This is a genomic window from Streptantibioticus rubrisoli (assembly GCF_024436055.1).
Classification (GTDB): domain Bacteria; phylum Actinomycetota; class Actinomycetes; order Streptomycetales; family Streptomycetaceae; genus Streptantibioticus_A; species Streptantibioticus_A rubrisoli.
Genome location: NZ_JANFNH010000021.1, coordinates 1 through 57,671, shown reverse-complemented (window position 1 = coordinate 57,671; position 57,671 = coordinate 1). Strand labels below are relative to the sequence as shown.

At 72.2% G+C, this 57,671-nt stretch carries 48 protein-coding genes and 1 tRNA gene (1 of these 49 running past the window's edge); 21 read left to right on the top strand and 28 right to left on the bottom strand.

Translation table 11 applies throughout. The annotated features are described in order from the left end of the window. From hpnE to NON19_RS18370, 10 genes are all read right to left on the bottom strand, one after another. Window positions 1-1,396, bottom strand: the 5' portion of a protein-coding gene (hpnE, locus tag NON19_RS18415) for a hydroxysqualene dehydroxylase HpnE (protein ID WP_255929442.1). It extends 38 nt beyond the left edge of the window; the window shows 1,396 of its 1,434 coding nt (coding positions 1-1,396); the start codon lies at window positions 1,394-1,396; its stop codon lies off the left edge, out of view. A 103-nt stretch (window positions 1,397-1,499) separates the two neighbouring features. After that, the gene (gene hpnD / locus NON19_RS18410; RefSeq protein ID WP_255929441.1) at window positions 1,500-2,438 is read right to left on the bottom strand and encodes a presqualene diphosphate synthase HpnD; all 939 of its coding nucleotides are present in this window, start codon (window positions 2,436-2,438) and stop codon (window positions 1,500-1,502) included. Further along, entirely contained in the window at window positions 2,435-3,292 is an 858-nt protein-coding gene (gene hpnC / locus NON19_RS18405; RefSeq protein WP_255929503.1) for a squalene synthase HpnC, read from the bottom strand. Before hpnC ends, hpnD begins: the two co-directional genes overlap by 4 nt. A gap of 475 nt (window positions 3,293-3,767) precedes the next feature. Continuing rightward, complete coding sequence (locus NON19_RS18400) at window positions 3,768-4,553, bottom strand: ABC transporter ATP-binding protein (protein ID WP_255929440.1); 786 nt, start codon at window positions 4,551-4,553, stop codon at window positions 3,768-3,770. After that, window positions 4,546-5,475: an ABC transporter permease gene (locus tag NON19_RS18395; RefSeq protein WP_255929439.1), complete on the bottom strand. Its 930-nt coding sequence runs from the start codon at window positions 5,473-5,475 to the stop codon at window positions 4,546-4,548. The genes NON19_RS18400 and NON19_RS18395 overlap by 8 nt, the downstream gene beginning before the upstream one ends. Window positions 5,476-5,554: 79 nt before the next feature. Then, window positions 5,555-6,445: a glycosyltransferase family 2 protein gene (locus tag NON19_RS18390; protein WP_255929438.1), complete on the bottom strand. Its 891-nt coding sequence runs from the start codon at window positions 6,443-6,445 to the stop codon at window positions 5,555-5,557. Continuing rightward, window positions 6,442-7,221 carry a CDP-alcohol phosphatidyltransferase family protein gene (locus NON19_RS18385; protein ID WP_255929436.1) on the bottom strand — a complete coding sequence of 260 codons (780 nt, stop codon included), beginning with the start codon at window positions 7,219-7,221 and terminating at the stop codon, window positions 6,442-6,444. Before NON19_RS18385 ends, NON19_RS18390 begins: the two co-directional genes overlap by 4 nt. Beyond that, a complete protein-coding gene (locus tag NON19_RS18380; RefSeq protein ID WP_255929434.1) occupies window positions 7,199-8,260 on the bottom strand; it encodes an iron-containing alcohol dehydrogenase family protein in 1,062 nt (353 codons plus the stop codon). Before NON19_RS18380 ends, NON19_RS18385 begins: the two co-directional genes overlap by 23 nt. Continuing rightward, complete coding sequence (locus NON19_RS18375) at window positions 8,248-8,985, bottom strand: phosphocholine cytidylyltransferase family protein (RefSeq protein ID WP_255929432.1); 738 nt, start codon at window positions 8,983-8,985, stop codon at window positions 8,248-8,250. The genes NON19_RS18380 and NON19_RS18375 overlap by 13 nt, the downstream gene beginning before the upstream one ends. Further along, entirely contained in the window at window positions 8,982-10,763 is a 1,782-nt protein-coding gene (locus NON19_RS18370; protein WP_255929502.1) for a DUF5941 domain-containing protein, read from the bottom strand. Before NON19_RS18370 ends, NON19_RS18375 begins: the two co-directional genes overlap by 4 nt. 344 nt (window positions 10,764-11,107) lie before the next feature. Between NON19_RS18370 and idi the strand changes: the two genes are divergently transcribed. After that, a complete protein-coding gene (idi, locus tag NON19_RS18365) occupies window positions 11,108-11,737 on the top strand; it encodes an isopentenyl-diphosphate Delta-isomerase (protein WP_255929430.1) in 630 nt (209 codons plus the stop codon). An 8-nt stretch (window positions 11,738-11,745) separates the two neighbouring features. Here idi and NON19_RS18360 read toward each other — a convergent pair whose 3' ends face one another. Further along, window positions 11,746-12,222, bottom strand: coding sequence for an ATP-binding protein (locus NON19_RS18360; RefSeq protein ID WP_255929428.1), 477 nt, complete (start codon window positions 12,220-12,222; stop codon window positions 11,746-11,748). Between the two features lie 344 nt (window positions 12,223-12,566). Between NON19_RS18360 and NON19_RS18355 the strand changes: the two genes are divergently transcribed. From NON19_RS18355 to NON19_RS18345, 3 genes are read left to right on the top strand one after another with little or no spacing between them, the layout of a single operon-like run. Continuing rightward, window positions 12,567-13,400 (top strand): enoyl-CoA hydratase/isomerase family protein, encoded by an 834-nt coding sequence (locus NON19_RS18355; RefSeq protein WP_255929426.1) that lies wholly within the window; start codon window positions 12,567-12,569, stop codon window positions 13,398-13,400. A gap of 9 nt (window positions 13,401-13,409) precedes the next feature. Next, window positions 13,410-14,270 (top strand): SCO6745 family protein, encoded by an 861-nt coding sequence (locus NON19_RS18350; protein ID WP_255929424.1) that lies wholly within the window; start codon window positions 13,410-13,412, stop codon window positions 14,268-14,270. Window positions 14,271-14,312: 42 nt separating this feature from the next. After that, window positions 14,313-15,866 carry a hypothetical protein gene (locus tag NON19_RS18345; RefSeq protein WP_255929422.1) on the top strand — a complete coding sequence of 518 codons (1,554 nt, stop codon included), beginning with the start codon at window positions 14,313-14,315 and terminating at the stop codon, window positions 15,864-15,866. A gap of 192 nt (window positions 15,867-16,058) precedes the next feature. On the opposite strand, the gene NON19_RS18340 is transcribed toward NON19_RS18345, so the two are convergent. The 3 genes from NON19_RS18340 to NON19_RS18330 form a co-directional block, all read right to left on the bottom strand. Next, window positions 16,059-16,967 carry a DMT family transporter gene (locus NON19_RS18340; RefSeq protein WP_255929420.1) on the bottom strand — a complete coding sequence of 303 codons (909 nt, stop codon included), beginning with the start codon at window positions 16,965-16,967 and terminating at the stop codon, window positions 16,059-16,061. A 180-nt stretch (window positions 16,968-17,147) separates the two neighbouring features. Continuing rightward, window positions 17,148-17,915 (bottom strand): TSUP family transporter, encoded by a 768-nt coding sequence (locus NON19_RS18335; protein WP_255929418.1) that lies wholly within the window; start codon window positions 17,913-17,915, stop codon window positions 17,148-17,150. Window positions 17,916-18,002: 87 nt separating this feature from the next. Further along, window positions 18,003-19,640 (bottom strand): ABC-F family ATP-binding cassette domain-containing protein, encoded by a 1,638-nt coding sequence (locus NON19_RS18330; protein ID WP_255929416.1) that lies wholly within the window; start codon window positions 19,638-19,640, stop codon window positions 18,003-18,005. 33 nt (window positions 19,641-19,673) lie between these two features. Here NON19_RS18330 and ddaH point away from each other — a divergent pair, with 33 nt between their 5' ends. From ddaH to NON19_RS18295, 7 genes are all read left to right on the top strand, one after another. Then, entirely contained in the window at window positions 19,674-20,450 is a 777-nt protein-coding gene (gene ddaH / locus NON19_RS18325; protein WP_255929415.1) for a dimethylargininase, read from the top strand. Window positions 20,451-20,713: 263 nt separating this feature from the next. Then, the gene (locus NON19_RS18320; RefSeq protein ID WP_255929414.1) at window positions 20,714-22,306 is read left to right on the top strand and encodes an acyl-CoA carboxylase subunit beta; all 1,593 of its coding nucleotides are present in this window, start codon (window positions 20,714-20,716) and stop codon (window positions 22,304-22,306) included. Window positions 22,307-22,317: 11 nt separating this feature from the next. Further along, window positions 22,318-24,228: an ATP-binding protein gene (locus tag NON19_RS18315; protein ID WP_255929413.1), complete on the top strand. Its 1,911-nt coding sequence runs from the start codon at window positions 22,318-22,320 to the stop codon at window positions 24,226-24,228. Continuing rightward, entirely contained in the window at window positions 24,225-25,400 is a 1,176-nt protein-coding gene (locus NON19_RS18310; protein WP_255929412.1) for an acyl-CoA dehydrogenase family protein, read from the top strand. Before NON19_RS18315 ends, NON19_RS18310 begins: the two co-directional genes overlap by 4 nt. Before the next feature lie 11 nt (window positions 25,401-25,411). Beyond that, complete coding sequence (locus NON19_RS18305) at window positions 25,412-26,140, top strand: enoyl-CoA hydratase family protein (RefSeq protein ID WP_255929411.1); 729 nt, start codon at window positions 25,412-25,414, stop codon at window positions 26,138-26,140. Next, window positions 26,128-26,751 (top strand): TetR/AcrR family transcriptional regulator, encoded by a 624-nt coding sequence (locus NON19_RS18300; RefSeq protein WP_255929410.1) that lies wholly within the window; start codon window positions 26,128-26,130, stop codon window positions 26,749-26,751. Before NON19_RS18305 ends, NON19_RS18300 begins: the two co-directional genes overlap by 13 nt. A gap of 37 nt (window positions 26,752-26,788) precedes the next feature. After that, the gene (locus NON19_RS18295) at window positions 26,789-27,085 is read left to right on the top strand and encodes a DUF6343 family protein (protein ID WP_255929409.1); all 297 of its coding nucleotides are present in this window, start codon (window positions 26,789-26,791) and stop codon (window positions 27,083-27,085) included. 167 nt (window positions 27,086-27,252) lie between these two features. On the opposite strand, the gene NON19_RS18290 is transcribed toward NON19_RS18295, so the two are convergent. After that, window positions 27,253-28,803, bottom strand: coding sequence for a multicopper oxidase family protein (locus NON19_RS18290; protein WP_255929407.1), 1,551 nt, complete (start codon window positions 28,801-28,803; stop codon window positions 27,253-27,255). Between the two features lie 248 nt (window positions 28,804-29,051). Here NON19_RS18290 and NON19_RS18285 point away from each other — a divergent pair, with 248 nt between their 5' ends. The 3 genes from NON19_RS18285 to NON19_RS18275 all read left to right on the top strand — a co-directional run bounded on the left by NON19_RS18285 (window position 29,052) and on the right by NON19_RS18275 (window position 34,900). Further along, window positions 29,052-31,877: a helix-turn-helix transcriptional regulator gene (locus tag NON19_RS18285; protein ID WP_255929405.1), complete on the top strand. Its 2,826-nt coding sequence runs from the start codon at window positions 29,052-29,054 to the stop codon at window positions 31,875-31,877. A gap of 152 nt (window positions 31,878-32,029) precedes the next feature. Further along, window positions 32,030-33,655, top strand: a complete 1,626-nt coding sequence (locus NON19_RS18280; protein ID WP_255929403.1) for a S53 family peptidase — start codon at window positions 32,030-32,032, stop codon at window positions 33,653-33,655. 807 nt (window positions 33,656-34,462) lie between these two features. Then, window positions 34,463-34,900: a cystatin family protein gene (locus NON19_RS18275; RefSeq protein WP_255929401.1), complete on the top strand. Its 438-nt coding sequence runs from the start codon at window positions 34,463-34,465 to the stop codon at window positions 34,898-34,900. A 237-nt stretch (window positions 34,901-35,137) separates the two neighbouring features. Here the strand turns inward: NON19_RS18275 and NON19_RS18270 are convergent. Next, a tRNA-Leu gene (locus tag NON19_RS18270) sits at window positions 35,138-35,222 on the bottom strand. Between the two features lie 116 nt (window positions 35,223-35,338). Continuing rightward, the gene (locus tag NON19_RS18265) at window positions 35,339-36,880 is read right to left on the bottom strand and encodes an aldehyde dehydrogenase family protein (protein ID WP_255929399.1); all 1,542 of its coding nucleotides are present in this window, start codon (window positions 36,878-36,880) and stop codon (window positions 35,339-35,341) included. Between the two features lie 214 nt (window positions 36,881-37,094). Between NON19_RS18265 and fdhD the strand changes: the two genes are divergently transcribed. Next, window positions 37,095-37,943 carry a formate dehydrogenase accessory sulfurtransferase FdhD gene (fdhD, locus tag NON19_RS18260; RefSeq protein ID WP_255929397.1) on the top strand — a complete coding sequence of 283 codons (849 nt, stop codon included), beginning with the start codon at window positions 37,095-37,097 and terminating at the stop codon, window positions 37,941-37,943. A gap of 30 nt (window positions 37,944-37,973) precedes the next feature. On the opposite strand, the gene tatA is transcribed toward fdhD, so the two are convergent. Together tatA and NON19_RS18250 are read right to left on the bottom strand one after the other, a co-directional pair. After that, complete coding sequence (tatA, locus tag NON19_RS18255) at window positions 37,974-38,219, bottom strand: Sec-independent protein translocase subunit TatA (RefSeq protein ID WP_255929395.1); 246 nt, start codon at window positions 38,217-38,219, stop codon at window positions 37,974-37,976. Between the two features lie 9 nt (window positions 38,220-38,228). Beyond that, window positions 38,229-39,287: a bile acid:sodium symporter family protein gene (locus NON19_RS18250; protein ID WP_255929393.1), complete on the bottom strand. Its 1,059-nt coding sequence runs from the start codon at window positions 39,285-39,287 to the stop codon at window positions 38,229-38,231. A gap of 155 nt (window positions 39,288-39,442) precedes the next feature. On the opposite strand from NON19_RS18250, the gene NON19_RS18245 reads away from it, so the two are divergent. Then, the gene (locus NON19_RS18245) at window positions 39,443-40,312 is read left to right on the top strand and encodes a LysR substrate-binding domain-containing protein (protein WP_255929391.1); all 870 of its coding nucleotides are present in this window, start codon (window positions 39,443-39,445) and stop codon (window positions 40,310-40,312) included. Between the two features lie 2 nt (window positions 40,313-40,314). Here the strand turns inward: NON19_RS18245 and NON19_RS18240 are convergent, their stop codons facing one another. Continuing rightward, window positions 40,315-41,286 carry an Lrp/AsnC family transcriptional regulator gene (locus NON19_RS18240; RefSeq protein ID WP_255929389.1) on the bottom strand — a complete coding sequence of 324 codons (972 nt, stop codon included), beginning with the start codon at window positions 41,284-41,286 and terminating at the stop codon, window positions 40,315-40,317. 114 nt (window positions 41,287-41,400) lie between these two features. Here NON19_RS18240 and NON19_RS18235 point away from each other — a divergent pair, with 114 nt between their 5' ends. The 3 genes from NON19_RS18235 (at window position 41,401) to NON19_RS18225 (ending at window position 46,007) form a co-directional block, all read left to right on the top strand. Next, window positions 41,401-42,921, top strand: coding sequence for an MFS transporter (locus tag NON19_RS18235; protein ID WP_255929387.1), 1,521 nt, complete (start codon window positions 41,401-41,403; stop codon window positions 42,919-42,921). Window positions 42,922-43,242: 321 nt separating this feature from the next. Then, on the top strand, window positions 43,243-45,066 hold the full coding sequence (locus NON19_RS18230; protein ID WP_255929385.1) for an AMP-dependent synthetase/ligase: 1,824 nt from the start codon (window positions 43,243-43,245) through the stop codon (window positions 45,064-45,066). A 107-nt stretch (window positions 45,067-45,173) separates the two neighbouring features. Continuing rightward, window positions 45,174-46,007, top strand: a complete 834-nt coding sequence (locus NON19_RS18225) for an aldo/keto reductase (protein WP_308213705.1) — start codon at window positions 45,174-45,176, stop codon at window positions 46,005-46,007. Window positions 46,008-46,326: 319 nt separating this feature from the next. Here NON19_RS18225 and NON19_RS18220 read toward each other — a convergent pair whose 3' ends face one another. Further along, window positions 46,327-46,776, bottom strand: coding sequence for a hypothetical protein (locus NON19_RS18220; protein WP_255929383.1), 450 nt, complete (start codon window positions 46,774-46,776; stop codon window positions 46,327-46,329). Window positions 46,777-46,974: 198 nt separating this feature from the next. Here NON19_RS18220 and NON19_RS18215 point away from each other — a divergent pair, with 198 nt between their 5' ends. Together NON19_RS18215 and NON19_RS18210 are read left to right on the top strand one after the other, a co-directional pair. Then, on the top strand, window positions 46,975-47,844 hold the full coding sequence (locus tag NON19_RS18215; protein WP_255929381.1) for a hypothetical protein: 870 nt from the start codon (window positions 46,975-46,977) through the stop codon (window positions 47,842-47,844). Between the two features lie 201 nt (window positions 47,845-48,045). Further along, the gene (locus NON19_RS18210) at window positions 48,046-48,843 is read left to right on the top strand and encodes a methyltransferase domain-containing protein (RefSeq protein WP_372514179.1); all 798 of its coding nucleotides are present in this window, start codon (window positions 48,046-48,048) and stop codon (window positions 48,841-48,843) included. Window positions 48,844-48,852: 9 nt separating this feature from the next. On the opposite strand, the gene NON19_RS18205 is transcribed toward NON19_RS18210, so the two are convergent. The 7 genes from NON19_RS18205 to NON19_RS18175 all read right to left on the bottom strand — a co-directional run. Continuing rightward, window positions 48,853-50,226: an amino acid permease gene (locus NON19_RS18205; RefSeq protein ID WP_255929379.1), complete on the bottom strand. Its 1,374-nt coding sequence runs from the start codon at window positions 50,224-50,226 to the stop codon at window positions 48,853-48,855. 278 nt (window positions 50,227-50,504) lie between these two features. After that, window positions 50,505-52,370, bottom strand: a complete 1,866-nt coding sequence (locus NON19_RS18200; protein ID WP_255929377.1) for a phospholipase C — start codon at window positions 52,368-52,370, stop codon at window positions 50,505-50,507. Between the two features lie 103 nt (window positions 52,371-52,473). Continuing rightward, entirely contained in the window at window positions 52,474-53,697 is a 1,224-nt protein-coding gene (gene efeB, locus NON19_RS18195; protein ID WP_255929375.1) for an iron uptake transporter deferrochelatase/peroxidase subunit, read from the bottom strand. Continuing rightward, window positions 53,694-54,917, bottom strand: coding sequence for an EfeM/EfeO family lipoprotein (locus tag NON19_RS18190; protein WP_255929373.1), 1,224 nt, complete (start codon window positions 54,915-54,917; stop codon window positions 53,694-53,696). The genes efeB and NON19_RS18190 overlap by 4 nt, the downstream gene beginning before the upstream one ends. Before the next feature lie 167 nt (window positions 54,918-55,084). Further along, complete coding sequence (locus NON19_RS18185; protein ID WP_255929371.1) at window positions 55,085-55,288, bottom strand: cold-shock protein; 204 nt, start codon at window positions 55,286-55,288, stop codon at window positions 55,085-55,087. A gap of 72 nt (window positions 55,289-55,360) precedes the next feature. Next, window positions 55,361-56,470, bottom strand: coding sequence for an MBL fold metallo-hydrolase (locus NON19_RS18180; protein WP_255929369.1), 1,110 nt, complete (start codon window positions 56,468-56,470; stop codon window positions 55,361-55,363). A gap of 56 nt (window positions 56,471-56,526) precedes the next feature. Continuing rightward, window positions 56,527-57,671, bottom strand: a 1,145-nt coding sequence (locus tag NON19_RS18175; protein WP_255929367.1) for an aminotransferase class I/II-fold pyridoxal phosphate-dependent enzyme, incomplete at its 5' end; no start/stop codon positions are given.

Below are 57,671 nucleotides of genomic sequence, written 5' to 3'. Positions count from 1 at the left end.
CGAGTTCCGTGAGCGCTTCCCTGGCGGCCCGCAGGCCGCTGCGCACGGCGCCCTCCATGGTCGCGGGCCAGCCGGTGGCGGTCCACGCGCCGGCCAGGTACAGGCCGGGCGCCTGGGTGCGGGCCTGGGGGCGCAGTCTGCCGACGCCGGGGGTGGGGGCGAAGGTGGCGGTGCGTTCCCGGGTCACGAAGAAGTCCCGTACCGTGGCGCCGCGCGCGGCGGGCAGCAGCCGCTCCAGCGCGGGCAGGTACTTCTCCCGCAGCTCGCTGACGGGACGGTCGATGTCGTCGTGCGCGGCCGACTGGGACAGCGCCAGGTACTGGCAGTGCTGTGCTCCCGGGGAGCCCGTCATCCCGGAGGTGTGGGTGCGGTCGAAGACCCACTGCACCGGGCTGTCCAGGGCGGCGAAGAAGGGCCGCTGGGTGACCGTGCGGTCGTAGACGACATGGATGTTGAGGATCGGTGCGGTGCCGATGCTCAGCAGCGCGCCGGGGTCCGCCAGCGCGCCGTCCGGCAGCAGACCGTGCGCCTCGCGCTGCGGTACCGCCAGCACCACGGTCGCGGCGGTCAGCCGCTCGGCGCGGCCGGGGCCGGTGGCCAGCTCGACCTGCCAGCCGCCGTCCGCCGCGGGCCGCAGCGCGGTCGCCCGGCCGCGCAGTACGGTGCGCACGCCCGCCTTGTCCAAGGCGGCCTGGGCGCGGCCGTGGTGCAGGTCGCCCAGCGGCGCGGTAGCCCAGCCGATGTCGGCGGCGCCGGGATGGGACAGCAGCCCGGTCTTGAACACCATGGCGGCCAGCGCCAGCGAGGACTGCTCGGCGGTGGCGTTGAGGGTGGCGATGCCGACCAGGTCCCACAGCGCGGCGACGGTGCGCGGTGACTGGCCGCGGTCCCGCAGCCAGCTGGCGAAGTCGGTCTCGTCCAGCGCCGGGTCGTCCAGGTCGAGACCGCGCAGCGCCAGCGCGGCCCGCCCGACCTTGGCTCGCTCGGCGAGCGACAGGTGCGGGTACGTGGCGAGCGACGCGGCCAGGTGCAGCGGTACCGGCAGCGCGGCGCGGCGCAGCCGTCCGAGCCGGGCGCGGCGCGCGTCCAGCACCGGTACGTCGAGCCGGTCCTGGAGGGTGACCAGGTCCTGGGCGGCGATCCGGTCCAGGAACCACTGGTAGGCGGTGCAGCACCGCAGGAACACGTGCTGGCCGTTGTCGACCGTCAACTCGCCGATGGGCGTGGCGCGTTGGAACGAGAAGGCGAGCCCGCCGAGCCTCGGTCGGCCCTCCACCAGGGTGACCCGCAGCCCGGCGTCGGCGAGGGTGAGCGCGGCCGTGGTGCCGGCCAGCCCGCCGCCGACCACCACCGCCTCCGGTGGCCGCGCGGCCTGGGGTGCCGCGTGCTCGCTCATGCCCGCCCCCGTTCACCGCCGCCGTGTGGCGGCGCAGTGAGGGACGCGCGGCGGCTCGGCAGGGTTGAGTGACCGTGCGTGGCGTTCGGTGGTACGTGGTGCATCAGGCGCGCCCCCTGGCGATCTGCCTGGCGTCGAGCCCCGCGAGGCCGCGCAGCGCGACGTACGCCTTCTCGCGGCCGGGCAGGGAGACCCGGCCGCGCAGCACGGCCTCGGGGTCGGCGGCGATCCGCTCCAGCAGTCGGCGGTAGATCCCGGCCATGGCGGCGACGCAGGCGCCGCTGCGCCGGTCGAGCATGGGCAGCAGCCGGAAGCCCTCGTCGAACAGCGCCCGGGCGCGGCGGACCTCGAAGTGCATGAGTCCGGTGAAGTCGGAGCCTTCCGGCGGCCGCGAACTGTGGAACCCGGCGGAGCAACCGAACTTGGCGAGGTCCTCGGCGGGCAGATAGCTGCGTCCGTTGGCCGCGTCCTCCCGTACGTCCCGTAGGACGTTGGTGAGTTGGAGGGCGAGGCCGAGCGTGTTGGCGTACTCGGCGGCCCGTTCGGCCTCGGGTGCGCCGGGCACGGTGCCGAACACGCCGAGCGAGAGCCGTCCGATGGCCCCGGCGACGCAGCGGCAGTAGTCCTTCAGGTCGTCCCAGGTCTCGTAGGACTCACCGCGTACGTCCATCAGCACGCCGTCGATGAGTTCGTCCAGGCCGCCGAGCGGCAGCGGGAAGCGGCGCGCGGCGTCGGCGAGCGCGACCGCCACCGGGTCGGTGTCGTCCTCGGCGATCTCGCCGTCCCGGATCCGGCCGAGCAGCGCTCTGGTCTCCTCCAGCCGGACCTGCTTGACGGCCGGGTCGAGGTCGCCGTCACCGATGTCGTCCACCCGGCGGGAGAACGCGTACAGCGCCGACATGGCCTGGCGCTTCTCGCCGGGCAGGAGCCTGATGCCGTACGCGAAGTTACGGGCCTGCTGCCCCGTCACGGTCTCGCAGTACCGGTACGCAGCGAGCACCGGCGCGGACGTGTGCGCGGTACCGTCCACGGTCCGGCTCACCCCTCTCGTCGCAATGTGGAGCCCACCTCACGCAGCAGTCCGAGCTTGGTGGCCTTCGGCGGCCCGGGCAGCACGTCGTACCTGGCGGCCGCGACCGCCGCGAGCGCGGCCCGGCCTCCGGCGACAAACCCGGCGAGCAGCAGCTTCAGCCTGCCGTGGACGCTACCCACCAGCGGGGTGCCTTCATTCAACAGATCCCCGGCGCGTTCCGCTTCGAATTTCACCAGGGCACGCACCTTCGCGCCGCCGGTGGGGGCGGCCAGGTCGGCCTCGGTGACGCCGAACCGCGCCATGTCCTCAGCGGGCAGGTAGACGCGGTCCCGGCGCAGGTCCTCGGCTACGTCCTGGAGGTGCTCGACGATCTGCAGGGCGGTGCACACGGCGTCGGAGCGGCGGATCCGCTCGGGGGTGGCGGTGCCGGTGATGGCGAGGACCAGTCGGCCCACCGGGTTGGCGGACAGCTCACAGTAGGCCAGCAGGTCCGCGTAGCCGGGGTAGCGGCTGACCCGCTGGTCCTGGCGGTTGGCCTCGATCAGGCCGAGGAACGGCTCGGGGGTGAGCCCGTGGCGGCGGACGGTGGGTTGCAGTGCGCGCAGCAGGGGGTGGCCGGGGGTGGCGTCGAAGACCCGGCGCAGGTCGGCCTCGAAGGCGTCGAGCATGGCGAGCCGGTCGGCGGCCGCCTCGCGCGGCAGGCCGAGCCACACCGCGTCGTCCCGGCCGGGCGGCAGGTCGCCGTCGCCGATGTCGTCGACCAGCCGGGCGTAGCCGTAGACGGCCATCAGGTCGTCGCGCCAGGCGCGCGGCAGGAAGAACGGCGCTACCGGGAAGTTCTCACGGGCGGCCTTGTCCAGCACGGCTCGGGACTGCGCGGCCCGCGACCGGGCGGCCTCGTCGGCCGGTCCGGCGCCCACCCGCGCGGTCACCACTGGACGCCCCGGGTGCGAGCGGCGGACGCGCCTCGGAGCTGGATGTTCTGCGTCGTCATGGCCGCCACATCCCCCGTTCTACACCGATCCCTAGGATCTTCCCATTTCGGACACGCCGCTCCCAATACCGCCCCTCCATTCCGGCTCACACCGTCCTTCGCGCCTACCCTCCCCACCGGGGGGACAGACCATCGGTATTCCGGCGCCGAGCACCGCCCCAGCGTACGCCGTACAGTGATCCGCCGTACGCGGGGGTGGTACGCGAGAACCACCGGGACGAAGAACAAGCCGGGGGTTGCGAATCTTCCCTTGCACCCCATGAGTTGCCGCGCAGCACGCTATCGGCCTCCGCCGACGCTGTCGGCGGAGGCCGGGGAAAAGTCCACGCGGTATGCCGGGACGGCTATTTGCCGCCGGTGTGCTCCTCGTACGCCTCAAGCACCTCTTCGGTCGGGCCGTCCATCCACAGCTCGCCCTTCTCCAGCCACAACACCCGATCACAGGTGTCCCGGATCGACTTGTTGTTGTGACTCACCAGGAACACCGTCCCGGCCTCCGCCCGCAACTCCCGGATCCGCTCCTCCGACCGCCTCTGAAACGCCCGGTCCCCCGTCGCCAGCGCCTCATCGATCATCAACACATCGTGCTGCTTGGCCGCCGCGATCGAAAACCGCAACCGCGCCGCCATCCCCGACGAATACGTCCGCATCGGCAGCGAAATGAAATCACCCTTCTCATTGATCCCCGAGAAGTCCACAATGTCCTGATACTTCTCACGAATCTCGGAATTACTCATCCCCATGGCCAAGCCGCCCAGGATGACGTTCCGCTCCCCCGTCAGGTCATTCATCAACGCCGCGTTAACACCCAGCAGCGACGGCTGCCCATCGGTATAGACCCGACCCCGCTCCGGCGGCAGCAACCCCGCGATCGCCCGCAGCATCGTCGACTTACCCGAACCGTTCGAACCGATCAGCCCGACCGCCTCACCCCGGTACGCCACGAAACTCACCCCGCGCACCGCGTGCACCTCACGCACGTTCGGCGAGGTCTTCCGCTGTACGATCCGGCTCAACGCCGCCGTGGCACTGCCCTTGCCACTACCCGCGCCATGCACCCGGTAGACGATGTGCAGATCGTCCACGATCACCGTGGGAACCCGCTCGGTCCCCTGCTGCTGCTCAGCCACGACCGTACTGCTCCTCAGCCTTCCAGAAGAACACGAAGCCCCCGATACCGGCGACAACCGCCCATGCCACGGCGGTGATCCACACGTGGTGCGGCAGTTGCGCGGAGGTGAAGCTGTCGATCAGCGCGAAGCGGATCAGGTCGATGTACACGGCGGCCGGGTTCAGGTCGAGCAACACGCCGGCCGCGGTCGGCAGATGCTTGACGACCTTGTCGATCGCGTAGAACACGCCGGAGACGTACATCCAGGTGCGCAGCAGGAACGGCATCAGCTGGGCGAGGTCGGTGACCTTGCTGCCCAGCCGGGCCACGTACAGCGCGACACCGATGTTGAAGACGGACTGCAGCACCAGCGCGGGTACCAGCAGGAACCAGGAGAACTGCGGGACCTCACCGGTCATCAGCACGATGGAGACCAGCACGATCATCGAGTACAGCAGTTGCTGGAGCTGGATGAGGGTGACCGAGATCGGCAGCGCGGCCCGCGGGAAGTGCAGCGCGCGGATCAGCCCGAGGTTGTCGGAGATCGCCCGGGTGCCGGCGAGCACCGTGGACTGGGTGAAGTTGAAGACGAAGACGCCGGTGACCAGATAGGCGATGAAGTTGTCGATGCCATGGTCGGTCTGCAGCAGCACGCCGAAGATCAGGTAGTAGACGGCCGCGTTGAGCAGCGGCGTCATCACGTTCCAGATCTGGCCGAGCCGCGCCTTGGTGTACTGGGCGCTCAGCCGGGCGATGGAGTACGCCACGATGAAGTGCCGACGTCCCCACAACTGGCGTACGTACTCCGGCAGGCTCGGCCGGGCGCCGCTCACCGACAGCCCGTACTTGGCCGCCAGCTCGGCCGGTGACAGTCCGCCGTCAGCGGCCGTCACCGGCGGGGTGCTCACGGCGACCGCGCCCTCATGCGTGGTATCGCTCACAGTTGACACTTTCGTCCTCATGGTGCACGGGCCGGGGCGGGATCCCGGTCCGTGCCCGATGCGTTTCCATCCGAGCTTGTCAGATGACGGGTGGTCGTCCCAGTCGGGTCAGCCGCCAAACCGTACGCCACTTCATTGTGTGACGCGGGCCACAGGGAGTGGTCCACCCCTCCTTGAAGCCGCCCACCCAGGCCCGTAGCGCCTGCCGGGACGGGCGCCGGGCGATGGTGAGCAGGATCCAGGTTCCCAGATAGAGCGGCACCAGGGGAGCCGGAAGGTTCCGCCGGGCCAGCCAGACCCGGTTGCGGGCCACCATCCGGTGGTAGACGGCATGGCGGCTCGGCGCGGTCGCCGGATGCTCCAGCACCATGTCCGACCGGTAGTCGACCATCCAGCCCGCGTCCAGCGCACGCCAGGCCAGGTCGGTCTCCTCGTGCGCGTAGAAGAACTCGTCGGGCAGCCCGCCGACCTGCTGGAACACCTCGGTGCGCGCCGCGCTGGCGCCACCCAGGAAGGTGGTGACCCGGGAGGAGCGCATCGGGTCCGAGGCGCGCAACCGGGGTACGTGGCGGCGCTGCGTGGTGCCGGTGGCCGGGTCGGTGATGCGGAAGCTGATGATGCCCAGCCGCGGGTCGGCGTTGAACGCCTCCCGGACCAGTTCCGCGGTGTCGTCGTTGGGCAGGAAGCCGTCGTCGTCCAGGAACAGGATCGCGTCTACCTCGCACCCGCCGGGACCGAACGCCTCGATGCCCACGTTGCGTCCGGCCGGGATGCCCAGGTTCTCCGGCAGCTCAACGGTCCTTACGCCGTCGGGGAGTTCGGGCAGCGGTGATCCGTTGCCGACCACGACCACCTCTACCGGCTCGCCGCGCTGCTTGGCGACGGAGTCCAGCAGAGCGCGCAGCTCCGCGGGGCGGTTGCCCATGGTGAGCACCACCGCGCCGAGCTTCCTCACCCGGCGGGCCGTCATCGCAACCTGCTAGAGGCCAGGATGGACACCAGGTGCAGCACGGTCTGCAGCACCGCGATGGCGGCGAGCACGGCGACGCCCAGCCGCGAGAAGAACAGGTCACCCCTGACCGTGTCCGCGACCGCCAGCACCAGGATCAGCAACGACGCCTCGATCCCCAGCACCAGCCGGTGGAACTTCAAGGCGGCGGCGGCCCTGCGGGCCAGCGCCAGACCGGACGAACGCGGCTCGGACGCCGCCTCCTTGACCGGTGGCAGCCCGCCTTGGTGCCGGGCGACGCCGACGAGGTCGGTCTCGGCCTTGATCAGGATCGCGCCCAGTGCGGCGAGGGTGCCGAGGAAGGCCCACAGCCAGTCGATCCGCCCGGGCCCCCACAGGTCGGCGGCGCGCAGGCCGAAGCCGACCAGGACCGCGGCGTCGGTCAGATAGGCGCCGACCCGGTCCAGGTACACACCGCCGAGCGAGAACTGCTGCTTCCAGCGGGCGACTTCACCGTCGACGCAGTCCAGCAGCAGGTACAGCTGGACCATCAGCACGCCGAGCACGGCGCCCGCGATGCCCGGCACCAGCAGGGCCGGGCAGGCCAGGACGCCGAAGACGGTCATCAGGTAGGTCAGCTGGTTGGGCGTGACCCGGGTGTTCACCAGGTGCCGGTCCACCCGCAGCGAGATCTCCCGCATGTAGACGCGCCCGGCCCAGTGCTCACCGCTGCGCCGGTCCTTCACCCCGGCGGGGTGGACGACCGGCCGCAATTCAGCTACCGATGGCTTTGACATAGTCCGCGTACGCATCCCTGATCGCGTCGGTGTCGAGGTCCAGGTGTTCCAGGATCGTGTACCGCCCGGGGCGGGTCTGCGGCGCGTACTCCACCGCGGTCACGAACTCGGCGTCGGAGAAGCCGATTTCGCCGGGAAGCACCGGCAGGCTGTGCCGCCGCAGCACGTCGGCGATGTTGCGGGCCTCATCGGCGGCACCGCGCAGGTACATCGCGAACGCCGCGCCCATGCCCACCTGTTCACCGTGCGAGGCGGCCCGCTGCGGATACAGCAGGTCGAAGGCGTGGCTGATCTCGTGGCAGGCGCCGGACGACGGGCGGGTGTCACCGCTGATCGCCATGGCGATGCCGGAGAGCACCAGGCCCTCGGCGAGCGTGGTCAGGAAGTCGTCGTCGCGGATGGTGCCCGGGTGCCGCAGCACCGACTCACCCGCGCTGCGGGCCATCGCGGCGGCCAGACCGTCGATGGGCTCACCGGTCTCGCGGTGCGACAGCTCCCAGTCCGCGATGGCGGACAGGTTGGAGACCGCGTCGCCGATGCCGGAGCGCACGAAGCGGGCCGGGGTCTGCCGGATCACGTCCAGGTCGATGACGAGCGCGATCGGCTGCGGGACGCCGTAGGAGCCGCGGCCGTTGTCGTTGTCCAGCGTGGACACCGGCGAGCAGATGCCGTCGTGCGACAAGTTGGTCGCCACCGCCACCATGGGCAGCCCGACCCGCGCGGCCGCGTACTTGGCCACGTCGATCACCTTGCCGCCGCCGAGCCCGACCACCGCGTCGTAGCGCTTGCCGCGCATCGCGTCGGCCAGCTCGACGGCGGAGTCCAGCGAGCCGCCCGCCACCGAGTACCAGTCGGCGCCCGGCAGTTCGGGGGCGAGCCGCTCGCGCAGCTTCTGGCCGGAGCCGCCGCTGATGGCGAACGCGAGCTTGCCCGAGCTGGAGACGCGCTGGTCGGCGAGGAGACCGGCCAGGTCGTCCAGCGCTCCGGCGGTGATGTCGACGACGACCGGCGAGGGGATCAGCCGGGTCAGTACAGGCACGCGATCTCCCGGGCCCGCTTGAGGTCGTCGTGGTTGTCGATCTCGACCCAGGAGACCTCGCCGATGGCGGCGGTGTCGACCTGGAAGCCGCGGTTGACCAGTTCCTGGTAGCCGTCCTCGTAGTACAGCTGCGGGTCCCGCTCGTAGGTGGCCTTCAGCGCGTCCGCGAGCGCCGCGGCGGCCTGGGACTCGATGAGGGTGACGCCGATGTACTCACCGGTGGCCTCGGCCGGGTCCATCAGCTTGGTGATCCGCCGCACACCCTTGCCGTCGGCGGTGACGACCTTCATCTCCTCGTCGGCGAGCTTCTTCACCGTGTCGAGGGCCAGGATGATCTGCTGCCCGTTGCCGCGGGCGGCCAGCAGGGTGCGCTCCACGGAGGCGGGGTGGACGGTGTCGCCGTTGGCGAGGATCACGCCCTCGGTGAGCACGTCACGGGCGCACCACAGGGAGTAGGCGTTGTTCCACTCCTCGGCCTTGTCGTTGTGCACCAGGTGCAGCTTGACGCCGTACTTCTTCTCCAGCGCCGCCTGGCGCTCGACGACGGCCTCGCCGCGGTAGCCGATGACGACGGCCGCGTCGGTGAGCCCCACCTCGGCGAAGTTGCCCAGGGTCAGGTCGAGGACGGTGGTGTCGCCATCGACGGGGACCAGGGCCTTCGGCAGGGTGTCGGTGTAGGGGCGAAGACGCCGTCCGGCGCCGGCCGCCAGCACGAGGCCGATCATGTGGGTTCTCCTGTTTCGTCGTGTACCGCGGGTGCTCCGGCCGAGCCCCAGAAACGGATGGACTCGGTGAGCACCACCAGCGCCAGGTATCCGGCCAGGATCGCCAGCGCCGTTGGCAAAGCTGCCGTTGGCAAAGCTGTGGTGTGCGCGAGCAGAGCTGCCGCCGCGGTGACCACCAGCAGCCTGCCCTCGTGGCCGCCGGTCGCGCGGACCAGGGCTCGTGGAGGCGCACCGGTGCCGCCGCGGATGCGGTACACCGTGTCGTAGTGATGGTAGGCGACGGCCGCCACCAGCCCGAACGCCGCCGGAAGCGCGCCGGGCACACCGGAGCGCGCGGCGAGCGCCAGGATCACGGTGTACTCGGCGGCGCGCAGGATCGGCGGGACGAGCCAGTCGAGCGCGCCCTTCAGCGGTGCCGCGACCGCAACCGCCGAGGTCAGGCAGTACGCCCCCGCGCCGGCCACCGGCAGCCAGGAGCCGTACGGGGCGAACAGCGCGGTCGCCAGCGCCGCGGCGGCACCTGTGGCGGCGGTCACGGGCGCGGCGACGGACGGCAGGACGCGCGAGGCCAGCTCCGCCAGCGGCCCGGAGTCGGCCAGGTCGGCCAGCGCATGCGCGGCGCGGTCGGTGCGCCGCGCCTTCCTGGTCACCGAGCGCAGTACCCGGCCCGCGGTGGTGTAGCAGGCGGCGAAGGAGCAACCGGCGAGCAGGGCGTAGAAGACGATGCGCGGGGTGGTGGCCGCGGTCAGCACGGCGATCAGCGCCCAGCGCTCGCCGATCGGCAGCACGATCATCCGGCGCACCCACACCGTCCAGCCGACGCCGTCCAGCCGGTCGGAGAGCGCCGCGGTGGGGCTGGTGTTGGCGGCCGCCCCGTCTTCGAAGTGGGCGGCCTCGTTGAAGGAGAAGTCCACGACATGGCGGCAGGTCTGCAGCACCATCGCGCCGAGCGCCAGTGCCCACACGTCGTCGCCCATCCTGGCCGCGCCGATCGCCAGGCCCGCGTAGTACGCGTACTCCTTGGCCCGGTCGAAGGTGGCGTCCAGCCAGGCGCCGAGGGTGGAGAACTGCAGGGAGTACCGGGCCAGCTGGCCGTCGGTGCAGTCCAGGAAGAACGAGGCCAGCAGCAGCACGCCCGCCGCCACGAACCCGGCGCGGGTTCCGGTGGCCGCGCAACCGGCGGCGATCAGCGCGACCAGCAGCGAGGCGGTGGTCACCTGGTTCGGGGTGAGGCCGCGCCGGGCGCACCAGCGGGCCAGGTAGCGCGAGTACGGGCTGATGAAGAACGTCGTGAAAAAGCCGTCGCGCGACTTGACGGCGGTGCGCAGCCGCACCTCCTCGTCATCGACGGCGGCGACCGCGCTACGGGCCCGGGCGCGGGCCGCCTCGTCGGTGGGCACGGCGGCGGTCAGGACGCCCAGTTCCGGGCGGTGTACCGGGATGCCCGCCCGGTCCAGCGCGGCGGCCAGCTCGTCGGGGCCGGACTGGCGGTCGGCGGCCAGGCACAGCTGGTCGCGGGCGGCGGCGGTGACCCCGAGGGCGCCGGGGACGGCGCCCGCCGGGAAGCGCGGGTCGGTCAGGGCGAGCCGCAGCGCGTGCCGGTGCCCGGTGAAGCGGCGGTCGACCACGGCGACCCTGGCCCCGGCGGGCGCGGCCTTGAGGTGGCCGACCAGGTCGGCCGGGCTGTCCGCGGCGACCACGTCGAAGCCGAGGAGGCGCAGATCGTCCTCCACGGTCGAGTCCGCGACCGGCGGACCGGTGAGGATGGCGGTCGACAGACGAACTCACTCCCTGATGGGTCAAGGCGACGGCAAGGTCCCGCGTGGCTGCTGCACCTCGGCGTCCGGATTCCGGACGCGCCTGCGTCCCGCCACGGCAGGTCGCTCGGCGGGTTCGACGGCTGAGGCTATCGGATCCCCGGAAGGCACCGTTCACCGCACGTTCACCGCCGCCCGACGGCAGCCCACGCGGAGGGGCGGCACAGCGGACACTCCAGCATGGGCGAGGGGCGGGTGTGGCGACAAACCGCCGGTGCGCCGGGTACTGAACCGGCGGGGGTACGGCGGTGTGCGGCAGACTTAGGGACCTCGTACGTCATGAGCGTCAAGAGCGAAGGATGGCCATGCCGATCAGTCCCGCCACCGGCCGGCCCGGCGACCCAGCGACCACCGGTCCGTCGTCCACCGGGTCGTCGTCCAACGGCAGCTCCGCACAGATCCAGCTGGAGCTGGTCGACGAGGACGGTGTGACCATCGGCACCGCGGAGAAGCTGTCCGCGCACCTACCGCCGGGCAGACTGCACCGGGCGTTCTCGGTCTTCCTCTTCGACGATCAGGGGCGGCTGCTGATGCAGCAGCGCGCGCTCGGCAAGTACCACTCGCCCGGTGTGTGGTCCAACACCTGCTGCGGCCACCCGTACCCGGGCGAGCAGCCGTTCGTCGCGGCGGCCCGGCGCACCGCCGAGGAGCTGGGCGTCGCGCCCGCGCTGCTGCGCGAGGCCGGAACGGTGCGCTACAACCACCCGGATCCGGCCTCGGGCCTGGTGGAGCAGGAGTTCAACCACCTGTTCGTCGGCCTGGTCCGGGCCGAGCCGCGGCCCGACCCGGAAGAGGTCCACGACACCGCGTTCGTGACCCCGGCCGGGCTCGCCGAACTGCGTGAGCGGACGACGCTGTCCGCGTGGTTCGGCACCGTGCTGGACGCCGCGCTGCCCGCGGTACGGGAGCTGACCGGCCCCTCAGCGGGCTGGTAGGGCCTCGGTCACAGCAGCGGCGCGGTCAGCGGAAGGGCCGCCCAGACCACCTTGCCGCCCGCCGGGGTGTGTTCGACGTCACAGGCGCCGCCCGCCTCGGCGGTGATCGCCTTCACCAGCAGCAGACCCCGGCCGCCGGTCTTGGCGTAGTCCGCCTCCAACGCCTTGGGGCGGTAGGGGTGGTCGTCGGCGACTGCGACCCTGATCCACTGCGGCCCCACGGTGATCTCCACGGTGATCTGCGGGGAGAGCACGGCGGCGTGCCGTACCGCGTTGGTGACCAGTTCGGAGACGATCAGCAGCAGGCCGTCCACGGTCTCGGCGGCGACCGGGACGCCCTGCCGGGCGAGCAGATCGCGCACCGCGTGCCGTACCTGCGGTACCGAGGAGTCCACGGCCGGGGCGGTGAACCGCCAGGCGCCCGCGTACGGACAGGGGGCGGCTCGTTCCGCGCCCGGAACCGCCCGCTGGGCTTCCGGGGACATGGGTTCGGGCGGGGTTCTCCCGCAGACCGTCATGACAGCACCAGCCCTCGCTGACGTTCCCCGCAGTCCCGCCGAAGTCCCCACTTGCCGGGGCGACGGGAACCGCCTCATATGTGAAGAGTGTTGGGGTCATCAGGCCCCCGCCGTTGCGCTGACCACAAGTCAGCGTGTCTCGACGGGTCTTGACCGATTCAGACCGTCTACAGTGAGTGACCAGAGCGGTCTTGCGGCTTTTGCTCGCTAATTTCGGGGGGTTGTCCGAGAGACTGACATTAGGATCGGCCGGATCGGACCCCCGGCCGGGCACCCCGACCGGACCGCCGCCCCGGACAGGAGAAAGCCGCATGGCAGAGCCCGGCCTGTTGCTCGACCACGCCGACGGCGCCGCCACGGCGACCATCACCATCAGCAACCCGGCCAAGCGCAACGCCATGACCCCGGACATGTGGCGGCAGTTGCCGCCCCTGCTCGACCAACTGGCCGCCGATCCCTCGGTACGGGCGGTCGTACTCACCGGCGCGGGCGCAACGTTCTGCGCGGGCGCCGACATCGAGACGCTGCGCGGCCAGTCGGACCCGGGCGCTCCGGCGGTGGTCGCGGAGGAGGCGCTGGCGGCGTTCCCCAAGCCGACGATCGCGGCGATCCGCGGCTTCTGCGTGGGCGGTGGCTGCCAACTGGCCGCCGCCTGCGATCTGCGGTTCGCGGCGCGGGGCGCCCGGTTCGGGGTGACACCCGCCAAGCTCGGCATCGTCTACCCGGCGTCGTCCACCCGCAGGCTGGTCGGCCTGGTCGGTCCGGCGACCGCCAAGTACCTGCTGTTCTCAGCCGAGTTGATCGACGACGAGCGGGCGCTGCGCACCGGACTGGTGGACGAACTACTCGAAGCGGACGGACTGGACGCGCGGGTGGCGGAGTTCACCGGCATCCTCGCCGGCCGCTCCCAGCTGACCCAGGCCGCGGCCAAGGAGTTCACCGCGATGGCGCTGGGCACCGCCCCCGCCGACCCCGGGCGGCTGGCGCACTGGGCGGAGCAGGCCCGCGACGGCGCGGAGCGCGCCGAGGGGGTGACCGCCTTCCTGGAGCGCCGGGCACCGAGGTTCACCTGGACGGTCGAGGCGGCCCATACCGACCGCCCGGCACGGCGAGGACGCCTCGGCAACGGTTCTACCGGCGGGTAACGTGACGCCATGACGACTCTCACCCTGCGCGCGTCACGGCGTTGCTACAACGCCCTCAACCCGCTGCACTCGGCCTTCTACTTCGCGCCAGAGCACGACGACGAGTTGGCCGCGCTCGGACTCGAACGCGGGTCGATGGCGTACTTCGCCGGGCGCGCCGCGCCGATGGGCGCCGTCGGTGCGGGCACGGTCACCGCGACGTTCTACAACTTCCACCCCGATCTGGTCGCCCGGCACATCCCGCGCGCCTGGCACGCCGCGTCGCCGCGCGTCGTACTGGAGGCCCGGCTGCGCATCACCGACGCCTTCCTGCGGCGGCTGCTGGGCCCGGAGGCCATCGCCTCCCGGCAGTTGACCGAGGCCGCCGAACTCGCGCTACGGGCCACCGAGGCCTGCGGCCGCCCCGGTCGACCGCTGTACTCGGCCAACGCCGACCTTCCGGTGCCCGACGCCCCACACCTGGCGCTGTGGCACGCCGCCACACTGCTGCGCGAGCACCGCGGTGACGGGCATCTGATCGCGCTCGCCGAGGCCGACCTCGACGGACTGGAGGCCCTGGTGACGCACACCGCCACCGGCAAGGGCTTCACCCGCTACTTCTCCCAGGCCACCCGCGGCTGGTCGGCGCAGGAGTGGTCGGCGGCCGAGGACCGGTTGCGGGAGCGCGGCCTGCTGGATTCGGCGGGCGAACTCACCGAAGCCGGTGTGGAGCTGCGGCGCACCATCGAGGACGACACCGACCGGCTGGGCTTCGCCCCCTACAAGCACCTGGGCGCGGAGTACGCCGAGCGGCTCACCGAACTGGTCGCACCGTTCACCAAGGCGGTCCTGGCGGCGGGCGCGCTTCCGGTCAAGCACATGGGCAAGTGACGGCAGCACTGCCGACAGCGGGCGCCGCGCTCGTGTGATGGGGTGGGTCAGCGACAATACCGCGAGCGCACCGACCAGGAGATGCCGATGACACTCGCCGGGACAGCAGCGATACGCGGTCGGACGGCCGGTTCCACGGCCGCCCGGGTCCGCCGCGATCCGCGTCTGGCGGTCGTCGCCGCGCTCTACACCGTCACGCAACTGGTGTTCGCGGCGCCCGGCCGCTCGCTCGCCTGGGACGAGTCGATCTACTTCTCACAGGTCGACCCGCGCTCCCCGGCCGCCTTCTTCAGCGCGCCGCGGTCGCGCGGGGTGACCCTGCTGGGCGCGCCGGTGGCGGCGTTCACCTCCGATCCGCTGGTGCTGCGCACCTTCCTCGCGGTGCTCTCCGGACTCGCGCTGTTCGGCGCCTTCGCCGTCTGGCGGCGGCTCGTCGGCCCCGGCACCTCGGCGCTGGCGGCACTGCTGTTCGCGGGGCTGTGGGTCACCGTCGAGTACGGGGCGCAGATGATGCCCAACCTGTGGGTGGCCTTCGGCGCGGTGGCCGCCACCGGGTTCTTCCTGCTGGCGGTACGGGAGGGCCCACGGCGGCGGTACCTGGCCGGGCTCGCGCTGGCGGTGGGCTGGGTCACGCTGGTACGCGCCCCGGACGGGGCCTGGCTGGCGCTGCCGCTGCTCGGCGGAGTGGTGCTGGTCAGGGACTGGCGGCGCTGGCGGGTCGCGGCGGCGGTCATCGTGGGGCTGGCGGCCGGGCTCGCCGAGTGGATCGCGGAGGCGTACGCACGGTTCGGCGGGGTCCTGGAGCGGCTGGCGGACTCCGACGCGATAGAAGGCGGCCTGGGCTTCTCCTGGAACGTGGGCAACGCGCTGCGCAGCGCGGACGGGCCGCTGCTGTGCCGCCCGTGCGACGTCGGCTATCCACCGGTGGCGCACATCGCCTGGTGGCCCGCGCTGCCGCTGCTCGCGGTGGGCGGCGTCGCGGTGGCGGCCCGGGCCGGTCGGCTGGCCGGTGCGCTGCTGCCGGTGGTGTGCGCGCTGTCGCTGTCGGCCTCGTACCTGTTCCTGATCCCGTACGCGGCGCCGCGGTTCCTTCTTCCGGCCTACGCGCTGCTGGCGCTGCCGGTCGCCGGGGCGCTGGCGGCCGGGGCGCAGTGGGTACGCCGCTCGCCGACGCCGCCGCGGATCGCGGCCGCCGTGGTGGCCGGTGCGCTGCTCGCCGGGCACTGGTACGTGCAGGGGGAGATCCTGGATCGGCAGATCCGTTCCGCCAAGGCGAACGTCGGCGAGTACCGGGCGGTCGCCGACGCGTTGCGGCGGATCGGCGTCCGGCCGCCGTGCCTCGTCGCGGGTGACTCGCAGCCCATCGCCTACGACGCGGGCTGCGCGTCGTCGCTGCGGTCCAACCCGCGCAGCGACGCTTCGGAGGCGTCCGGGCCCGAGGTGGTCCGGGCCGCCCGGGACCGCGCGGTGGCGATCCTGGTCCCGCCCGGCGGCTCCGCCCCCTCCTACGCCCCCGGCTGGCAACGCCGCCCGCTCACCGGCTCCGCCGCGGTCACGGGGTGGTCCGCGTATGTGCCTCCCGCAGGGGTGCGGTGAGTGGGGTTGCGCTCATACCGCCGGTCCGGTAGCTGGGTGGTTGCGCGCCGTCCCGACGGTCAGAGATTCGGGGGCTTCGCCCCCGCGGCCCCAAAGCCCAAGCCCCTTACCGCCGCGACGGCGCGCGACCACGCAGCTACCTGCCCGGCGGCACCGAACCGGCCGAAACCAGGGCGAACCCCGACCAGAGGGTCACCCGTCGACCGGGGCGCGGGCGGCGTGATCCGCGGGATGCGGATCACGCACCGCGCAGGGCCCCTCCGGCATCGCCGGATGGCTCCCCAGCAGCACGATCCCGACCACGATCGCCAGCAACCCTGACGCCTGCCAGGCCAGCGCCCCCGGCGTCACCCGCAACCGGTCGCCCAGGAACCCCACCCCGCAGGCGATACCGGCCAGCGGCTGCGCCGCGGTGAGCGCGGGCAACGACGACCGCAGCGGCGCCGTCTCGAACGCGCTCTGCACCAGCAGCAACCCGGTCAGCCCGAGCGCCACGATCGCATACGGCTGCCAGTGCACGAACAGCACCGCGACCCCGTCGCTGTGAACGAACTGCACCGAGATCCGGGTGAGCGCGTCCTGCAACCCGTACAGCAGCCCCGCGGCCAGCGCCAGCACCGTCGCCTCCAGGGTGGGCCGCAGCCGTCTGCCGAGCGCGGTCAGCAGCACCGCCAGCCCCACGAAGGTACCGAACAGCACCCAGTGCCGCAGCGGCCCGGCGAGCTGGCCGTCCCCGGACGGACGGCCCGCCACGATGAACGACGTCACCCCGAGCGCCAGCACCACCACCCCGGCCCAGCCGCTCCAGCCCAGCGGCTGGCCGGAGAGCCATCTCGACAGGCCCATGGCGAACACCAGGTTGGTCGCGGTGAGCGGCTCCACCAGGGAGATCTCGCCGTGCGCCAGTGCGAGCGCGCCCAGCACCATCCCGGCGACCATGGCCGCGATCCCGATCACCCACTCCGGCATCCGCAGCAGGTCGAGCAGCAACCGGAAGGACAGGAAGTCCGCCAGCGGCGCGCGTTGCGCGGCCCGCTGCTGGAGTACGAAGCCGAAGCCGAGGCAGCAGGCGGCACTGAGCCCGAGCAGGAATACGACCACGACGTCACCCTCTCCGGCTCGAACCGACCTCGGGCGCCGCGCGTGGGCGCCTGCCTCTACAACGGCTGTGCGGTCTCCGCAGTGCCGACGATAGCGTCCGGCGCAGGCGTCAGCGACCTCCCGCCGGTATCCACCACCGCCCCCAGCCGACGCGCTACGCGCGACAGTGCCCATACCGCATCAGTGCCACTGGTCGTAGCCGAGCTTCGCCACGAGCAGCACGACGACCACGAGCAGCGCGTACCGGACGAACGAGGCACCCTGCTTCAGCGCCATCCGGGCACCCAGCGCGCCGCCGGTCACGTTGCCGACGGCCATGGCGGCGGCGAGCAACCACAGCACGTGTCCCTGCACCACGAAGACGATGAGCGCCCCGAGGTTGGTCCCGACGTTCACCACCTTGGCCATCGCCGAGCCGTGCACGAAATCGGCGCCGAGCACCAGCAGGAAGGTGATGATGAGGAAGGTGCCGGTGCCCGAGCCGATCACCCCGTCGTAGAAGCCGATGCCCGCGCCGCTGAGCGCCGCCGCGGTCACCGCGCGGGAGCGGCTGAGCCGTACCGGCGCGTGGGTGCGGCCGAAGTCGGGGCGCAGGGTGACGAACGCGCCGACGGTCAGCAGCGCCGCCATGATCACCGGCCGGAACACGCTGCTGGGCAGCGCGGTGGCCACCAGCGCGCCACCGGACGCCGCGGGCAGGGCGACCGCCGCCGCTAACCCCACGAATCTCCAGTTGACATCCGTCTTGCGCAGGTAGGTGATGGTCGCCGACGTGGTGCCGGTTATCGCCACCGCCTTGTTGGTACCGAGCACGGTGGCGGTGGGCAGGGTGGGGAACGCCACCAGCATCGCCGGGAGTTGCAGCAGGCCGCCGCCGCCCACCACCGCGTCTATCCAACCGGCGGCGACGGCGACGGGTATCAGCTGCAAGGCGTCCAGCGCGGTCATTCGGCCCCCACCCTTCGGCTCCTTCGGCCAGGTAACCGATCATGCCGGATGCGGCAGGCGGCCGACGCGGCCACCCCCACGTCAGGCTCAGGCCTCGACGACCTTGCCGTCCGCCACTTCGATCCGCCGGTTGGTGCGCACCGCGCCAAGCATCCGGCGGTCGTGGGTGACCAGCAGCAGCGTGCCGTCGTAGGAGGCCAACGCGGACTCCAACTGCTCGATGGCGGGCAGGTCAAGGTGGTTGGTGGGCTCGTCGAGCACCAGCAGGTTCACCCCGCGCCCCTGCAGCAGGGCCAGCGCCGCCCGGGTCCGCTCCCCCGGCGACAGTGTGGCGGCCGGGCGGAGCACATGGTCGGACTTCAGCCCGAACTTGGCCAGAAGCGTACGGACTTCGGCCGCCGCCATCTCCGGCACGAGGGCGCCGAACGCGTCCAGCAGCGCCTCATCTCCGTAGAAAAGCCGCCGCGCCTGGTCCACCTCCCCGACGACCACTCCGGGCCCCAGCGAGGCCGCGCCCGCGGTCAGCGGGATCCGGCCGAGCACGGCGCCGAGCAGCGTGGACTTGCCGGATCCGTTGGCGCCGGTGATCGCGATCCGGTCGGCCCAGTCGACCTGGAGGTCCACCGGCCCCAACTGGAAGGCGCCGAGGCGTACTTCGGCGCCGCGCAGGGTGGCCACCACCGCACCGGCGCGGGGTGCGGCGGCGATGCTCATCCGCAACTCCCATTCCTTGCGCGGTTCTTCGACCACGTCGAGCCGCTCGATCATGCGCTCGGTCTGCCGGGCCTTGGCTGCCTGCTTCTCAGTGGCCTCCACCCGGGCGCTGCGGCCGAGCTTGTCGTGGTCGGTGGACCTGCGGCGGGCGTTCTTCACGCCCTTCTCCATCCAGGCGCGCTGCATACGGGCCCGGGCTAGCAGGTCGGACCGGGTCTGCGCGTACTCCTCGTACTCCTCGCGGGCGTGCCGTCGGGCGACCTCGCGCTCCTCCAGGTAGGCCTCGTAGCCGCCGCCGTAGACGTTCACCTGCTGCTGGGCGAGGTCGAGTTCGACCACGCGGTTCACGGTGCGGGTGAGGAACTCGCGGTCGTGGCTGACCACGACGGTTCCGGCGCGCAGCCCGGTGACGAAGGCCTCCAGCCGCTCCAGGCCGTCCAGGTCGAGGTCGTTGGTCGGCTCGTCCAGCAGGAAGACGTCGTACCGGCTGAGCAGCAGGGAGGCGAGTGAGGCGCGGGCGGCCTGGCCGCCGGACAGCGAGGTCATCGGCTGGTCGAGGTCGACGGTCAGGCCGAGGTCGGCGGCGACGGTGTCCGCGCGGTCCTCCAGGTCGGCGGCGCCGAGGGAAAGCCAGCGCTCCAGTGCGGTGGCGTACGCGTCGTCGGCACCCGGCGCACCCTCGACCAGCGCCTCGGTGGCGGCGTCGAGTGCGCGCTGGGCGGCGGCCACACCGGTGCGGCGGGCGAGGAAGGCGCGTATCGTCTCGTCGGGCCTGCGCTCCGGCTCCTGCGGCAGATGGCCGACCACCCCCGTGGGCGGGCTGAGCCGCAACGTTCCCTGTTCCGGTGCGTCAAGACCGGCGAGCAGCCGCAGTAGCGTGGACTTCCCGGCGCCGTTGGCCCCGACGAGCCCGATGACATCACCGGGTGCGACGACGAGTTCCAGACCGGAGAACAGGATGCGGTCGCCGTGTCCTGCGGCGAGGCCCTTGGCGACGAGAGTGGCACTCATAAGGGAGCAAATGCTAGCTGGAGGTGCGGTTCCGTGCCCAGTAAGAAGGCCCTCGTCCGACGTCCCAGCCCCCGTCTCGACCAGGGGTTGGTCAGCCATATCGGACGCGAACCGATCGATGCCGCGCTGGCGCTGCGCCAGTGGGAGGGCTATGTCGAGGCGCTGCGGGCGCACGGCTGGCAGACGGTGGAGGTCGCTCCCGCCGATGAGTGTCCGGACGGGGTGTTCGTGGAGGACACCATGGTCGTCTTCCGCAACGTCGCGCTGATCTCCCGGCCGGGCGCTCAGTCCCGTAGACCGGAGACGCAGGCGGCCGAGCGGACCGCGGTCGGGCTCGGGCTGTCCATCAACCACGTCCGTGAACCGGGGACCCTGGACGGCGGTGATGTGCTCAAGGTGGGCGACACGCTGTACGTGGGCCGCGGAGGTCGTACCAACGCGGCCGGTGTACGGCAACTGCGTGCCGTCTTCGCGCCGCTGGGCGCCCGGGTGGTGGCCGTTCCGGTGAGCAGAGTGCTGCATCTGAAGTCGGCGGTGACCGCGCTGCCCGACGGTACGGTGATCGGCCATCCGCCGCTGGTGGACGACACGTCGGTGTTCCCGCACTTCCTGCCGGTGCCGGAGGAGGCTGGCGCGCACGTCGTCCTGTTGGGCGGGGACCGGCTGCTGATGTCCGCTTCCGCGCCGAAGACGGCCGATCTGCTGGCCGCGCTCGGCTACACGCCGGTCCCGGTCGACCTCACGGAGTTCGAAAAGCGCGAGGGCTGCGTCACATGCCTCTCAGTCCGCGTCCGGGAGTTGTACGAGTAGCTCCGCTTGTACGGGTAGCTCCGCTGGTCGCGCCCGCTCCGGCACCGCCGGTCCCCACCGTGGGGGTTACTCACCGCCGCGGCGGTGAGCACCCCCCCGCGCCGTGGCCCGGCGGTGCCGGACCAACCGCAACCCGAAATCGCCGCACCCCCGAGCGGGCGGCGGAAAATCATGCAAGCGCGCTTGATTGTTCCGGCCCCCGGTGCCAGCCTTCTCCCTTGGCGAAGCCAGACCCGCACTGACGTGACGTCAACTGAGAGGCGATGATGGCCAGTTCGCTCCTCGCCAACCCCGACTACCTCGCGAACCGCGAAGCCGCGCTGGCGCGACTGGACGCGCTCGGCGCCGAACACGCCAAAGCCCTCGCCGGAGGCGGTCAGAAGTACGTGGACCGGCACCGGGCGCGCGGCAAGCTGCTCGCCCGCCAGCGGATCGAGCTGCTGCTCGACCCCGACACACCGTTCCTCGAACTCTCCCCCCTCGCCGCCTGGGGCAGCGACTACCCGGTCGGCGCCTCCATCGTCACCGGCATCGGGGTGGTCGAGGGCACGGAGTGCGTCATCACCGCCAACGACCCGACCGTGCGCGGCGGCGCGAGCAACCCCTGGACCCTGAAGAAGGCACTGCGGGCCAACGAGATCGCGTTCGCCAACCGGCTCCCGGTGGTCAGCCTGGTCGAGTCCGGCGGCGCCGACCTGCCCAGCCAGAAGGAGATCTTCATCCCCGGCGGAGCGCTCTTCCGGGACCTGACCCGGCTGTCCGCCGCCGGAATCCCCACCGTGGCGGTGGTGTTCGGCAACTCCACCGCGGGCGGCGCGTACATACCCGGGATGTCCGACCACGTGATCATGGTGAAGGAGCGTTCCAAGGTCTTCCTCGGCGGACCGCCGCTGGTGAAGATGGCCACCGGTGAGGAGAGCGACGACGAGTCGCTCGGCGGCGCCGAGATGCACGCCCGTACCTCCGGCCTCGCGGACTACTTCGCGGCGGGCGAGCCCGACGCGCTGCGCACCGCCCGCCGCGTCATCGCCCGGCTGCGCTGGCGTAAACAGGGACCGCCGCCGCGTCCGCATCCGCTGCCGCCACGCCACGACGAGGAGGAACTGCTGGGCATCGTGCCCGGCGACCTGCGTACCCCCTTCGATCCGCGCGAGGTGATCGCGAGGGTGGTGGACGGTTCGGCGTTCGACGAGTTCAAGCCGCTGTACGGGCCGAGCCTGGCCACCGGTTGGGCCGAACTGCACGGCTATCCGGTGGGCATACTGGCCAACGCGCGGGGCGTGCTGTTCAGCGCCGAGTCGCAGAAGGCGGCGCAGTTCATCCAACTGGCCAACCAGCGCGACATCCCGCTGCTGTTCCTGCACAACACCACCGGCTACATGGTGGGCAGGGAGTACGAGCAGGGCGGCATCATCAAGCACGGCGCGATGATGATCAACGCGGTGGCCAACTCCAGGGTGCCGCACATCTCCGTGCTGATGGGGGCCAGTTACGGCGCCGGGCACTACGGCATGTGCGGCCGGGCGTTCCAGCCGCGCTTCCTGTTCGCCTGGCCGAGCGCCAAGTCGGCGGTGATGGGTCCCGCGCAGCTCGCCGGGGTGCTGTCGATCGTCGCCCGCCAGTCGGCGGCGGCCCAGGGCAGGCCGTACGACGAGGAGGCGGACGCCGCGCTGCGCGACGCGGTGGAGCGGCAGATCGAGTCGGAGTCGCTGCCGATGTTCCTGTCCGGACGGCTCTACGACGACGGTGTGATCGACCCGCGGGACACCCGTACCGTGCTCGGCCTGTGCCTTTCAGCCATCCACAGCGCGCCGATAGCGGGGGCGCGCGGTGGTTTCGGCGTCTTCCGGATGTAGGGGGCTGCTGCGTGATCTCTTCCTTGCTGGTGGCCAACCGCGGCGAGATCGCCCGCCGGATCTTCAGGACCTGCCGCGAACTCGGCATCGCCACCGTCGCGGTGTACTCCGACCCGGACGCCGACGCCCCGCACGTACGTGAGGCGGACGCCGCCGTACGGCTGCCGGGCAGCGCGCCGGGCGAGACGTATCTGCGCGGCGAGCTGATCACCAAGGCGGCGCACAGCGCGGGCGCCGACGCGGTGCATCCGGGGTACGGATTCCTCTCGGAGAACGCCGAGTTCGCCCGTGCGGTACTGGACGCCGGGCTGACCTGGATCGGCCCGCCGCCGGAGGCGGTCGAGGCGATGGGGTCGAAGACCCGGGCCAAGGCCCTGATGGCGAAGGCCGGTGTGCCGCTGCTGGCACCGGTCGACCCGGCGACCGCCACACCGGGCCAGCTCCCGCTGCTGGTCAAGGCCGCCGCGGGCGGTGGTGGCCGCGGCATGCGGATCGTCCGCCGACTCGACACGTTGCAGGCCGAGTTGGCGGCGGCGCGGGCTGAGGCGAGCGCCGCGTTCGGGGACGGTGAGGTGTTCGTCGAGCCGTACGTCGAGGACGGCCGCCACATCGAGGTGCAGGTGCTGGCGGACGCCCACGGCACGGTGTGGACGCTCGGCGAGCGGGACTGCTCGGTGCAGCGGCGGCACCAGAAGGTCATCGAGGAGACCCCGGCCCCGGGCATCGACGACGGGCTGCGGCGCACACTGTTCGAGTCGGCCCGCGAGGCGGCCAGGGCGATCGGCTATGTCGGGGCGGGCACCGTGGAGTTCCTGGTCTCCGGTGGCGGCCGCCCGTACTTCCTGGAGATGAACACCCGCCTCCAGGTGGAGCATCCGGTCACCGAGTGCGTCACCGGCCTTGACCTGGTGGCCTGGCAGATCCGGGTGGCGGAGGGCGCCCGGCTGCCCGACGTACCCCCGCCGCCGAGCGGGCACGCGATCGAGGCCCGGCTGTACGCCGAGGACCCGGCCAGCGACTGGCAGCCGCGCACCGGCACCCTGCACCGCTTCGCCGTCGGCGCCGCCGACGGCATCCGGGTGGACTCCGCGGTGGCGGACGGCAGTACGGTCACCCCGCACTACGACCCGCTGCTGGCCAAGGTGATCGCCCACGCGCCCACCCGGCACGAGGCACTGCGGCGGCTCGCCCACGCGCTGGAGCGGGCCACGATCCACGGCCCGGTCACCAACCGGGACCTGCTGGTGCGGGTGCTGCGCGACCCGCGGTTCGTCAGCGGCGGCGTGACCACGGCGTTCCTCGGCCAGCTCCGGCCGACTCCCCCCGATCCGGGGGTGTCCAGGGTCGCCGCGCTCGCCGCCGCGCTGTGCGACGCGGTGGACCGCTCGCCGTTCGGCGGCTGGCGCAACCTGCCGTCGCAGCCGCAGTCCAAGGGGTACCGAGCCGTGCTCGGCGGCGAGGAGTACGAGGTCCGCTACCGGCTGACCCGTGCGGGACTGCTGGCCGATGACCATCCGGACGTCCGGCTGCTGTCCCACAGCAGCGACCGGGCGGTACTCCAAGTGGCCGGTGTCCGGCGGGAGTTCGCGGTCGCGGTGTACGGCGACCAGGTGTACGTCGACTCATCGCTCGGCGCGGTCGCGCTGATCGCCCTGCCGCGCTTCCCGGAGTCGCGCGAACGCACCGCCCCCGGTTCGCTGCTCGCCCCGATGCCCGGCACGGTGGTGCGGGTCGGTGACATCGCCGTGGGCGAGCGGGTGGCGGCCGGGCAGCCGCTGGTCTGGCTGGAGGCGATGAAGATGGAGCACCGGATCACCGCGCCCGCCTCCGGCACCCTCAGCACGCTCCAGGCCACCGTCGGCCAGCAGGTCGAGGTCGGCACCGTACTGGCCGTCGTCACACAGGAGGGCACCACCGCATGAGCGTCACCCTGGACAACGCGCTGCTGGACAGCGAGGAGCGGCGCGCGCTGCGTGCGTCCGTCGCCGCCCTCGGCCGCCGCTACGGCCGTGAGTACTTCACCGCCGCCGTCCGCGAGGGACGGCAGACCGACGAGCTGTGGCGGGAGGCGGCCAAGCTCGGCTATCTGGGTGTCAACCTGCCGCAGGAGTACGGCGGTGGCGGCGGCGGGATCACCGAACTGTCCATCGTGCTGGAGGAGTTGGGCGCGACCGGCTGCCCGCTGCTGCTGCTCGTGGTCTCGCCCGCGATCTGCGGCACCGTCATCGCCCGGTTCGGCACCGAGGCGCAGAAGGAGCGCTGGCTACCGGGGCTCGCCGACGGCTCGGTGCGGATGGCGTTCGGCATCACCGAGCCGGACGCCGGTTCCAACTCGCACCGGATCACCACCGCCGCCCGCCGGGACGGCGGTGACTGGCTGCTGTCCGGGCGCAAGGTGTTCATCTCCGGGGTGGACGTGGCCGACGCGACCCTGATCGTCGGCAGGACCGAGGACGCCAGGACCGGCAAGCTCAAGCCGTGCCTGTTCGTCGTCCCGCGCGAGACACCGGGCTTCGAGTTCCGGCCGATACCGATGGAACTGGCCGCGCCCGAGAAGCAGTTCCAGCTCTTCCTGGACGAGGTGCGGCTGCCCGCCGACGCGCTCGTCGGCGACGAGGACGCCGGGCTGCTGCAACTGTTCGCCGGGCTCAACCCCGAGCGGATCATGACGGCCGCCTTCTCGCTGGGCATGGGCCGCTACGCGCTGGACGCCGCGGTGGAGTACGCCCGCACCCGGCGGGTCTGGGACACCCCGATCGGCGCGCACCAGGCGATCGCCCATCCGCTCGCCCAGGTGCGGATCGAGCTGGAGCTGGCCCAGTTGATGATGCGCAAGGCCGCCTTCCTGTACGACAGCGGTGACGACATGGCCGCCGGTGAAGCGGCGAACATGGCCAAGTACGCGGCCGCGGAAGCCGGTGCGCGCGCCGTCGACCAGGCCGTGCACACCCTCGGCGGCAACGGCCTGACCAGCGAGTACGGGCTGGCGTCGCTGCTGACCGCGTCCCGGGTGGGCCGGATCGCGCCGGTCAGCCGGGAGATGGTGCTCAACTTCGTCTGCCACCACACGCTTGGCCTGCCCAAGTCCTACTGAGGAGCCCTACCGTGCCCCACATCCAGCAGGACCACGAACGCGGCATCAAGATCCTCACCCTTGACTCGCCGCACAACCCCAACGCGCTGTCCACCGGCCTCGTCGCCGAACTGCACGACGCGCTGGCGGCGGCGGACAAGGACCCGGCCGTCCGCGCGGTACTGCTCAACCACACCGGGAACACCTTCTGCGCGGGCGCCGATCTGACCGAGAAGTCCCCGACCGGACCTCAGGCGCTGACCCGACTGCTGCGGGACATCGTGGAGTTGACCAAGCCGGTGGTGGCCAGCACCACCGGGCATGTCCGCGCCGGGGGCCTGGGGCTGCTGGCCGCCTGCGACATCGCGGTCGCCGGGCCGAACGCCACCTTCGCCTTCACCGAGGCACGGCTCGGCCTGGCACCGGCCGTGATCTCGCTGACGGTACTGCCCCGGGTACGGGCCCGGGACGCCGCCCGCTACTACCTCACCGGCGAGGTGTTCGACACCGCGGAGGCGGTGCGGACGGGGCTGGTCAGCGCGGGTCTGGAGGCGCTGGACGGGATCCTCGACGGGCTGCGGGCGGCCTCCCCGCAGGGCTTGGCCGAGTCCAAGCGGCTCACCACCGCCGCCGTGCTGCGCGGCTTCGAGCGGGACGGCGACGCGTACGCCGAGCAGTCCGCCCGGCTGTTCGGCTCGGCGGAGGCGGCCGAGGGCGTGCGCGCCTTCCGCGAACGCCGGGAGCCCGCATGGGTGTTGTGACGCCGCGTACCACCACGTGCCCCAAGCAGGACCGCAGCCGGGCCACCCGGCGACGGCTGCTCCAGGCCGCCGTGAGCTGCCTCGCCGAGCGCGGCTGGCGCGGCAGCACGGTCGCGGTGGTGGCCGAGCGCGCGGGTGTGTCGCGGGGCGCCGCCCAGCACCACTTCCGCACCCGTGAGGATCTGTTCACCGCGGCCATCGAGCACGTCGCGGAGGAGTGGCTGGCGACGCTGCGCGAGCACGCCCGCACCCTGCCGGACAGCGGGGTGCCGCGCACCCGTGCCGTGGTGGAGGCGCTGGTGGGCATCTACACCGGAACCCTGTTCAGGGCGGCGCTGCACCTGTGGGTGGCGGCCGCCGACGAGGCCCAACTGCGGCCGCGTGTCATGGCGTTGGAGAGCCGCATCGGACGGGAGGCGCACCGGCTGGCGGTGGAGTTCCTGGACGCGGACGAGAGCGTGCCGGGGGTGCGGGAGACGGTGCAGGCCACCTTGGACATGGCGCGCGGCCTCGGGCTGGCCACGCTGCTGCGCGACGACACCGCGCGGCGCACCGCGATCGTGCGGGAGTGGTCCCGGCTCCTGGACTCCGCGCTGCGCCGGGAGGGCTGACGGGGCGCGTACGCTGGAGGTAGGGAGATGCGTGGCCATGCGTACCGGAAGCGAACCGACACAGGCCCGCAGCCCGCTGCGGCTGCGGTTGGGGCTGACACTGTTCGGGCTCATCTGGTCACTGGGTGCCATGGCGGGCTTCGCCGCCGCCCGGCAGCCGGGGTGGGCGGGCTTCTTCGGCGCCATCGCGCTGCTGGCCGTGGTGGACCTGACCGTGATCGTCCACCACATGCACCAGGGCCCGCACTACCAGCCCGGGCGAAACATCCCGCCGTACTGGCCGGTGGATCGGCGCGACCACCGGCAACCCTGGTGGCACCGCTTCTGGTTGTGACACCCGGTCCCGCGAGCGGGTGCCGGTGGCTGTGATGGGGGCAAGCCCCCGGGGTCGGGGCTTGCCCCGACAGGAATGTCCCGCCGCGACGGCGAGCAACCACAACGAGCCGGACCGGCGGTGTCCGAAAACACCGCAACCCCCAACAGAAGATCCGCCGGAATGGCTCACCGCGTGACGAAGTCGGCCATCATCGCCATGTCCTCGTGTTCCAGGTTGTGGCAGTGGAACAGGAAGCGCCCCGAGTAGTCGGTGAACCGGACGGCGATCTCCGCCGACTTCCCGGGCAGCACGTCCACCGTGTCCTTCCACCCCGCGTCATAGCGTCCCGGCGCACCCCCGTCGCGGGCCACCACCTGGAACGGGTTGAGGTGGACGTGTATCGGGTGGTGGAAGTCGCTGACGATCCGCCACAGTTCGGTGGTGCCCAGCTTCGGCGCGGCCAGCGCCCGCCCCGGCCGGTACGGCATGCCGTTGATCGTCCAACCGGCCGCCGTCCGCCGGAAGTAGAACGTCCGCACCGCCATCGCGCGGCGCGGGTCAAGCCGTTCCACGGTGGAGAGCCTGTCCGGCACCGCCGTGTCGTCGACCGGGGCGCGGGCCGCGCCGGAGACGTCGAAGCGCATGACCTCCGCCGTCGTACCGCTGCCCAGCCGGTTGACCAGCCGTACCCGGGTGCCGGGCCGGTAGCGGGCGAAGTCGACCACGACGTCGAAGCGTTCGGCCGGTGCCATCGCCAACGCGTCATGGCGCACCGGCCGTTCCAGCAAACCGCCGTCCGCGCCTATCTGCACCAGCGCATCGCCGCCGGGCGGCTGCGGGTCCAACTCCAGCCGGAGGATACGGGAGTTGGCGGCGTTGAGCAGCCGCAACCGGTACCGCTGCCGCCGCACGTCGAGCACCGGCCAGGGCGCGCCGTTGACCAGGATCGTGTCGCCGAGGACCCCCTCCATCCAGTGGTGGGTCACCCCGGGCATGCCCCATTCGGGGTCGACGGCCGGGTAGTGGAAGGACCCGTCGGCGGTGAACGACCGGTCGGTGATCATCAGCGGGATGTCCCGCTCACCGCGCGGCAGCGGCAGCCGCTCCTCCTCGTCGTCGTGCACCAGATGGAACCCGGCGAGCCCGCGGTACGCGGAGGGTCCGGTGAACCCCATGCGGTGGTCGTGGTACCAGAGCGTGGCGGCCCGCTGGTCGAGCGGATAGGTGTACGTGCGCTCGCCCAGCGCCGTCCGCGCCAGGCCGCTGGTGTCGGCCATGGCGTACCGGTGCCGTCTGCTCCAGCCGACCGGCAGTATCAGATCGGTCGGGTGGCCGTCGCTGTCGTGCGGGGTGTGGCCGCCGTGCAGATGGACCGCGACCGGCTGCGGCAGTTCGTTGCGGTGGGTGACCACGGTGCGGCGTCCGGACCTGGAGACCAGCGTCGGCCCGGGGTAGCTGCCGTCGTAGGTCCATGCCTCGGTCTCAAGGCCGGGGAGTATGCGCAGGTGGGCGACCTGCTGGGTGATCTCGTAGTGGTCCGTGGTGGCATCGCTGCGCACCGGCCGCAGCACCGCGGGTATCGGCAGCGGCACCTGGTACGGGCGCGGTAGCGGGGCCGCGCTGCGCAGCGGCATCGGCAGTCCGGGCCGGTGAGGCTTGAGCAGTCGCCCGCTGAGCGGGGTACCGGCCGCCAGGCCGGTACCGGCCGTCGCCGCCAGGAATCGCCGCCGCTTCATGGTGCCTCCTCCTGCGCGTCCACCTCGCGTGCGTCGCTCGGTGTCGTCTCCCCACGCTGCGTCCGGGCCGCGGCGCCCGCCAGACGCGTTCCGCCAACCGGGTCACCGGTGCGGGTCACGGGAGGTGTGATCCGGTGTTCACAGGAGGCCATTGACAAGCGTTCACCCAAACGTTGTCATGAGCACACGTATGGGCATTCGAACGATCCCGCCCATCGTCGTCGGGTTTCCGGGCGAAGGGTGGGACCGTGCGAGAACCAGCCCTCACCGGCCGCGACGGGCTGCTCGAAACCGCTCGCGACGCGGTGGCCGCGCACCGCGCGGTGCTGTTCCACGGCCCCGCCGGAATCGGCCGCTCCGGCCTGCTCGACGCGCTCGTCCGGCAACTTCCGCCCGCCGCCCATGTGTTGCGCTGCGCGCCCGCCAGCGAGGACCAGGCGCTGCCCTACGCGGGGCTGATCGACCTGCTGGCACAGGTGCCGCGCGAGGTGCTGGACGACCTGCCGCCCGAGCCGGTCACCGCGCTGCGGGCCGCGCTGCTGCGCGGCCGTGAGCCGTCCGGCGGGCACAGCAGGCTGGCGGTGCGGGTGGCGGTGCTCGAAGTGCTGCGGCGGCTGGCCGCCTGTGGCGGGGTGCTGCTGGTGGTGGACGACCTGCAGTGGCTGGACGGCCCGAGCGCCGCTGTGCTGGCCTTCGTGATGCGGCGGCTGGACGGCGCGGACGTGCGGATGGCCGCGACCGAGCGGGTACCCGACGGTGAGCAGCCGGAGCGGCTGCGCTGCTGCCCGCCGGACGCCGTCGAACTCCCGGTACCCCCGCTGTCCACCGCGTCCGTCACCCGACTGCTGCGCGCGGCCACCGGCACGGACCTGCCGCCCCCGGTGCTGCGCGCCGTCCAGCGCACCGCCGCCGGAAACCCGCTGTACGCGCTGGAGTTGGGCCGGGCCGTACTGCGCGAGGGCGCGCCCGACTCGCCGGACGGCCCACTGCCGGTACCGCACCGGCTCCGCACCCGGTTGCTGGACCGTTTCCGCACCCTCCCGGAACCGGTCCGCCGCACCCTGCTGGTGTGCGCTGCCGCCGTCCGTCCCACCCTCACAGTGCTGCACGCCGCGGGGCTGACCGCGGCGGCGGCGCAACTGGCGGCGGCCGAACGGCTCGGGTTGGCCGGGACCGACAGCTCGGGGGCGGTGCGCTTCCGGCACCCGGTGATCCGTGCCGCCGTCTACGCCGACGCCACCGCGCACGCCCGCCGCGAGGCGCACGCCGTACTCGCCGCGGCGGTGACCGAACCGGTGGAGCAGGCCCGGCACTTGGCGCTGGCACACCCACTGGAGGACGCCGCGACAGCCGCCACCTTGCTGGCCGCCGCCGCGTCCGCGCGCCGCCGTGGCGCACCGGGCGCGGCGGCCGAACTGGCCGTGCTCGCCGCCCGCCGCACACCGTCCGGCCGCCCGGCGGAGCAGGCCGAGCGCTGGCTGGCCGCCGCCGACTACGCGTGCGACGCCGGGCAGCGCGCGGAGGCGGACCGGGCGGCACGGATCGTACTGGCGGGCTCCGACTCGCCCCGGCAGCGGGTGCGCGCCCGGCTGATCCTGCTGCGCAACGCGGGGCAGGCCCTGGAGGGCACCGGCTCGCTGATCGAGGACGGACTGCGGGACGCGGCCCAGGACCCGGCGCTGCAGGCCCGCTTGTACCACTGGGCGGCGTTACGCGGCCTGCTGTGCGGGGAGTTGACGCAGGCCGCGCGGTACGCCGAGCGGGCCGCCGCGGCGGGCGACGGCGCCGCCCGGGCCGCGTCGCTCACCACCTTGGCCAGGATCCGTTCGCTCGCCGGCCGGCCCGCCGAGGCGGACGCGGCGCTGGCGGCGGCGCTCACCCTGGTCGGCGGGGCGGACGGCGGGCCGGAGAGCTGGGCGCTGGTGCGGATGCGCGCGGTGCTGGCGCTGGACTCCGACCGGGTGGCCGAGGCGCACGCCGCCATCACCGAACTGCTGCGCGGCAGCGAGGGGTTGGCGGGAGTGGAGGACCGGCTGGCCGCACTGGTCGCCCTCACCCGGGTCCAGGTGCGCTCCGGCGACTGCCGCCGGGCGCTGCGCACCGCGGCCCGCTGCACCGGGCTGCTCACCGAGTCGGGCGTGGAGTCGGCGCCCGCGCTGTACGCCGCGGCGCTGGCGGCGACAGCGGGCGGCACCCCGCAGGAGGCGCACCGGCTGGCGGAGCGCGCGGTACGGGCCTCCGAGGCGGACGGCGACCAGTTGTTCCTGCTGCGCGCGCTCGCCGTGCTGGGCCAGGCCGCGCTGCTCACCGGTGACACGCACGGCGCCGCGGCGGCGGTGGAGGCGCTGCGCCGGGCCAAGCGGATCGGCGCGGCGATGAGCGCGGCCGATCCGCCGCTGCTGCAGTGGCACGGGGACCTGGCCGAGGCGCTGGTGATGCTGGGCGAGACGGACGCGGCCGGATCGGTGATCCAGGAGGCGTACCGGCTGGCGGTGGACCCGCCCGGCAGCGTGTTCGCCGCGTTGGAGCGTGCCGAGGGGCTGCGCGAGGCGGCGCTGGGGCGGGCCAAGGAGGGCGCGGCACGGCTGCGCCGCTCGGCGGACCGGCTGCGTGAACTGCCGCTCCCGCTGGAGCTGGTGCGTACCCTCATCGCGCTCGGGGCGGTGGAGCGGCGGGGCAGGCACCGGGGCGCCGCGCGGGCCGCGCTCACCGAGGCGCTGGAGACCGCCCGCGGCTGCGGGGCGGCTCCGCTGCAGGCGCGGGCCGCCGAGGAACTGGCCCGGCTGGACGCCGTGGAGCGCGGTGGCGGTCCCGAACTGACCGCGACCGAGGCCCGGATCGCCGAGTTGGTGGGCGGTGGCGCGACCAACCGGGAGGTCGCCGCCGAGCTGTTCATCAGCGTCAAGACCGTGGAGGGCACGCTGTCACGGGTCTACCGGAAGTTCGGGGTCCGCTCCCGTACGGCGCTGGCCCACGCGATGGCGGTGGGGGCGCGCGGCGGCGAGGTCATCACCCGGAAACTCGCCTCGCCACCAAGGGAGTTGGGGTCCCGCACCGTCGACATACCGGGTTAGCACGACACCGGCAGTTAACACGGGACGCAAGGGTTCCCCCGCTTATGCGGGGTCCGGTGAGTTCCTAGCGTGAGATCAGTTCCGCATCGCCCCTGCCGCAACCAAGGTACGCGCAAAGCGACTTGGTGGCGCATCCCCCCATGGAGGATCCAGTGACGTCCCGTCGGAAACTGATCGCCCTGGCCGCCGTCCCGGCCCTGCTCGTCGCCGCCGTTCCGGCCGCCTACGCGGCGGCGCCACAGCCGCACGCGGCCCGTGCGGCGCTCACCGGTGACGTGGTCAACGGCCTCGCCGCGCACGCCGTTCGCACCGGCACCGTCGCCCAGGACCATCGCATATCGGTGGCGGTGAGCCTGACTCCGAGAGCCGACAAGGCACTTGACGCCTTCATCGCGAAGGTGAGCGACCCGCGCTCCAGCGGTTACGGCCACTACCTGACCAAGGCCCAGTTCGCCGCCCGGTTCGGCCGCACCGACGCCGAGGTCAAGCAGGTCGAGGACTACCTGCGCGCCCATGGCCTCACCGTCACCGCCGTGCACCCCGGCAATCTGCTGATCGACGCCAACGGCACCGCCGCCCAGGTGCAGAAGGCCTTCGGCACCAGGCTGTCGACCTGGAAGGACACCAGGTCCGGCCACACCTTCTACGCCAACGACAGCGCGCCGACGCTGCCCGGCTCCATCGCCTCGCTCGTCAGCGACGTGGCGGGCCTGAACAACCGGCTCCAGCTGCACCACCAGGCCCCCTCCGGCGTGACCCCACACAACGGTCCCGCGGGCGGCTACACCCCGGCGCAGCTCAAGGGCGGCTACAACGTCAAGGGCACCGCGAACGGCAGCGGCCAGAAGATCGCGCTGCTGGAGTTCGACGGCTTCCAGCAGTCCAACATCAGCGCCTACGACAGCCACTACGGCCTGGGCTCCTCCGCGCCGTCGGTGCGGCAGGTGGACGGCGGCTCCGGCGCGCTGGGCGACGGCCAGGTGGAGGTCGAGCTGGACATCGAGGTGCTGCACGCGATCGCGCCCAAGGCGAACGTCACCGTCTTCGAGGGCCCCAACTCCGACTCGGGCGAACTCGACACCTACCAGGCCATCGTCGACAGCGGCATCCCGACCACGTCGATCAGCTGGGGCGCGGCCGAGACCCAGCGCACCAGCACCAACATCACAGCGGTGGACAACATCTTCAAGCAGGGCGCGGCCGAGGGCCTGGGCTTCTACGCGGCCTCGGGTGACAACGGCTCCGACGACGCGGGCGACGGCGGCACCTCGGTGGACTACCCGGCGAGCGACCCGTACGTCACCGGTGTCGGCGGCACCCGGCTGACCGTCAGCTCCTCCAACGCCTGGAAGAGCGAGGTGGCCTGGTCCGGTGGCGGCGGCGGGGTCTCCACGGCGTTCCCCATCCCGAGCTGGCAGAAGTCGGTCCAGCTCAGCGCGGGCGGCGGCCACCGCCAGGTACCGGATGTGTCGGCGCACGCCGACCCGTCCCCCGGCGTCTCCATCTACTCGCAGGGCAGTTGGTCCTCGGTGGGCGGCACCAGCGCCGCGGCCCCGGAGTGGGCCGCCTTCGCCGCCCTGGTCAACCAGCAGGCCGCGGCGTCCGGCAAGCCGAACCTCGGCTTCGCCAACCCGAAGCTGTACGCGGCGAACGGCACCGGCTTCCACGACATCACCACCGGCAGCAACGGCGCCTACAGCGCCACCAAGGGCTGGGACTTCGCGACCGGTTGGGGCTCCTACAACGCGGCAACCCTGGCGGCGAGACTGCTGGGCTGAGGCGCCTCTTACGGGCCCGGCCTGGGGGTGGTCCCCGGGTCGGGCCCGCGCCGTCCCTGGTGCGGTCACGAAGACGGAGGCGGCGTCCGGCGTCAAGTCCCGTCCGCGGTAGGGTTTTCCCGTCGCGCACCTTCCCGGAGGGTACGAGAACAGCGTTCACGGTTCAGTTCGCTGGTCGTGACGACGGATGGCGGAGCCACCAGGTGGACCGAGGAGTGGTCCGCTGCACGTCGCGCGTCGGGTCCAGCAGCAATCCAACTCCACGTATCCCGCCCCGGGTTCAGTCAACGTCCGACTCACCACGAATCTAAGCACCGGCTGTTCTACCTTCGCTCCGCTCCCGGCAACAGGGCGCGCCACATGCGGGGCCGAAAGCAGCTTCATGGTTTCTTCAGTCCGGTAGACATTGCGCCCCCTAACTGCGGTCACCGGCCGGTAAGCGACGGGCGGTGTCGACGATCCCACATAGTTCCTTTTAGGTCTTTGCGGTTGCGGTGCTGACCGGCCGCTTGGATGCGGTCTGCGGCGTTGACGCTGGCGTCGAAGATGTGTCCCCCCAGGCCTGTTCCGTACCGCACACCGTCCGGCGAATGGGTGGAGCTGCGACTTAACAGGGCCGCGCGCATATGGCGTGATCCTGGTTCGGACTCGTTCCCTTTCCGGCCAATACGTTCCCTCCCCCTTTCCTGAGCCTGACTCCGCGGCATGATCGAGCCGTCGCTTCCAATTGCCGCATCACAGCTGCTACCGGAGCGATACCTGGAAGCTGGCCGGTCTCGTCTGACCGACACCGAACCCGGAGGTACCGTGAACACGAAGTTCTTCAAGGGCCGCGCTGCCCTGGCCGCCGTGTGCGGGGCAGTGCTCGTCGCCACCGTCGGCATGGCGCAAGCCCAGGCCGACCCCGTACCCGGCGGATGGACCACAGCGGACCCCAACAGCCCGACGGCGCAGGAGGTTACGCACTGGGCGGCGACCCAACTCAACGAAATGAGCAACAGCGCCTATGTCAACACGGTGACCCGCCGGGTGGAATTCCAGTCCCAAGTCGTTGCCGGGATCGTCTACCGCACCGAGTTCGTGTGGGCACGCACTAACTGTCTGAAGAACAGCGGCACTCCAGAGGAAGAATGCTCCGTCATCCCAGGAGGGCCGCAAGAGCTGTGCACAGCGAAGGTCTATGACCGGCCGTGGGAGGGCAGCAGGGAGCTGACGGAGTTCGAGTGCAACCGCATAGGTGACTGAACCCGGTGCCAGACTTTTGTCACGCCCGGCGTCCCTCCCCGGCTGCCACACCGCCAGCCGACTCGGCGGACCGCGCGCTGGCCTCACCGCCGTCCGGTGCCTGCGGGACCACGCCACCGGCGCCTGGAGCCGCCAGAGCCCCGGCTGAGGGCAGGATCGCTGGGTCGTCGGTCACCTGGTTGGTCACGCCACTGCCCGGAAATGAAGAAAGCCCCTGATGAGGGGCCTTCCAAGCGGTGTCCGAGGGGGGACTTGAACCCCCACGCCCGATAAAGGGCACTAGCACCTCAAGCTAGCGCGTCTGCCATTCCGCCACCCGGACTGGGTGTCCGCGGTTTCCCGCGGCGACAGGGATAACGATACCAAGGATTCGGAGTGTGTTTCACCTGCGTATCCGGGCTGGCGGGGGGCCGCCGCGGCGGCCCCCCGCCGCCGGGTTCACGGCATCAGGTGGTAGTCCGGGAAGTTGCCCGGGAGCCGCTCGCCGTCCGGGCCGTCGGTGACGGCCCGGACCAGCAGGTCGCCGCCGACGAAGGCGCCGCGCCAGGACGCGCCGAAGCCGCCGAAGAGCTCGGCGCGGTCGCCCCGGGACCGCGGCCTGCCCAGGCCCACCTTGAACGCCCGGATCTGCGGGGCCAGCCGTGCCGCGGTCCGTTCGTCGTCGCAGGACAGGCTGGCGACCAGCGCGCCGTTGCTGGCGTTCATCGCGGCCAGCAGCTCGGCCTCGGTGTCCACCAGCACGATGGTGTCGACCGGGCCGAACGGCTCCGCGTGGTGCAGCGGCGACGATCGCGGCGGGGCGAGCAGGGTCACCGGTGGCATGTACCCGGAGGTGTCCTGGCCGGGCAGGAAGCGGCCGTCGGCGAGAGTGCCGCGGTGCAGCGGTACGGCGCCGCGGTCGATCGCGTCGTCCACCAGCTCGGCCAGTTCCTTGGCCTTGGCCGCGTTGATCACCGGGCCGAAGTCCAGTTCGGGCAGCGGGTCGTCCGGTGACTCCACCGCGAGCGGGTGGCCGAAGACCACCGAGCGGACCGCCGGAAGGTAGGCGGCGAGGAAGCGGTCGAACAGCCGCCGTTGCACCACGAACCGCGGATAGGCGGTGCAGCGCTGCTTGGCGTAGTCGAAGGTCCTGCGGATCTGGCCGGAGAGCGTGTCCCAGTCGCTGAACTCCCACACCCCCCAGCAGTTGAGCCCCTCCTGTTCCAGGATGTGCCGTTTGCCGAGGTCGGCCACGTCGGAGGCGACCCGGCCGCCCGCGTCCCGACCGCCGACGAAGGAGACGCAGCCGATCTCAGGCGCCCGTACCAGTGCCTCGGACAGCTCCCCGCCGGAGCCGCTGACCAAGGTGACCGGCAGCCCCTCGCGCGCCGCCAGCGCGCTGGCCAGCGTGAGGCAGGCCAGGCCGCCGTCGGTCGGGGTCTTGGCGATCACCGCGTTGCCCGCCAGGACCTGTACCAGCATGGCGTGCACCAGCACGCTCATCGGGTAGTTCCAGCTCGCGATGTTGCTCACCGGCCCGGCGAGCGGTGTCCGCCCCGCCATCATGCGGTCGATCTCCTCGACGTACCAGCGCACCCCGTCGACGGCGCGGTCCACGTCGGCCTGGGCGAGCCGCCAGGGCTTGCCGATCTCCCACACCAGCAGCAGCGACAGCAGCTCCCGGTGGGCGGTGAGGGCGTCGAGGGCCGCGGCCACCCGTGCCTTGCGCTCGGGCAGCGGAACCGCGCGCCAGCGGCGGTGCTGGTCCAGCGAGGCGCGCACGGCCTGGTGCGCATCGGCCGGATCAAGCCGTGGCAGGCCCGCTATCGGGCTGCCGTCGACCGGCGACTGGCACGGCAGCAGTCGCCCGTCGGCGTGCCAGCGGCCGTTCCACAGGTTGCGTACCCGGTCGTCGGTGAACGCCTCGGGGGCGGCGTCGAGACACCGCCGCCAGGCGTCCTGCCAGGCGGTTCCGGGCTTGAGGGTGAGGGTTGGTGCCATGTCGGTCTCCGCTCGGTAGTCGGGAGATCTTGGCCAACGGCCAACGGCAGGGCCCGCGACGGCGAATGGCCGTGAGAACGGGGCCTCAAGGTGTACCGGAACGAACGGGCGCGCGAAACAGCGCGAGGCGCGACCCTGGTCGGAAGTGTCAACATCAGATCATGGAGTCGAACACTTCGAGCAGTACGAGCTTTGGGAAGCGGGTCTGATCGCCATGGGACGGGTAACCGAGCGCCGCCGCGTGCTACGGGTCAGGGACGGGGCCGTCGGCCATCGCTCGGACACGCTGGTCGCCGAGGAGCCGCTGGAGATCCGGCTGAACGGCAAGCCGCTGGCGATCACCATGCGCACCCCCGGTGACGACTTCGCGCTGGCCGCCGGGTTCCTGGTGAGCGAGGGGGTGCTCGGCGCGGCGGAGGAGCTGGCGTCGATCGTCTACTGCGCGGGCGCGACGGACGACGGTTCGAACACCTACAACGTGGTGGACGTCACGCTCGCCCCGGGCGTCGCGGTGCCGGACATCACGCTGGAGCGCAACGTCTACACCACGTCGTCGTGCGGCCTGTGCGGGAAGGCGAGCCTGGACGCGGTACAGACGACGGCCCGCTGGCCGCTGGCCGACTCGCCCGAGGTCAGGCTCGACCCGCAGGTGCTGGCGGTGCTCCCGGACCGGCTGCGGGCCGCGCAGCGGGTCTTCGACCGCACCGGCGGCCTGCACGCCGCCGCGCTGTTCACCCCGGACGGGGAGCTGCTGGACGTACGGGAGGACGTGGGGCGGCACAACGCGGTCGACAAGCTCGTGGGACGCGCCCTCCAGCAGGGCCTGCTCCCCCTGTCCGGGAGTGTGCTGCTGGTCTCCGGGCGCGCCTCCTTCGAGCTGGCGCAGAAGGCGGCGATGGCCGGGATCCCGGTGCTGGCGGCGGTGTCGGCACCGTCCTCGCTCGCCGTGGACCTTGCCGCGCGGACCGGGATGACACTGGTCGGCTTCCTGCGCGGCACGTCGATGAACGTCTACGCGGGCGAGCACCGCCTGCTGCTCGAAGCGACGGCGGCGGGGGCCTGAGCGGGTCTCAGGCCGCGGACTGAGTGGGCCTCAGCGGGCCTCGGCGGACTGCCGCTCGGCCGCCGGGGTGTTCGCGCCGTCGAGCACCTCGCCCGCCACGGTGCGCTGCTCGCCCGGCGGGGTCTCGTCCTTGAGCGCCTTGGTCTCCGCCTTCAGGATGCGCATCGACTTGCCGAGTTGCCGGGCGGTGTCCGGCAGCCGCTTGGCGCCGAACAGCACCATCGCCACCACGGCGACGATCAGCAGATGAGTGGGCGTGAACAGGTCGCGGATCACAGGTACTCCTCAAGCGTGGACAGGGCGGGCCTGGGCGTCTGGCGACGACCGTTCCGATGGCAGGCTACCTTCCCGGCCACCGTCCGCGTCAGTTGAGTCATGGGACCACCGCTTGGCGATCACCGCGCAAACCATGAGTTGCATCTGGTGGAACAGCATCAGCGGCAGGATCATCAGGCCCGACTGCGCGCCGAACAGCACGCTGGCCATCGGCAGCCCGTTCGCCAGGCTCTTCTTGGAGCCGCAGAAGACGATGGCGACGCGGTCGCCGCGCGGGAAGCCGAGCCTGCGGGCGGCCACCGAGGTGAGGCAGAGCACCAGGCCGAGCAGCACCGCCTCCACCCCGAGCAGCGCCAGCAGCCGTGCCGCCGTCACCTGGTGCCAGATGCCGTGCACCATGCCCGCGCTGAACGCCGTGTAGACGACGCAGAGGATCGAGCCGCGGTCCACCAGTCCCAGCACCTTCTTGTGCCGGATGACGAAGCCCCCGATCCAGCGCCGCAGCAACTGCCCCGCCAGGAACGGCGCCAGCAGTTGCAGCGCGATGTCGGCCGGACCCTGCGCGGAGAACCCGGCGCCGCTGGAGTGCAGCAGCAGCCCGGCCAGCACCGGGGTGACGACCATGCCGAGCAGCGCGGAGTACGTCCCGGCGCAGATGGCCGCCGAGACGTTGCCGCGCGCGATCGAGGTGAACGCTATCGAGGACTGGATGGTCGACGGCAGGACGCACAGGTAGACCAACCCGGTGTACAGCTGCGGGGTCAGCACGTACGGCACCAGGCCGCGGGCCGCCAGGCCCAGCAGCGGGAACAGTACGAAGGTGCTGAGCACCACGGTCAGGTGCAGCCGCCAGTGGCTCAGCCCCGCCAGCGCCTCGCGGCTGGAGAGCCGGGCGCCGTACAGGAAGAACAGCAGCGCGACCGCGAAGCTGGACGCCCCGTCGGCGACCGGCGCCGCGGCGCCCTTGGCGGGGAGCAGCGCCGCCAGTCCAACGGTGGCGACCAGTGCCGCGATGAACGGTTCGATCGGCATCCAGGACGGCCAGGACGGCATCGTGACGCGGCGCATGTCTTCTCTCAGTCGGGTGGGACGGGTGAGTGCACGCCTTCGTGGGGACGGGGGCGGTGACCTTGGTCAGCCTGCTCCCCATCCGGCTCATTGTGAACCCCGTTCACCGCGCTGATAATCATCACAATCCGCGATAACGGCCTACTATCGGGGATGTGTTCGACCCCACCCAGCTGCGGACCTTCCTCGCGGTGGCGCAGACCCTGAGCTTCACCCAGGCCGCGCACCGGCTGGGGCTGCGGCAGTCCACGGTCAGCCAGCACGTGCGCAAGCTGGAGGAGACCGCCGGGCGGCAGCTGTTTCTGCGCGACACCCACGGCGTGGAGCTGACCGAGGACGGCGAGGCGATGCTGGGTTTCGCCCGCACGATCCTGGAGGCCAACGAGCGGGCCGCGGGCTTCTTCGCGGGCACCCGGCTGCGCGGGCGGCTGCGGTTCGGTGCCTCGGAGGACTTCGTGCTGACCCGGCTGCCGGAGATCCTTGAGCGGTTCCGCCATGACCACCCCGAGGTCGATCTGGAGCTGACCGTCGAGCTGTCCGGCACCCTGCACCAGCAACTGGCCGAAGGGCGGCTGGACTTGGTGCTGGGCAAGCGGGCCGCGGGCGAGACGCACGGACGGCTGGTGTGGCGGGACCGGCTGGTGTGGATCGGCGGCGAACGGCTGCGGATCGACGCGGACCGCCCCGTTCCACTGATCCTCTACCCGCCGCCGAGCATCACCAGGGCCCGCGCTCTGGAAGTTCTGGAGCGGGCGGGCCGCTCCTGGCACATCGCCTGCACCAGCGGCAGCCTCAGCGGGGTGCGCGCGGCGGCGCTGGCCGGGCTCGGGGTGGTACCGCACGCCCAGGGGCTGGTCCCGCCGGGGCTGCGCGCGCTGCCCGCACGGTCCTGCGGGCTGCCGGAGCTGGGCGGGGTGGACTTCGTGCTGCTGCACGGGCGGCGCGCCACGGCGGCACAGGAGCCCGCCATGGCGCTGTCCCGGGCGGTGCTGGCGGCGGGCGACCGGTTGCACCGGCCGATGTGACCTCAGCGCGGCCCTTCGTAGCTGAGCCGCTTGACCTGGCGCAGGATGGGCGCGGTCTCGACGTGCTGCACTCCGCCGAGGGCGCCGATCCGCTCGCTCAGATACCGGTACAGCCCGGTGGTGTCCCGGCAGACGGCGACCGCGACGATGTTCGACGGACCGGATGTCGCCCCGGCGAAGACGATCTCCCGGTGCTCGGCGAGCGCGGCACCGACCTCGGCGAGCGCGGACGGCGTCACCGTCAGCCAGAGCGTGGCCTGGGTCGCCTGGCCGGTCAGGCCGCTGTCGTACTCGACGTCGATGAACACCGCACCGGTGCGCCGGAGTTGTTCGAGGCGGCGCCGCACAGCCGACTCCGACAGCTTCGTCACCTTCTGCAGCTCGGTGAAGGGCATCCGGCCGTCGCGCCCGAGGGCGGCGATCAGCAGTTCGTCGGTGGGGTCGAGGACCACCGGTTCGTCGCCCGGCTCCACCGGCGGCGGGCTGAGCGCGGCCACCTGCTCGGGCGTCAGGACCGCCGACTTCGCGAACCAGCCGCCGACGCCGTAGAAGGTGTGCAGCAGGCAGTGCGCGCTGATGGCCGTGATCCGCGGGGTGCGCTGCAGCTTCTCCAGCAGCAGCGCGTCGCGTTCGTCGCGGCCGCGCATGTCCACCACGCACAGCACCTCGGTGCCTCCCGACGTCAACCCGATCCACGAGGTGTCGGGGCGCCGCGCGAGCGCGGTGGCGAGCGGCTCTGCGGCGTCCGGGGTGCAGCTCAACCGCAGCATCCAGCGGGTGCGGCCCACCCGCGCCTCGTCGGTGACGCCGATGATCCGCAGACCGCCGCTGGTGCGCAGCCTGGCGTAACGACGGGCGACGGTCTGGTCGGACACCCCGAGCACGCCCGCGATCTTGCTGAACGGAGCCCGGCCATCCAGTTGCAGCGCGTGCAGCAACTGGAGGTCCAGCTCGTCGACGGCGAGGGAATCCACCGCTCAGCCTCCCCTGAATGTCGGTTTCCGTCGCCACGGCCGCCCTGCCTGGCATGTATCAACGCCTTTGCTCATCGTACGTACCGCAACGAAGGACGACACGAGGGGTTTTCCATGCGCAAGTGGGCACCGCTGATCGCGGTCTGCCTGGGCACGTTCATGCTGCTGCTCGATGTGACGATCGTGACGGTGGCGCTGCCCGACATGGCGGGGGCGCTGCACGCCTCGCTGGCCAGCCTGCAGTGGGTGATCGACGCCTATGCCCTGGCGCTGGCCGCGCTGCTGCTGGGCGTGGGCTCGGCGGCGGACGTGCTGGGCCGCAGACGGGTGTACGTCGCCGGGACGGTGGTCTTCGCCGTGGCGTCGCTGGCCTGCGGGCTCAGCTCCAGCGCGGACGTGCTGGTGGCGATGCGCGGTGTGCAGGGCGTCGGCGGTGCGGCGATGTTCGCCACGACGCTCTCGCTGCTCGGCGCGGAGTACCAGGGCCGGGACCGGGGGGTGGCGTTCGGCGTGTGGGGCGCGGTCTCCGGCGCCGCGGCGGCGCTCGGCCCGGTGCTGGGCGGCCTGCTGACGCAGAACCTGGACTGGCGGTGGATCTTCTACGTCAACCTGCCGGTGAGCGTGGCGGCGGTGGCGCTGACGCTGCGGGTGGTCGGTGAGTCGCGGGGCCGCGCGGGGCAGCGAGTGGACGTGTTCGGCACGCTGTCGTGGACGGTGTTCGCCGGTACCGGTGTCTACGCGGTGGTGCGCGCCGACTCGGTGGGCTGGGGGTCGGCGGCCACGCTGGGCACCCTGGGGGCTGCGGCGGTGGCGCTGCTGGTGTTCTGGTTCGTCGAGTTGCGGGCGGCGGATCCGATGCTGGATCCGCGGCTGTTCCGCGGTGCGTCGTTCAGCGGTGTGATGGCGGCGGCGTTCGCGATCAGCGCGGCGGCGTTCGGTGTGCTGCCGTACACCTCGATATGGCTGCAGACGGTGCTGGGCTTCAGCCCGCTGGGCGGCGGCCTGGTGCTGGTGCCGCTGGCCGCGGCGTCGTTCGTCACGGCGGCGGTGGGCGGACGGCTGCTGCACGGTGTCTCCGCCCGGCTGACGGTGGGCGTCGGCATGCTGCTGATCGGCGCCGGGTCGCTGGCGCAGGCCGTGCTGGGCGCGGGCTCCAACTGGCCGTCCCTGGCGCCGGGCCTGGTCGTGGCGGGCGTCGGTGTGGGGGTGGCCACCCCGGCGCTGTCCCAGGCGGCGCTGGCCTCGGTACCGCCCCACCGCGCCGGTATGGCGGGCGGCGCGGTCAACACCTTCCGGCAGCTCGGCTACGCGCTCGGGGTGGCCCTCTTCGGCACCCTCGCCGCCTCCCGGATGACCCACGCCCTGACCGGAGCCGCCGCCGATCCGCACGGCACCGCGCAGGCACTCGCCGGGGGCGCCGCGCAGCACCTGCTGGCCGCCCGGGTGGCCAGCCCGCACACGCTGCGCGCCGCCTTCACCTCGGGGCTGGACGCCGCCGCGCTGGCCGCGGGCGCCGTGGGGATCGCCGCGGGCGTGCTGGTGCTGCTGGTGGTCCGGGCCCCCGCCGCGCCGGTGCCGACCGCACGGCAGTCGGCGCAGGCGGAGGCGGAGCCGGTGCGGGCCGACGCGGGGTAGCCCGGCGTCGGCAGGCGCACGGCACAGGTGAGTGCCCCGGAAAGATGCCGGAGAGATTCGGTGCAGATCCACGGCCCGCCACAGCGCGGAAACCGCACGGAAGTTCCCGAACTTTCCGGCATAAGCCGACCATACGGACGATCAGTCGGCCGACAAGTCAGGATTCTCCGTATTCGCAGGTCTCTCCCCTGCCGCGACGGGATCAGGTAGCTTACGGGCCCGCCCGGCATCCTTGCCCCACGGGTCCGCTTGGGACCGTTCCCCTCCCGGGCGACAGCACCATCGTCGAAGCGCCGCGCGGGGCGCTCCCGAGGAGCAGAATTGCGCGAGTTCAGTGTCCCGCCACTGGCGACGGCGCCCCAGGCCGGAGGGCTCGCCGACGCCGTGTACAACAACGCCGCGCAGGCGCCCGACCAGGTGGTGCTCGGGCGCAAGACCGACGGCGAGTGGCGGGACGTGACCGCGGCGCACTTCCGCGACGAGGTGCTGGCACTGGCCAAGGGACTGCTCGCGGCCGGGATCCGGTTCGGCGACCGGGTGGGGATCATGTCCCGTACCCGCTACGAGTGGACGCTGTTCGACTTCGCGTTGTGGTCCATCGGCGCCCAGCCGGTGCCGGTCTACCCCACCTCGTCGTCGGACCAGGTCTACTGGATGCTGCATGACTCCGGCGCGGTGGCCTGCGTGATGGAGCACGAGGACCACGCGATGACGATCGGCGCGGTGGTCGACCGGCTGCCGCAGCTCACCCGGCTGTGGCAACTGGACGCCGGTGCGGTCGCGGAGTTGACCGCCGCGGGCGCGCACCTCGACGACGAGGTGGTCGGTCGGCACCGGTTCGCGGTGACGCCCGACGCGGTGGCCACCGTCATCTACACCTCCGGCACCACCGGCCGCCCCAAGGGCTGTGTGCTCACCCACGCCAACTTCATGGCGGAGGCCGACAACGTGGTGGCCCGCTGGGAGCCGGTCTTCCACTCCAAGCCCGGCGACGAGGCGGGCACCCTGCTGTTCCTGCCGCTGGCGCACGTCTTCGGCCGGATGGTGGAGGTCGCCGCGATCCGCGCCCGGGTACGGCTGGGCCACCAACCGAGCCTGGCGGCCAAGGACTTGATCCCCGACCTGGCCGCCTTCCGGCCGACCTTCGTCCTCGCGGTGCCGTACGTCTTCGAGAAGGTCTTCCACGCGGCCCGCCGCAAGGCGGAGGCGGGCGGCAAGCTCGGCCCGTTCGACAAGGCCGTCGAGGTGGCGGTGCGCTACGCCGAGGCGCTGGAGAACAAGGCGTTCGGCACCGGCCCGGGCCCCAGCGCCGCGCTGCGGATGCAGCACCAGCTATACGAGAAACTGGTCTATACCAAGGTGCGGGCGGCGCTCGGCGGCCGGATGCGGCACGGGATGTCCGGCGGCTCGGCGATGGAGCGTCGGCTCGGACTGTTCTTCGCCGGTGCGGGCGTGACGATCTACGAGGGGTACGGGCTGACCGAGTGCTGCGCCGCGGCGACCGCCAACCCGCCGGAGCGCACCCGCTACGGCACCGTGGGCCAGCCGGTGCCGGGCACGACGGTGCACATCGCTGACGACGGGGAGGTGTGGCTGCGCGGCGGCCAGGTCTTCGCCGGGTACCTGAACAACCCCAAGGCGACCGACGAGGTGCTGCACGACGGCTGGCTGGCCACCGGGGACCTGGGCGCGCTGGACGAGGACGGCTATCTGACCATCACCGGACGCAAGAAGGAGATCCTGGTCACCAGCGGCGGCAAGAGCGTCTCACCGGTGCTGCTGGAGGAGCGGGTGCGGGCGCATCCGCTGGTCGCCCAGTGCGTGGTGGTGGGCAACGACCGGCCGTTCGTCGCCGCGCTGGTCACGCTCGACCCGGACGGTGTCGACCACTGGCTGACGATGCGCGGCAAACCTCCGCTGCCGCCAGCCGAGTTGGTCCGCGACCCGGACCTGGAGACCGAGATCCGGCGGGCGGTGGTGGCCGCCAACACCCTCGTCTCGCAGGCCGAGTCCATCCGTACCTTCCGCATCCTCGCGGCGCAGTTCAGTGAGGAGAAGGGGCTGCTCACCCCCTCGCTGAAGCTGAAGCGGAAGGCGATCGAGAAGGCCTACTCGGCGGAGATCGAGGCGCTCTACCGGGGATGAGCAGCGGCTCCACCGGCGCTACCACCCGAACGGCGGGGAATGTGCGGCGGGCGCCTGATCGTTGGAACGGGCAGACAGCGAAGCCGGAGCGAAGGAAACGACTGCTCGTGAGCACAGTCCCCGCCATCACCCTGAACAACGGCGTCACGATGCCGCAACTCGGCTACGGCGTCTGGCAGGTGCCGGACGCGCAGGCCGCGGACGCGGTGCGCACCGCCCTGGAGGCCGGGTACCGCAGCATCGACACCGCGGCCGCGTACGGCAACGAAGGCGGCGTCGGCCGGGCGATCAGCGGCTCCGGCATCCCGCGGGAGGACATCTTCGTCACCACGAAGGTGTGGAACAACCACCACGGCTACGACGGCACACTGCGCGCCTTCGACACCTCCCTGTCGAAGCTGGGCCTGGAGCAGATCGACCTGTACCTGATCCACTGGCCGGTGCCGTCCCGTGACCTGTACGTGGACACCTGGCGGGCGTTGGAGAAGCTCTACGCCGAGGGCCTGGTGCGGGCCATCGGCGTGTGCAACTTCCAGCCCGCGCACCTGCGGCGCCTGCTGGACGAGACGGACATCGTCCCCGCGGTGAACCAGATCGAGCTGCACCCCAACCTCCAGCAGGCCGAGTTGCGCGCCTTCCACGCGGAGCACGGCATCGCCACCGAGGCCTGGTCCCCGCTGGGCCAGGGCAAGGGGCTGCTGGACGATCCGACGATCGGGGAGATCGCCCGGAAGCACGGCAGGACCCCCGCGCAGATCGTGCTGCGCTGGCACCTGCAGCTCGGCAACGTGGTGATCCCCAAGTCGGTGACCCCGTCCCGCATCACGGAGAACATCGACGTGTTCGGGTTCGAGCTGGACGGCGAGGACCTTGCCGCCCTCAGCGCGCTGGACAGCGGGACCCGGCTGGGTCCCGACCCGGACACCTTCGACATGATCTGAGCGTTCGCTCGCGCTGGCGTTTTGGGGTACGGCACCGTTGGGGCGGGGCCTGGGCCTGCGGGGTGGGGGTCCTGGACCGTATATTTACGGGCCGCTCCACCCCTGCCTTCGGTCGCCCGGTAGTTCGGCCCACAAATACGCCCCTGGCCTTCGGCATGGGGAACCCCGGCGTCCAGGACCCCCACCCCTCCGGCCCCGGCCCCTCACGTCTCTGGTTCTTGAAACCCCACCGGGCCGCAGCGCAGTACGCAACGGCACCCAAAGGCCCAGGGCAAACGGGGGGCGGGCGGGCGAAAACGCCCAAACGCCAGCGCGAGCGCTACTGCCGCTTCGCCGCCGGAAGTTGCTTCCCGTTGGCGCCGTCCACCAGCTTGCGGCTGTCCAACGGGGCCTTCAACGTGGTGCTGACCTGGGTGAGTTGGGCGATGTCCGGACACATCTGACCGAGCTTCTGGTGCTTTGTCACCTGCACGGTCAAGGTGACCTGCGAGGCCGCTTCGCTTGCCTTCAGCGCGACCGTCTCGCAGCCGCCGCGCACCGCTTCGGTGTGCAGCGTACGGCCGTCGGACGCGACGGTGACCGGCTTGCTGATCGGCTGGTCCTTCGGCTGGGCGGCGCCGCCGGGGGCCGCGCTCGGGGCGTGTGAGCCGCTCGTGCTGGCGGAGGGCGGGGCGGCGGCCGGGGAGACGGTTTTGCTGCCGCAGCCGGTCAGGGCGGCGGTCGCGGCGACGGCCGCCGCGGCGGCCAGGGCGAGAAGTCGTCGGTTCATGTGGATGTGACGCATGAGGCGCGATCCGGGTTCCGCTTCCGCCCGGCATGGATTTCGATGCGCCGAGTTCAACCCGAATTGCCCCAACAGGCATGGCCATGTCATGACGACGGACGTACCCTCACCCGTTGAATTGACAATGACCCGTCAACCCCGGGTGCCTCTGACCAGCCCGGGGTGCCGTCGCCAGGGGGAACGTTGACCACTCGCCACCATCGCGGCCTGCGCGCTCGCGCCGCCGCCCTACTGCTCGCCGCCGCAGCGCTGACCACCGCGGGCACCGCCGACGCCAGCGCCGCAGCCGCCGCACCCGCCGCACCGGGCGGCTGGGTGGAGACCGGTAGCGGCACCGTCAACTCGCTGACCGGTGGCGAGGGCCTGGCCACCCGCGCCGACGGCTCCGTGCTCTACCGCGGCCTCGGCTCCATACCGCTGGCGCTGCGGATACAGGGCTGGAACCACGTCGGCGACCCGGACATCGCCCGCGGCGACATCTTCGACGCCTACCAGGGCGGCTCCAACGCGACGTCCAAGATGTTCGCCGTCACCACGCCGAGCGGTCAGCGCTACGAGTACACCCACCCGCTCGACCCGGGCGAGATGCTCAACAACTCCTTCGCCGCGGTCTCCCCCGACGCCCAGTGGCTGGTCTCCGGGGAGTGGGGCGACGAGAACCGCCTCCAGGTGTTCCCCGCCCCGCTGCTCAACCCCGCGACCCCGCCCACCGGTGGCAACCTGCCGCAGGCCGGTCAGATCACTTTGGACCGGACCGTCAACGACATCCAGGGGTGCGACTTCGTCTCCCCCACCCGGCTGCTGTGCAGCTCCGACGACCCGGCCAAGGACCTGTTCCAGGTCGACCTGCCGCGTCCACTGGACGGCACCCGGACCACCGGCCATGTGACGACCCTCTTCCAACTGCCGCAACGCAGCATCTGCACCGGCAGCTTCGAGACCGAGGGCATCGACTACGACCCGAACACCCGGCTGCTGCGGGTCGAGGTCATCTCGCCGGGCATCTGCAAGGTCGCCACCGGAGTCTACGAGTACCGGCCGACCACGGACTGACGTCCACCATTCGAAACGCGATTCCCAGATTCCGAGACCAGTCCTAGAGTCCTGCCATCGCCCCGCGGCGGGGATCGGCGGCCTTGCCACCGAAACGAGCCCGCCGCGGCGGTGAGCAACCATGACGGCATGGCCCGGCGGCGCCAGCCGACCGTGACCCAACGGCCCACCGCGCCGGGCAGGACGAAGGGAATGACCCGCATGGCCACGTACACCCCCGGACATCACGAATCGGTACTGCGCTCGCACCGCTGGCGCACGGCGCGGAACTCGGCGGCCTATCTGATCGGCCAACTGCGTCCGGGAACCCGCCTGTTGGACGTGGGCTGCGGCCCGGGCACGATCACCGCGGACCTGGCCGAACTGGTCGCCCCCGGCCGGGTGACCGCCGTCGACGCGGCGCAGGACGTGCTGGAGTCAGCCGCCCGGGTGGCCGCCGAACGCGGCCTGGACAACGTCGAGTTCCGCACCGCCGATGTGCACGCGCTGGACTTCGCCGACGACACCTTCGACGTGGTCCACGCCCACCAGGTGCTCCAGCACGTGGCCGACCCGGTCCAGGCGCTGCGCGAGATGCGCCGGGTGTGCAAACCCGGCGGCATCGTGGCGGCCCGGGACTCCGACTACCGCGGCTTCGTCTGGTACCCCCAACTGCCCGCCCTGGACGAGTGGATGGACCTCTACCAGCGGTGCGCCCGGGCCAACGGCGGTGAGCCCGACGCCGGGCGGCGGATGCTGGCCTGGGCGCGGGCGGCCGGTTTCACCGACATCACCCCGAGCACCAGCACCTGGTGCCACGCCGACGACGCCGACCGGGCGCACTGGGGCGGGATGTGGGCCGACCGCATCCTGCACTCGGCCATGGCCGACCAGGCCCGGCGCGACGGCCACGCCACCGAGGACGACCTGCGCCGCATCTCGGACGCCTGGCGGGCGTGGGCCGCCGACCCCGACGGCTGGCTGAGCATCCTGCACGGCGAGATCATCTGCCGTGCGTGACCGCGGGGTTCACGCCTGCTCGGCGCTGACGCGGCGGCCCTTCATAAACACGTAGACCAGCACACCGGCGAACAGGAACAGCGTGCCCTGGTACACCGCCGCGTATCCGGCACCGGCCACCAGCCACATGGAGAAGCCGAACGCGCCCAGCGCCAGAGCCAAGTCGCGCGCGAAGCGGCCCGCCCGCACCTGGTGGCCGCGGCCGGACACCAGCCAGTACAACTGGGCGGCGGCGGCCAGCAGATAGGGCACGGTGGCCGAGAACGTGGTGATCAGGACCAGGATGTTGAACACGCCGGTGGCGCCGGTGGTGTAGTTGACGATCGTCAGCAGCGAGGCCAGCACCACGCCGACGAGCACGCCGAAGGTCGGCACTCCGCGCTGCTTCCTGGTGAACGCGGCCGGGAACAGCCCGTCCTGGGCCGCGGCGAAGGGGGCCTGGGCGCTCATCAGCGTCCAGCCGTTGAGCGCGCCGATGATGGAGATCACCGCGGAGACCGCGATCAGCGTGCCGCCCCACTGGCCGCCGAACATGTTGTTGACCGCGTCGGAGAACGGGGCGGAGGACTTCACCAGGTCGCGGTGCGGCACGGTGCCGAACACCGAGACGGTGCCGAGCAGGTAGACCAGGGCGGCGCCGATGGTGCCCAGCACGCTGGCCCGGCCGACGTTGCGCTCGGGGTCGCGCACCTCCCCCCCACTCATCGCGGCGGACTCCACGCCCACGTAGGAGTACAGCAGCAGCGCGGCCGCGGCGGACAGGCCGCCGAGCACATTGCCGCCGCTCGGGTCGAACGGGCCGAGGTTGTGCGGGTCGAAGAAGAACAGTCCGACGACCGCGACGAACAGCAGCGGCAGGAACTTCAGCACCGTCGAGACGATCTGCACCGCACCGACCCAGCGGGTGCCCGCGAGGTTCGCCAGCGCGGGCAGCCACAGCGCGGCCAGCGCCACCGCCAGGTGGGTCCACTTGGAGAGGTGACCGGGGAAGATCACGTCGATGTAGCCCACCGCGGCGACCGCCAGCGCCGCGTTGCTCACCCAGGTCATCACCCAGTACGACCAGGCGGACAGGAACCCGGCGAAGTCGCCGAACGCCTCACGGGCGTAGACGTACGGTCCGCCGGTGCGCGGGTTGCGCTGGGCGAGGCGGCCGAAGACCAGCGCGAGGGTGATCGCGCCGACCGTGAGCACCACGAAGGCGAGCAGGCTGAGCGTGCCGAAGGGGGCGACGGAGGACGGCAGCAAGAAGATCCCGCCGCCGATGATGTTGCCCATCACCAGCGCGGTGGCGGTGGGCAGCCCGAAGCGCCGCGCGTGCTGGGTCCCGTTCCCGGCCTGTTCGGCCGCCGGGGCTCTGGTCTCGCTCGCGGTGTCGTGCATGGTGGTTCGCGCCTCTCTGGTCCTGCCGCCGCAGCGCACACCGCGGGACCGGTGCGGTCGCACCGGTCCCGCGGTGACACGACGGAAGGGTTGGTCTCCTGGTTCGGAGCGCCCCCATGGTGGACCAGCCCGCATCCGTCACCAAATCGATGGCGGTTGTTCCGGGCAGTGACGCCGCGCACGGTAAATGTTGCGGTCCACGCCTCGCTGGGCAGGAGAAACGCCGAGGGGCGCACGGCCCGGAATCCGAGCCGTGCGCCCCTTACCGGAGAGCGGGATCAGGCGGCGCTACGGCGCTTGCGCACCGCGTAGGCGACGGCCCCACCAGCGGCGATCACCAGGCCGGAGGCCAGGGTGACGGGCAGCGCCGGGAACGAGGCACCGGTCTGAGCCAGCTGCGCCTGGGCGAAGTTGTCCGTGCTGGGCGCGTTACCGGAGTCGTCGGAGGTGTCGGAACCGCCGTGGGACGGCGGGATCGGCTTCACCGAGGCGACGGTACCGTCCGAATTCAGCAGTACCTGCTGGTTGTTGGGGTGCTTGAAGTCGAACAGCGCCCCGATCGAGGTGGCCCGCTGGTCGAAGGAGCTGTCACCGATGCGCTTGGTGCCCCAGTTGTCCTCGATGAACTTGGTGATCGAGGTCTGCTCGGTCTGGGTGTGGTCGACGTCGTTGACCTTGCTGAACGGGGAGATCAGCAGCAGCGGCTGCCGGGCGCCCGGGCCGCAGCGGTCCGCGTAGCCGCCGGCCGGCGCGGGACCGGCCTGGCAGGCCGGGCTGTCGACGCCCTTGCCGTTGGAGCCCTTGGCGGAGTCCTTCGAGCCGTTCAGCGGCGGCGCGAAGACGTGGTCGTACCAGCCGTCGGAGTCGTCGTAGGCGAGCACGACCGCGGTGTCGCGCCACTGCGGCGACTTCTGGATCTCGTTGATCTCCTTGACCAGGAAGTGCTGCTCGTCGAGCGGGTCAGAGTAACCGGCGTGCCCGTCCTGGTACGCCGCCGCCTTCAGGAAGCTGACCGAGGGCAGCTTGCCCGCCTTGACCACGGCGTCGAAGTCGCTGAGGTCGTAGTTGTGGTTGGCGCGTCCATTGCGCCCGATCTCGTTGATCGACGCGGGCGCGAGGTGGTGCGGGTTCGAGGTGGACCGGTAGTACTCGAACGGGTTGTGGTGCGGGCTGTAGTCCTCCACCGCCGCGCCGCCGAGGTTGGTGTGCGTGGTGCCCTTGCACTGGGCGTACGAGCCCTGCTTGCCGTTCCACGCGGTGCTCGGCCGGAAGCCGCCCTGGAACCAGCCCCAGCTGACGCCCTTGGCGTTCAGCCGGTCACCGATGTTGGGGCCGGTCATCTCGGCCAGCGCGTCCTTGGCCGTGTGGTCCTTGTTGGCACAGTCGTCGAAGGCCGGGTCCGGGTCGTTGATCACGGTGCCGACGCCCTTGGCGTTGGGCGACTGGACCGTGTACGGGTCGGGCGTCTTGGTCTGCTTGGGGTGCTCGGTACCGGATGCCGGGTCAACCGAGATCACGCCGTGCGTCTGCCCGGAGACCAGCTCCAGCGCGCCCGGGGTGGACGGGCCGTAGGCGGAGCCGAACGACTTGTCGTTGAGCGTGTAGTGCTGCGCGTAGTTCCACAGCGCGGTGACGGTGTTGCCGTCGTAGTAGTCCATCGCCAGACCCGGCTCGCCGAACAGGTTGCCCGAGCACTTGCCGGAGTCGGTGTTCTGCACGAACTGGTCGGACTTGCCGCCGTCGTACGCGTACTGCTCGGGGCTGTAGTCGTGGTTCTGGTCGCAGGTCATCGCCTGCGACGGGCTCAGCCGCTGCGGGGCGTACTGGTTGGGGTTCTTCGTCAACAGCCCGGCGTTGGCGAGGTTGTTGGTGTCCTTCGGGGTCTTCGGGGACGCGGTGAACTTCGTGCCGTCGGTGTTCGCCGCCTTGGGATAGGTGGCGAAGTAGTGGTCGAAGGAGATGTTCTCGTCGAAGATCACGACGAGGTGCTTGACCGGCGTGGCGGTGCGCACCGGTCCACCGTGGTCGGGCGCGGCGATCGCCGGTGCGGCGCCGCTCGCCGCCGCCAGCACGGCGGTTGCGGCCAGCGCTCCCCACCGTGCCGCCCGGCGCCGGGTACCGGGCGGTGTCACTGAGACGGTCATGCCATGTCCTCCGTAAGCTGCGGTGATGCCGCGTTCCGACCGGTGATGCTGGTGGCTGGTCGGGTCGGTACGGCGGAACTGCGATGACATCGAAGTGAACAGTTCACGTCAAGAGGGCGCGCCCGAGCCAGTCGTCGCCGCCGCGTACACCGGGCAGGGCGAAGAAGTAGCCGCCACCGAACGGTGAGATGTAGTCCACCAACGGCTCACCCGCCAGCCGCTTTTGCACCGCGGCGAACTGGCGGTCCAGATCCTGCTGGTAGCACAGGAAGACCAACCCCATATCGAGGTTGCCGTTGGAGTCCATGCCCTTGTCGTAGTTGTACCCGCGGCGCAGTATCCGCTGGTCGTCGGTGGCCGGGGTCCGGGGGTTGGCCAGCCGGATGTGGCTGTCCAGCGGGATCACATCGCCCTTGGGGTCCTGGGGGTACTGCGGGACGTCGCTCTCGACGTTGCCGTCCAGCGGTGCGCCGCTGTCCCGGCGGCGGCCGAACATCCGCTCCTGCTCGCTGATCGAGACCCGGTCCCAGAACTCCACCAGCATCCGGATCAGCCGCACCACCTGGTAGCTGCCGCCCGCGGTCCACGCCGGTTCGTCCGAGCCGCTGGCCGGGATCCACACCAGGCGGTTCATCTCCCTGGGGTCGGAGGTGTCGGGGTTGGCGGTGCCGTCCTTGAACCCCATGTGGTTGCGCGGGGTGCCGGAAGGGCGCGGTGCGCTGACGAAGCCGTCGATGCGCCAGCGCACCTGCGCCCCGCCGCGGGTGTGCCGGGCGATGTCGCGCAGTGCGTGCAGCACGGAGTCGGTGGAGTCCGCGCACAGGTGCAGGCTCAAGTCCCCGTGGCACCAGGCCGGGTCGAGGTCGTCGTCCGGGAAGGTGTCCATCGCCCGCAGCCTGCGCGGCTTGCGGGCGGCGAGACCGAACCGGCCGTCGAACAGCGAGGCCCCCACGCCCACGGTCACGGTCAGCCGGTCGGCGGGCAGTCGCGGGCCGAGGGTGCCGGAGTCGGCCGGTGGCTCGGTGATGCCGAGGGACGGCGGGGTGCCGCCCGCGGTCAGGAAACGGGCCCGGTCGGTGATGGTGCGCAGCAGATCGGCCAGTTCGCCGCGGTTGGCCGCGGTCACGTCCAACGCGGCCATGACGCACTGGCGTTGCGGCGGGGTGGTGATGCCCGCCTGGTGGGCGCCGTGGAACGGGACGGCGGACGGCGCGTCGAGCGGCGCGGCCTGCGCGGCGTCGGCCCGCACCAGACCGGTGGCGGCGGCGCCGGTGACCGACGCGGCGGCGGCGCCGCGCAGGAAGAAGCGGCGGTCCAGCCCGGTCATGACGTCCTCCGTACATCGCACACCGCGGCGACCGCGGCGAGTTGCTCCACCGCGGCGCCCACGTCGGCGTTGACCTGCTCGCGCTGGGCGCGGCTCAGGGCGTTCAGCGCGCTCCAGTGGCCATCGCTGCCGAAGCCGTCGAGGGTGTGCCGCACCCGGTCCAACGCGGCGTCCACCCGCGGTAGTTGCGGTAGGCGGGCGGTGGTCAGCAGCGGTCGCAGATAGCCGAGCGCGGTGGTGGTGCCGTCGAGGTTGGCCCGGGCGGTGGCCAGGTTGCTGCCGCTGCCGTAGTCGGTACGGCCGGTCAGCTCGAACTGCTCGGTGTTCTCCAGGATCTCGTGCGCCCGCAGCCCCAGTTGCGCGGGGTCCATCCGGGCCTGCGGCCAGGTGGACCGCAGTTGGTCCACGTCCTTGGCCAACTGGTCGGCGGGGCCGCGCAGTTGGTCGCCGCTCTGGCCGTGCCACAGGCCGTACTCGATGCGGTGGAAGCCGGTGAAGCGCGGATCCGAGGTGCCCTGGGGCAGCCCGGCGGTGGTGCCGTTGATCGCCTTGTCGGCGTCGCCGAAGGTGCCGTACGCGGCGCCCATCCGCTCGTACACCAGGTGCGCGGGCAGCCAGGCGGCGCGCGCGGCGTCGAAGTCACCGCTGTCGATCGCGTCCCTCAACGCACCGACCTTGTCGGCCAGTTGGCCCATCTGGCCGCCGATCCACTGCTGGTAGGCGATGGTGGGCGGAATCAGGTCGTGCTGGGTGACCGGCACCGCGGCAGGTCCGGCCTGCGCGGGACCGGCGATGCGGACGGTGGGGCCGGTGAGGGCGTCGGCGTCGTCCGGCAGGCACTTGAAGGCGTACGAGCCGCCGCCGAGGGTGACCTGGAGCGGGCGCGTGGTGTCCGGGGCGAGGCCCTCGACCTCGCCGTAGACGGCTCCGGTGCCGGGGTCGACCAGGTCGACCTCGGCCGGACCACTGGAGGCGTTGTGGACGTCGAAGACCTGGTCACCGGCGCGCCCGCTGGTCCAGCCCTGCCCGCAGCCGCCCGCGGACACCGTCACCCGGGTGTGCGGCAGCCCGTCCGGGTACGTCGCGCTGCGCCGCACCGCGGTCCGTCCGGTGCCGCCCACCGCGCTCACCAGCACCGCGACCGCCACGGCGACCGCCACCAGCGCACCGCCGGAGGCAAGTAGCCCACGCCGACCGCGCGGTATTCGGGGGCGGATCACTCAGCGGCTCCAGCAGGCACGGGACGTCAACGGCATGGACACCAGTGCGAGGAGCAGTGGTGCCGCCGCTCATCGTAGGGAGCCGGACAGCCCGATACCCACCCGCGTCGAGCCCGGAAACCCGGAATTCGACGGGATTTCACCTGTCCGGCACGTCCCGGCCGGCGCTAGATGGGCCTCACGCTGTCCGCCTGCGGTCCCTTCTGCCCCTGGCTGGCCTCGTACTCCACCCGCTGGCCCTCCTCCAGGGAGCGGTAGCCGCTGGCCTGGATGGCCGAGTAGTGGACGAAGACGTCCGGGCCGCCCTCGTCCTGTGTGATGAAGCCGAAGCCCTTCTCGGCGTTGAACCACTTCACTGTGCCTGTCGCCATCGGTCATGGCCCTTCGTGCGCTGCCGCGACGGCCTCACACACCGTCCGCGGTCTCGCCAACAGCATCCACGATCAGAGCCCGGTCAGCACCCGGGAACCGCCGATCGGCAGATCCCACAGGTCCTTTCGGGGTCGCCCGCTGGCCGCCCACGCCGCCCGGCAGCGGATCAGCGGCTCCAGCGGCGGCTCGGCCGACAGCAGGAACGTCGCCCAGTGCATCGGGGCCATCACCCGCGCGCCCACGTCGAGGCAGGCCTGGACCGCCTCCTCCGGATCGGTGTGCACCGGACGCAGCAGCGGTCGGGGCGCATAGGCGCCGATCGGCAGCAGGGCGATGTCGATCCCGGGATGACGGCGGCCGATCTCGCGGAACCAGTGTCCGTATCCGGTGTCCCCGGCGAAGTACAGCCGCTGCCCCACCGGGTCGCTGAGCACCCAGCCGCCCCACAGCGAACGGCAGGTGTCGGTCAGGGTGCGCTTGCTCCAGTGGTGCGCGGGCACGAACTCGAAGCGCACCCCATCGAGTTCCGCCGACTCCCACCAGTCCAGTTCGGTGACCCGGGTGAAACCGCGGCGGCGGCACCAGCGGGCGAGCCCGGCCGGGACGAACAGCGCGGTGTGGCGCGGCAGCCGCTTGAGGGTGGGGGCGTCCAGGTGGTCGTAGTGGTTGTGGCTGATGACCACCGCGTCCACCGGCGGCAGGTTGGCCCAGGGCACGCCGACCGGGGTGACCCGGGGCGGGGTGCCGAGGATCCGGCGCGACCACACCGGGTCGGTCAGCACGGTCAGGCCGCCGACCCGCACCACCCAACTGGCGTGCCCCGCCCAGCTGATGGCGAGCGTGCGGGCGTCCACCTCGGGCAGCCTGGCGGGCCGGACGGGAAGCCGTGGCAGGTCGGCGAGGTGCTCGCGGCGCGGGCGCAATCCACCCTGGCGGCTGGCCCTGAGCATCTCCAGGAAGCCGGGGAGCGGTTCGGTCATCCGGGCGGCGAAGGACCGCGGCCACACCCGCCGCTCACCGATCGGCCGCGGGCCCCCGGCGGTGCCGGGCACGACGGTGGTGTGCGCCGCCTCCCGCACCCCGTCTCGCTCCGCATCCCGTACCGCCTCCCGCGTCGCCGGGCCGGAGCCGGTCCGCTCGGCCTGATCAGGCCGTTCGCCCTGGTCGGTCTGATCGGTCATCAACGCTCCAATCGCGGGCGGTCGGCGCCATGGGCGCGGTGCCGAGGGACGGTGGTTCAGACGGCGGTCAGTTCCCGGAAGGCGGTGGCGAGCGCCGCCAACGCCTCGGCGACCCGCGGCACCCGCAGCGGCTCGGCGGCGTGCAGCGCGGCCTCCCGTTCCGCGGGCGTGTCCCCGTACAGCACCGAGGTGGTGATCCGTACCCGCAGCGCGGCCGGGTCGTCGCCGAACCAGGGTCCCGGGACGGCTCCCGGCAGCCGCTCGGCCAGCGCGTCCGGGCCGGTGACACCGTGCTCGGCGAGGGCCGGGAGCAGCGGGCGAAAGTCGGGGTAGAGCTGGTGTCCGGCCTGCGGCGGCAGGCAGAGCGCGCCCAGCCGGGCGACGGCGCGGTGCGCCGCGGCGGCCACGGCGGCGTGCAGACGTACCGCGGCGGCGGTGCGCTCCCGTAGCGCGGCGGGCTCGGCGAGGGCGAGCGCGGCGGCGTGGGCGACGGGGGCGGCCGGTACCGCCCGCTGGGCGTCGAGCAGATCGCGTACCGGCCCGAGCAGGCCGCCCGCGGGCTCCTCGGCCGGGAAGCGGGCGACGGCCGCGGGCCAGGCGGGCGGCAGCAGCGCGCCCGCCAGATCGGTGAGCACCACGACCTGCCCGTGGAACGACTCGGCCGGGCTGAGCAGCACGGCGTGCGGGTCGTGCAGGGTGTCGCGGTAAGTCTCGTCGCAGGCCACCAGCACCCCCGCGGCCACCGCCGCCTCGCACACCTCGTGCAGCAGTTCGGGCGGGGCGACGGTGCCGGTGGGGTCGTCGGCGACGGAGACCACCAGCAGCCGCGGCCGCGCTCCGCCCTCCCGGGCCCGGCGCAGGGTCTCCAGCAGCGCCACCGGGTCCGGTACGCCGCCGCACTCGGCCGGGGTCGCCACCGGATGGACGCGGCGGCCGAGCACCCGCGCCTGGGCGGCGTACCAGGCCGCCGCCGGGCTGGGCACCACCAGGTCGCCGCCGACCGCCGCCAGCAGGGCGAGCAGCAGCGGTGCCGGGCCGGGCGCGAGCAGCACCCGGTCCGGTTCGCTGGCCAGCCCGCGCCGCTCCCAGTAACCGCAGGCCGCGGCGCGCACGGCGGCGTCGCCGCCGGTCGGCTGCGGCGGGGCGTCCGCGGCCCGGGCGAACCGCTCGGCCAGCTCGGGGGCCGCGGGCAGCCCCGGGT

What these genes read in the sequence shown, in the direction of transcription:
- NON19_RS18290 (WP_255929407.1), bottom strand. Translation starts at nt 28,803, where the DNA reads ATGAAGCGGCGGCGATTCCTGGCGGCGACGGCCGGTACCGGCCTGGCG.
- NON19_RS18205 (WP_255929379.1), bottom strand. Translation starts at nt 50,226, where the DNA reads ATGCACGACACCGCGAGCGAGACCAGAGCCCCGGCGGCCGAACAGGCC.
- NON19_RS18185 (WP_255929371.1), bottom strand. Translation starts at nt 55,288, where the DNA reads ATGGCGACAGGCACAGTGAAGTGGTTCAACGCCGAGAAGGGCTTCGGC.
- NON19_RS18375 (WP_255929432.1), bottom strand. Translation starts at nt 8,985, where the DNA reads ATGATCGGCCTCGTGCTGGCGGCCGGCGCCGGACGGCGTCTTCGCCCC.
- NON19_RS18295 (WP_255929409.1), top strand. Translation starts at nt 26,789, where the DNA reads ATGCGTACCGGAAGCGAACCGACACAGGCCCGCAGCCCGCTGCGGCTG.
- NON19_RS18320 (WP_255929414.1), top strand. Translation starts at nt 20,714, where the DNA reads ATGATGGCCAGTTCGCTCCTCGCCAACCCCGACTACCTCGCGAACCGC.
- NON19_RS18390 (WP_255929438.1), bottom strand. Translation starts at nt 6,445, where the DNA reads ATGACGGCCCGCCGGGTGAGGAAGCTCGGCGCGGTGGTGCTCACCATG.
- NON19_RS18335 (WP_255929418.1), bottom strand. Translation starts at nt 17,915, where the DNA reads ATGACCGCGCTGGACGCCTTGCAGCTGATACCCGTCGCCGTCGCCGCC.
- NON19_RS18350 (WP_255929424.1), top strand. Translation starts at nt 13,410, where the DNA reads ATGACGACTCTCACCCTGCGCGCGTCACGGCGTTGCTACAACGCCCTC.
- NON19_RS18330 (WP_255929416.1), bottom strand. Translation starts at nt 19,640, where the DNA reads ATGAGTGCCACTCTCGTCGCCAAGGGCCTCGCCGCAGGACACGGCGAC.
- idi (WP_255929430.1), top strand. Translation starts at nt 11,108, where the DNA reads ATGCCGATCAGTCCCGCCACCGGCCGGCCCGGCGACCCAGCGACCACC.
- NON19_RS18220 (WP_255929383.1), bottom strand. Translation starts at nt 46,776, where the DNA reads ATGAACCGACGACTTCTCGCCCTGGCCGCCGCGGCGGCCGTCGCCGCG.
- NON19_RS18235 (WP_255929387.1), top strand. Translation starts at nt 41,401, where the DNA reads ATGCGCAAGTGGGCACCGCTGATCGCGGTCTGCCTGGGCACGTTCATG.
- NON19_RS18210 (WP_372514179.1), top strand. Translation starts at nt 48,046, where the DNA reads ATGGCCACGTACACCCCCGGACATCACGAATCGGTACTGCGCTCGCAC.
- NON19_RS18265 (WP_255929399.1), bottom strand. Translation starts at nt 36,880, where the DNA reads ATGGCACCAACCCTCACCCTCAAGCCCGGAACCGCCTGGCAGGACGCC.
- NON19_RS18310 (WP_255929412.1), top strand. Translation starts at nt 24,225, where the DNA reads ATGAGCGTCACCCTGGACAACGCGCTGCTGGACAGCGAGGAGCGGCGC.
- NON19_RS18180 (WP_255929369.1), bottom strand. Translation starts at nt 56,470, where the DNA reads ATGACCGATCAGACCGACCAGGGCGAACGGCCTGATCAGGCCGAGCGG.
- NON19_RS18385 (WP_255929436.1), bottom strand. Translation starts at nt 7,221, where the DNA reads ATGTCAAAGCCATCGGTAGCTGAATTGCGGCCGGTCGTCCACCCCGCC.
- NON19_RS18300 (WP_255929410.1), top strand. Translation starts at nt 26,128, where the DNA reads ATGGGTGTTGTGACGCCGCGTACCACCACGTGCCCCAAGCAGGACCGC.
- fdhD (WP_255929397.1), top strand. Translation starts at nt 37,095, where the DNA reads ATGGGACGGGTAACCGAGCGCCGCCGCGTGCTACGGGTCAGGGACGGG.
- NON19_RS18360 (WP_255929428.1), bottom strand. Translation starts at nt 12,222, where the DNA reads ATGTCCCCGGAAGCCCAGCGGGCGGTTCCGGGCGCGGAACGAGCCGCC.
- NON19_RS18355 (WP_255929426.1), top strand. Translation starts at nt 12,567, where the DNA reads ATGGCAGAGCCCGGCCTGTTGCTCGACCACGCCGACGGCGCCGCCACG.
- NON19_RS18250 (WP_255929393.1), bottom strand. Translation starts at nt 39,287, where the DNA reads ATGCGCCGCGTCACGATGCCGTCCTGGCCGTCCTGGATGCCGATCGAA.
- NON19_RS18200 (WP_255929377.1), bottom strand. Translation starts at nt 52,370, where the DNA reads ATGACCGTCTCAGTGACACCGCCCGGTACCCGGCGCCGGGCGGCACGG.
- efeB (WP_255929375.1), bottom strand. Translation starts at nt 53,697, where the DNA reads ATGACCGGGCTGGACCGCCGCTTCTTCCTGCGCGGCGCCGCCGCCGCG.